51 protein-coding genes and 1 pseudogene (2 of these 52 running past the window's edge) are annotated in these 57,671 nt (G+C 45.6%); 48 read left to right on the forward strand and 4 right to left on the reverse strand.

The annotated features are described in order from the left end of the window. From ASD24_RS08050 to ASD24_RS08090, 10 genes are all read left to right on the forward strand, one after another. Positions 1 to 287, forward strand: partial view of a DUF2634 domain-containing protein gene (locus ASD24_RS08050; RefSeq protein ID WP_056694190.1) — the 3' portion only. It extends 169 nt beyond the left edge of the window; only the last 287 of its 456 coding nucleotides appear in the window; its start codon lies beyond the left edge, outside the window; its stop codon occupies positions 285 to 287. A 4-nt stretch (positions 288 to 291) separates the two neighbouring features. Continuing rightward, on the forward strand, positions 292 to 1,431 hold the full coding sequence (locus ASD24_RS08055) for a baseplate J/gp47 family protein (RefSeq protein ID WP_056694193.1): 1,140 nt from the start codon (positions 292 to 294) through the stop codon (positions 1,429 to 1,431). Between the two features lie 125 nt (positions 1,432 to 1,556). After that, on the forward strand, positions 1,557 to 2,147 hold the full coding sequence (locus tag ASD24_RS08060) for a putative phage tail protein (RefSeq protein ID WP_056694197.1): 591 nt from the start codon (positions 1,557 to 1,559) through the stop codon (positions 2,145 to 2,147). Further along, positions 2,147 to 2,668, forward strand: coding sequence for a pyocin knob domain-containing protein (locus tag ASD24_RS08065; protein ID WP_056694199.1), 522 nt, complete (start codon positions 2,147 to 2,149; stop codon positions 2,666 to 2,668). The genes ASD24_RS08060 and ASD24_RS08065 overlap by 1 nt, the downstream gene beginning before the upstream one ends. Beyond that, positions 2,669 to 2,974 carry a hypothetical protein gene (locus tag ASD24_RS08070; protein ID WP_056694201.1) on the forward strand — a complete coding sequence of 102 codons (306 nt, stop codon included), beginning with the start codon at positions 2,669 to 2,671 and terminating at the stop codon, positions 2,972 to 2,974. Continuing rightward, a complete protein-coding gene (locus ASD24_RS08075) occupies positions 2,974 to 3,408 on the forward strand; it encodes a hypothetical protein (protein ID WP_056694203.1) in 435 nt (144 codons plus the stop codon). Before ASD24_RS08070 ends, ASD24_RS08075 begins: the two co-directional genes overlap by 1 nt. Positions 3,409 to 3,421: 13 nt before the next feature. Continuing rightward, positions 3,422 to 3,709 carry a hypothetical protein gene (locus tag ASD24_RS08080; RefSeq protein WP_056694205.1) on the forward strand — a complete coding sequence of 96 codons (288 nt, stop codon included), beginning with the start codon at positions 3,422 to 3,424 and terminating at the stop codon, positions 3,707 to 3,709. 47 nt (positions 3,710 to 3,756) lie between these two features. After that, positions 3,757 to 3,888 (forward strand): CD1375 family protein, encoded by a 132-nt coding sequence (locus ASD24_RS31295; RefSeq protein ID WP_268795313.1) that lies wholly within the window; start codon positions 3,757 to 3,759, stop codon positions 3,886 to 3,888. A 79-nt stretch (positions 3,889 to 3,967) separates the two neighbouring features. After that, the gene (locus ASD24_RS08085; RefSeq protein ID WP_200956141.1) at positions 3,968 to 4,453 is read left to right on the forward strand and encodes a phage holin family protein; all 486 of its coding nucleotides are present in this window, start codon (positions 3,968 to 3,970) and stop codon (positions 4,451 to 4,453) included. Positions 4,454 to 4,915: 462 nt separating this feature from the next. Further along, positions 4,916 to 5,860, forward strand: a complete 945-nt coding sequence (locus tag ASD24_RS08090; protein WP_056694208.1) for a glycoside hydrolase family 25 protein — start codon at positions 4,916 to 4,918, stop codon at positions 5,858 to 5,860. 245 nt (positions 5,861 to 6,105) lie between these two features. Here ASD24_RS08090 and ASD24_RS30950 read toward each other — a convergent pair whose 3' ends face one another. Continuing rightward, on the reverse strand, positions 6,106 to 6,381 hold the full coding sequence (locus tag ASD24_RS30950; RefSeq protein ID WP_156395378.1) for a YcxB family protein: 276 nt from the start codon (positions 6,379 to 6,381) through the stop codon (positions 6,106 to 6,108). Positions 6,382 to 7,390: 1,009 nt separating this feature from the next. On the opposite strand from ASD24_RS30950, the gene ASD24_RS08100 reads away from it, so the two are divergent. From ASD24_RS08100 to ASD24_RS08170, 15 genes and pseudogenes are all read left to right on the forward strand, one after another. Continuing rightward, complete coding sequence (locus tag ASD24_RS08100; RefSeq protein ID WP_056694419.1) at positions 7,391 to 9,040, forward strand: ABC transporter substrate-binding protein; 1,650 nt, start codon at positions 7,391 to 7,393, stop codon at positions 9,038 to 9,040. A gap of 205 nt (positions 9,041 to 9,245) precedes the next feature. Continuing rightward, positions 9,246 to 10,250 carry an ABC transporter permease gene (locus tag ASD24_RS08105; RefSeq protein ID WP_056694214.1) on the forward strand — a complete coding sequence of 335 codons (1,005 nt, stop codon included), beginning with the start codon at positions 9,246 to 9,248 and terminating at the stop codon, positions 10,248 to 10,250. A gap of 311 nt (positions 10,251 to 10,561) precedes the next feature. Continuing rightward, positions 10,562 to 11,461 (forward strand): nickel transporter permease, encoded by a 900-nt coding sequence (gene nikC, locus ASD24_RS08110; RefSeq protein WP_056694216.1) that lies wholly within the window; start codon positions 10,562 to 10,564, stop codon positions 11,459 to 11,461. A gap of 430 nt (positions 11,462 to 11,891) precedes the next feature. After that, complete coding sequence (locus tag ASD24_RS08115; protein WP_056694219.1) at positions 11,892 to 13,079, forward strand: NAD(P)/FAD-dependent oxidoreductase; 1,188 nt, start codon at positions 11,892 to 11,894, stop codon at positions 13,077 to 13,079. A 4-nt stretch (positions 13,080 to 13,083) separates the two neighbouring features. Beyond that, complete coding sequence (gene sigJ, locus ASD24_RS08120) at positions 13,084 to 13,971, forward strand: RNA polymerase sigma factor SigJ (protein WP_327205233.1); 888 nt, start codon at positions 13,084 to 13,086, stop codon at positions 13,969 to 13,971. Positions 13,972 to 14,680: 709 nt separating this feature from the next. Further along, on the forward strand, positions 14,681 to 16,561 hold the full coding sequence (gene htpG, locus ASD24_RS08125; RefSeq protein ID WP_056694222.1) for a molecular chaperone HtpG: 1,881 nt from the start codon (positions 14,681 to 14,683) through the stop codon (positions 16,559 to 16,561). A 472-nt stretch (positions 16,562 to 17,033) separates the two neighbouring features. Further along, entirely contained in the window at positions 17,034 to 17,576 is a 543-nt protein-coding gene (locus tag ASD24_RS08130) for a MarR family winged helix-turn-helix transcriptional regulator (protein WP_056694225.1), read from the forward strand. A gap of 58 nt (positions 17,577 to 17,634) precedes the next feature. Continuing rightward, positions 17,635 to 19,101, forward strand: a complete 1,467-nt coding sequence (locus ASD24_RS08135; RefSeq protein ID WP_056694228.1) for an aryl-sulfate sulfotransferase — start codon at positions 17,635 to 17,637, stop codon at positions 19,099 to 19,101. Positions 19,102 to 19,134: 33 nt separating this feature from the next. Next, positions 19,135 to 20,160 (forward strand): ABC transporter substrate-binding protein, encoded by a 1,026-nt coding sequence (locus ASD24_RS08140; protein WP_056694230.1) that lies wholly within the window; start codon positions 19,135 to 19,137, stop codon positions 20,158 to 20,160. 27 nt (positions 20,161 to 20,187) lie between these two features. Continuing rightward, positions 20,188 to 20,964: an ABC transporter ATP-binding protein gene (locus ASD24_RS08145; RefSeq protein ID WP_056694234.1), complete on the forward strand. Its 777-nt coding sequence runs from the start codon at positions 20,188 to 20,190 to the stop codon at positions 20,962 to 20,964. A 12-nt stretch (positions 20,965 to 20,976) separates the two neighbouring features. After that, positions 20,977 to 21,752, forward strand: a pseudogene (locus tag ASD24_RS08150) (ABC transporter permease). Between the two features lie 298 nt (positions 21,753 to 22,050). Further along, positions 22,051 to 23,466, forward strand: coding sequence for a deoxyguanosinetriphosphate triphosphohydrolase family protein (locus tag ASD24_RS08155; RefSeq protein WP_056694236.1), 1,416 nt, complete (start codon positions 22,051 to 22,053; stop codon positions 23,464 to 23,466). 40 nt (positions 23,467 to 23,506) lie between these two features. Next, positions 23,507 to 24,511 carry an MsnO8 family LLM class oxidoreductase gene (locus tag ASD24_RS08160; protein WP_056694238.1) on the forward strand — a complete coding sequence of 335 codons (1,005 nt, stop codon included), beginning with the start codon at positions 23,507 to 23,509 and terminating at the stop codon, positions 24,509 to 24,511. 420 nt (positions 24,512 to 24,931) lie between these two features. Then, complete coding sequence (locus ASD24_RS08165; protein WP_056694249.1) at positions 24,932 to 26,644, forward strand: methyl-accepting chemotaxis protein; 1,713 nt, start codon at positions 24,932 to 24,934, stop codon at positions 26,642 to 26,644. Positions 26,645 to 26,710: 66 nt separating this feature from the next. Then, positions 26,711 to 27,697 carry a TRM11 family SAM-dependent methyltransferase gene (locus tag ASD24_RS08170; protein WP_056694252.1) on the forward strand — a complete coding sequence of 329 codons (987 nt, stop codon included), beginning with the start codon at positions 26,711 to 26,713 and terminating at the stop codon, positions 27,695 to 27,697. A 172-nt stretch (positions 27,698 to 27,869) separates the two neighbouring features. Here ASD24_RS08170 and ASD24_RS08175 read toward each other — a convergent pair whose 3' ends face one another. After that, positions 27,870 to 28,826 (reverse strand): D-2-hydroxyacid dehydrogenase, encoded by a 957-nt coding sequence (locus tag ASD24_RS08175; protein WP_056694254.1) that lies wholly within the window; start codon positions 28,824 to 28,826, stop codon positions 27,870 to 27,872. A 223-nt stretch (positions 28,827 to 29,049) separates the two neighbouring features. Here ASD24_RS08175 and thpR point away from each other — a divergent pair, with 223 nt between their 5' ends. Together thpR and ASD24_RS08185 are read left to right on the forward strand one after the other, a co-directional pair. After that, positions 29,050 to 29,670, forward strand: coding sequence for an RNA 2',3'-cyclic phosphodiesterase (gene thpR, locus ASD24_RS08180; protein WP_056694256.1), 621 nt, complete (start codon positions 29,050 to 29,052; stop codon positions 29,668 to 29,670). Between the two features lie 125 nt (positions 29,671 to 29,795). Continuing rightward, a complete protein-coding gene (locus tag ASD24_RS08185; protein WP_056694258.1) occupies positions 29,796 to 30,653 on the forward strand; it encodes a cell wall hydrolase in 858 nt (285 codons plus the stop codon). 362 nt (positions 30,654 to 31,015) lie between these two features. Here the strand turns inward: ASD24_RS08185 and ASD24_RS08190 are convergent, their stop codons facing one another. After that, a complete protein-coding gene (locus tag ASD24_RS08190) occupies positions 31,016 to 32,236 on the reverse strand; it encodes an MGDG synthase family glycosyltransferase (RefSeq protein WP_056694259.1) in 1,221 nt (406 codons plus the stop codon). Between the two features lie 368 nt (positions 32,237 to 32,604). On the opposite strand from ASD24_RS08190, the gene ASD24_RS08195 reads away from it, so the two are divergent. The 4 genes from ASD24_RS08195 (at position 32,605) to ASD24_RS30185 (ending at position 41,461) form a co-directional block, all read left to right on the forward strand. Continuing rightward, entirely contained in the window at positions 32,605 to 33,186 is a 582-nt protein-coding gene (locus tag ASD24_RS08195) for a TetR/AcrR family transcriptional regulator (RefSeq protein WP_056694262.1), read from the forward strand. Between the two features lie 164 nt (positions 33,187 to 33,350). Beyond that, the gene (locus ASD24_RS08200) at positions 33,351 to 35,633 is read left to right on the forward strand and encodes a YhgE/Pip family protein (protein ID WP_056694263.1); all 2,283 of its coding nucleotides are present in this window, start codon (positions 33,351 to 33,353) and stop codon (positions 35,631 to 35,633) included. Positions 35,634 to 36,286: 653 nt separating this feature from the next. Continuing rightward, on the forward strand, positions 36,287 to 40,885 hold the full coding sequence (gene gltB / locus ASD24_RS08205; RefSeq protein ID WP_056694265.1) for a glutamate synthase large subunit: 4,599 nt from the start codon (positions 36,287 to 36,289) through the stop codon (positions 40,883 to 40,885). A 420-nt stretch (positions 40,886 to 41,305) separates the two neighbouring features. Then, positions 41,306 to 41,461 carry a hypothetical protein gene (locus tag ASD24_RS30185; RefSeq protein WP_156395379.1) on the forward strand — a complete coding sequence of 52 codons (156 nt, stop codon included), beginning with the start codon at positions 41,306 to 41,308 and terminating at the stop codon, positions 41,459 to 41,461. A gap of 110 nt (positions 41,462 to 41,571) precedes the next feature. On the opposite strand, the gene ASD24_RS08210 is transcribed toward ASD24_RS30185, so the two are convergent. Beyond that, positions 41,572 to 41,940, reverse strand: a complete 369-nt coding sequence (locus ASD24_RS08210) for a helix-turn-helix domain-containing protein (protein ID WP_056694267.1) — start codon at positions 41,938 to 41,940, stop codon at positions 41,572 to 41,574. 372 nt (positions 41,941 to 42,312) lie between these two features. On the opposite strand from ASD24_RS08210, the gene ASD24_RS08215 reads away from it, so the two are divergent. The 17 genes from ASD24_RS08215 to ASD24_RS08295 form a co-directional block, all read left to right on the forward strand. Further along, the gene (locus tag ASD24_RS08215; RefSeq protein WP_156395380.1) at positions 42,313 to 42,747 is read left to right on the forward strand and encodes a hypothetical protein; all 435 of its coding nucleotides are present in this window, start codon (positions 42,313 to 42,315) and stop codon (positions 42,745 to 42,747) included. Positions 42,748 to 42,892: 145 nt separating this feature from the next. Continuing rightward, positions 42,893 to 43,651, forward strand: a complete 759-nt coding sequence (locus ASD24_RS08220; protein WP_056694273.1) for a tyrosine-protein phosphatase — start codon at positions 42,893 to 42,895, stop codon at positions 43,649 to 43,651. A 75-nt stretch (positions 43,652 to 43,726) separates the two neighbouring features. Next, positions 43,727 to 44,476 carry a YveK family protein gene (locus ASD24_RS08225; RefSeq protein WP_056694275.1) on the forward strand — a complete coding sequence of 250 codons (750 nt, stop codon included), beginning with the start codon at positions 43,727 to 43,729 and terminating at the stop codon, positions 44,474 to 44,476. Then, positions 44,457 to 45,137, forward strand: a complete 681-nt coding sequence (locus ASD24_RS08230; RefSeq protein ID WP_056694276.1) for a CpsD/CapB family tyrosine-protein kinase — start codon at positions 44,457 to 44,459, stop codon at positions 45,135 to 45,137. The genes ASD24_RS08225 and ASD24_RS08230 overlap by 20 nt, the downstream gene beginning before the upstream one ends. 176 nt (positions 45,138 to 45,313) lie before the next feature. Then, positions 45,314 to 46,219: a UTP--glucose-1-phosphate uridylyltransferase GalU gene (gene galU / locus ASD24_RS08235; protein WP_056694421.1), complete on the forward strand. Its 906-nt coding sequence runs from the start codon at positions 45,314 to 45,316 to the stop codon at positions 46,217 to 46,219. Beyond that, on the forward strand, positions 46,216 to 46,917 hold the full coding sequence (locus ASD24_RS08240) for a sugar transferase (protein WP_082560327.1): 702 nt from the start codon (positions 46,216 to 46,218) through the stop codon (positions 46,915 to 46,917). Before galU ends, ASD24_RS08240 begins: the two co-directional genes overlap by 4 nt. A 69-nt stretch (positions 46,918 to 46,986) precedes the next feature. Continuing rightward, the gene (locus ASD24_RS08245) at positions 46,987 to 48,333 is read left to right on the forward strand and encodes an O-antigen ligase family protein (protein ID WP_056694278.1); all 1,347 of its coding nucleotides are present in this window, start codon (positions 46,987 to 46,989) and stop codon (positions 48,331 to 48,333) included. Next, the gene (gene pssD / locus ASD24_RS08250; RefSeq protein ID WP_056694282.1) at positions 48,330 to 48,788 is read left to right on the forward strand and encodes a PssD/Cps14F family polysaccharide biosynthesis glycosyltransferase; all 459 of its coding nucleotides are present in this window, start codon (positions 48,330 to 48,332) and stop codon (positions 48,786 to 48,788) included. The genes ASD24_RS08245 and pssD overlap by 4 nt, the downstream gene beginning before the upstream one ends. Beyond that, on the forward strand, positions 48,785 to 49,264 hold the full coding sequence (gene pssE, locus ASD24_RS08255; protein ID WP_056694286.1) for a PssE/Cps14G family polysaccharide biosynthesis glycosyltransferase: 480 nt from the start codon (positions 48,785 to 48,787) through the stop codon (positions 49,262 to 49,264). Before pssD ends, pssE begins: the two co-directional genes overlap by 4 nt. Positions 49,265 to 49,369: 105 nt before the next feature. Next, a complete protein-coding gene (locus ASD24_RS08260) occupies positions 49,370 to 50,437 on the forward strand; it encodes a glycosyltransferase family 4 protein (RefSeq protein WP_056694289.1) in 1,068 nt (355 codons plus the stop codon). Positions 50,438 to 50,698: 261 nt separating this feature from the next. Next, complete coding sequence (locus tag ASD24_RS08265; RefSeq protein ID WP_056694292.1) at positions 50,699 to 51,631, forward strand: glycosyltransferase family 2 protein; 933 nt, start codon at positions 50,699 to 50,701, stop codon at positions 51,629 to 51,631. 15 nt (positions 51,632 to 51,646) lie between these two features. Continuing rightward, positions 51,647 to 52,669: a glycosyltransferase gene (locus ASD24_RS08270; RefSeq protein ID WP_056694294.1), complete on the forward strand. Its 1,023-nt coding sequence runs from the start codon at positions 51,647 to 51,649 to the stop codon at positions 52,667 to 52,669. Between the two features lie 26 nt (positions 52,670 to 52,695). After that, positions 52,696 to 53,595 (forward strand): glycosyltransferase, encoded by a 900-nt coding sequence (locus ASD24_RS08275; RefSeq protein WP_056694295.1) that lies wholly within the window; start codon positions 52,696 to 52,698, stop codon positions 53,593 to 53,595. Positions 53,596 to 53,605: 10 nt separating this feature from the next. After that, positions 53,606 to 54,976, forward strand: a complete 1,371-nt coding sequence (locus ASD24_RS08280; RefSeq protein WP_056694297.1) for a lipopolysaccharide biosynthesis protein — start codon at positions 53,606 to 53,608, stop codon at positions 54,974 to 54,976. Next, positions 54,966 to 55,994: a polysaccharide pyruvyl transferase family protein gene (locus ASD24_RS08285; RefSeq protein WP_056694299.1), complete on the forward strand. Its 1,029-nt coding sequence runs from the start codon at positions 54,966 to 54,968 to the stop codon at positions 55,992 to 55,994. Before ASD24_RS08280 ends, ASD24_RS08285 begins: the two co-directional genes overlap by 11 nt. Next, positions 55,991 to 57,409 (forward strand): sugar phosphate nucleotidyltransferase, encoded by a 1,419-nt coding sequence (locus tag ASD24_RS08290; RefSeq protein ID WP_056694302.1) that lies wholly within the window; start codon positions 55,991 to 55,993, stop codon positions 57,407 to 57,409. Before ASD24_RS08285 ends, ASD24_RS08290 begins: the two co-directional genes overlap by 4 nt. A gap of 30 nt (positions 57,410 to 57,439) precedes the next feature. Then, positions 57,440 to 57,671: the 5' portion of a UDP-glucose dehydrogenase family protein gene (locus tag ASD24_RS08295; protein ID WP_056694425.1), read on the forward strand. It continues 1,100 nt past the right edge of the window; the window shows 232 of its 1,332 coding nt (coding positions 1–232); the start codon lies at positions 57,440 to 57,442; its stop codon lies beyond the right edge, outside the window.

Consider the following 57,671-nt stretch of genomic DNA (forward strand, 5'->3'; position numbering starts at 1 on the left):
CCTGGGTTCAGTGGTGCATCAAAGCGGTCAAAACACCGCGGTACCGGCATGTGATCTATTCGCGGAACTATGGCTCCGAGCTTGAGGATCTGATCGGGCAGGGGGATCGCCGGGGGGTGATGGAAAGTGAGATCGCTCGTATGGTGAGTGAGACGTTGCTGGCAGATCCGCGCACCGAATCGGTAGATCAGTTCACATTCAACTGGAACCTTGAGCAATGTATGTTTTCTTGCCGGGTGGCGAGTGTGCAGGAAGAGATGTTTATTTTGGAAAGTGAGGTGATCTGACGGGATGGTTGAGATGCCGCGTTATTTGGAAGATCAGACCGAGGAACAGATTATGCAGCGCATGCTGGATCGGTTGCCCGCGGATCTGGATAATTCAGAGGGTTCTTTCTTGTGGGATGCAGAGGCTCCGGTAGCGTTCATGTTATCTGAAGCCGCGCTCTGGGCACAGGAATTATTACGGCGTGGATTCGCAAGTACCGCTGCGAGCAGTGATCCGAATTTCCGTTCGGAGGAGCTGGATTTACGTACTGGGGAGCATGGCATTGTTCGGCGGGCTGCAGTGGTGGCACAAGGTGTAGTGAGATTCGTAGGTACGCCGGGGAAGGTGGTGCCAGCAGGCACCGTAGTTGCAACACTCGCGGATGAAGTATCGGGCGAAGCCTCGCTAGAATATGAAACGGTTGGCCGTATGGAGCTAGGTGAGGATGGTTCTGGCATGGTCGGTGTACGAGCACTCGTTGCGGGAAAAGAAAGCAATGTGCCAGCAGGCACGGTAACCGTGCTGTCTACACCGATGAGCGGCGTGACTTCGGTCACGAACATGGATGTGATCAAGGGCGGTGCGGATATTGAAGCAGATACCGCTTTGCTAGAACGTTTCTATGCCAAAGTCCGCAATCAGGGAACCAGTGGTAACAAAGCTCAATATGTACAGTGGGCAAGCGAAGTTCCGGGCGTTGGAGCGACGCGTGTTATTCCGCTCTGGCAGGGGCCGGGCAGTGTGGGGTTGTATTTGCTGGATATAGATAAACGAGCTGCCGGAAGTGATCTGGTGGCGGCCGTGCAGAAGTACGTAGACCCAACACAGGATGGACAAGGTGAAGGCGTTGCACCCGCGGGGCCTGTGGTCACCGTCATGCCGGCAGAGGAAGTGCCGATGAACATTCAGGTGAAGCTGACACTGGCGAGTGATGCCACACTAGCCGATGTGCGGGAGTTAATCGAACGCGGGGTGACCGCGTATCTGAAGCAGCTTGCTTTTGCCGATCCGCTCGTACGCTACACACGTATTGCTGCCATCCTACTCGACATTCCGCCGATCATCGACTATTCGGAGCTTACCGTGAATGGTGTGAGTGACCAGAATATCGAGATGACAGCAAGTCAGGTGGCGGTGTTAGGAACGGTGGATGTGCATGAATAGTGTAGGTGTAGAGGTAAGGAGTGCTGTAGAAAGGGTCAATGAGGATAAATTCGTTGGGGCTCTGAGGTTAGAACGGCCGATTAAGAAGCTTTCCTTTGATGTAAAAAGAAAGGGGGACGCAGAACATGAGTGTTCCTTCTGCTGTAAATGCTGGACTGACGAGTGAAAAGGGGAGAGAAATGTTCTCCTTCTTACCTCAGTATTATGAGACTTCGCGGGTGATGCAAGCCGATATGCATTCCAAAGGTACCGAGATGGATTCCTTATATCAGGCATTGGATGAGACGTTGGATCAATTTTTTGTCCGTACCGCGACATGGGGATTAGGCTACTGGGAGCAGGAGCTGGGCATTGAGACAGACCGTCTCAAACCTGTGGAACAACGGCGTGCTGTCGTCGAGTCCAAGCTACGAGGAGCTGGGAAGTTCTCTGGCAGGCTTGTTGCCAACGTGGCTGAAGCATATGTCGGAGGTAAGGTGGATGTCTCTTTTCAGCCGGAAGCATGGAGCTTTACCGTGAGTTTTGTGGATACGATGGGCATTCCGCCCAATATCGACGATCTCAAATGGGCAATTGATGATTTGAAGCCAGCGCATATGGCTGTGGAGTACGAGTATCACCATCTGATCTGGAACGATCTGGACAAGAAACAGATTACCTGGGATGAACTAGACGCCGCGTCCCTGACGTGGAACGAACTGGAGGTATGGGCATAATGCCAAAAGAAACCGATCGACTAAAGTTACCACTGCCCTTGGGGAATGAGAGTGTAACCCGGGAGAGTATTAATGGGATTTTTGAGAAGATTGATGCAGGTGTGGCGACACGTGAGGATTTGGATACGCTCCATGAAGCGGTGAGTGAAGACAGATTAGCGGCTCAAAAATATGTGGATGATAAGTCATGGCAAAGACATAAATTGACGCAGGACACTGGCGTATGTATAAACGTAAGTAATGGAAATGCGAATAATCTAGTCCTTAACGGAGACTATGTTGGACAAAACGTTGCAAACGCACCTATAGCGGCTGTAGGGATATCATGGTGGTACTTTAGGGTAACGGCTTACGCTAACGTATGGGTAAAACAAGAAGCGATTAACATGTTCACAAACACTTACTTGCAGCGTACTGGCTCAGATGCTGGTGGAGGTGTGATATCTTGGGGGGCTTGGTCAAAGGATGTTTTCGCGGAAATATCAGACCTACTCTCGGAAAACTTATGGGGGGTGTTATAGATGACAGTAGTATCGAAAAGGCTAGGTAGAGGCGGACTAACTACATCTAGTGCAGCATTGTATACTGTACCAGCAAACACGACTACAATAATCAAGGCAATCACTATTTGTAACTCAGGCAATACTCCTGTGACATTCGATTTATCATTCCATAGCATCTGGTTTGCTTATGAACACACGATGAAGCCTAACGACACATTAACCATTCCTAATGTAGATCAGATACTTACCGCCGGGGAAGCTATAAGGGGAAAGGCTTCAAACGCCAATGTCACTTACCATATTAGTGGTAAAGAGGTGATATAATGCCAGGGATAGATAACTACTCATTGGATAATTACGGATTGGATGGATCTGAATTTGAGTTCTCGCCAGGTGGATTTTACCTCTATAATGGCACACAATTGTTCAGGTCTTATCAAACGGGCAAAAAAAAACTCATTTCATTTTTGATGATTTTCCCAGGTACGTATAGAGTTGAATTCGAATTAACGGCATGGCGAGGTAATGAAGTTCAAGTTACTTCATATGGACAAATTTATGTAGATGGAGTTCCTTGCGGAATCATCAGATCGTCTAATTCAAACTCGTACACCCTTTTTATCGAAGACATTAAAGTTAACGGTGGAGAAAAAATAGAAATTTGGCAATGGCAAACTGGCGCTAATGGCATTTCCTATGCGGAACTCGCAAATCCTAAAATTCGATGTCAAGAATTAATGATACAAACAGCAGTGTAAAGGAGGAATCGGAATGAATTACGTATTTCAGTTTAATTCTTCAGATGAACGCGACAACCTTATCATAGAGCATGATGATAAATTCTTAATTGAAGAACGGAACATAACAGAAGGAAATTTCTTGGTGTTTTCCGATGAACGACCACAACCACCAATCGTTTACGTTTCAGTCCCAAGTGAAGAATTTGAGAATCTGAAGCAAGAAAGTACGCTTCTGAAAGCTCAGAGTAATGCCCTGTCTGATCGAGCAGACTTTGTCGAAGATGTGATTGCAGAAATGGCTGAACAGGTTTACGGATGATTCGGCGTTTCATTACATGGTTATTTCTGAAAGGAGGTGACACAGATATGATGGCTATGTTCTTCGCACAACGTGTGATCCTGGGCAAAACTGAGTACAAGGTGGTACCCACTACACTGAAACCCGACGTTAAAGAGATTTTGACAGATAGCGGACTTGAATTTTTGATTGTTGAGTAACAAGCGTACCCAAGTGGTGCGCTATTATTATGCCCTCTGGAGTGGTCAAGCGGGCATATTGAAGAAGGGGGGAAGTGAGTTGGAGACAGTAGGTAAATGGCTTGTGGCTGTTTGGAGCACGACAGCCTCATACTTCTTTGGTGGTTGGTCGGGTGTGCTGGGTGTATTGCTGGTATTTGTAGCATTGGATTATATGACAGGATTTGCAGCCGCAGCTATGACAGGTACGCTAAAGAGTAACACGGGGATGTTCGGCATTGCACGTAAGGTATTCATTTTTGCAATGGTATCGGTGGCTCATCTGGTGGACGGTGTTCTGGGAGACGGACATTTGTTCAGGGATGCGGTCGCCTTTTTTTATATCGCGAATGAGCTGTTGTCTATTATTGAAAATGGTGGCAAGCTGGGCGCACCCATTCCGCCTGCGATTCGGCAGGCAATAGAAGTGCTCAAGGGTAAGGGAGGAGCCGGGGATAACCCCGGTAACCTCCCTTTTAAGTCTAATGAATCTCTTGCTCAAACGGATTATGATAGTGACACACACAAGAAAAAAGATAAAAAGTAGTTGCATCTTTACAGTATTCATCTATCGCACAAAAATACAAATCTAATAGCAATTCAAATAGTGTGTTGAATGCAAACCTATAGCAAAACGAATAGGACTAGCCTCGAAGAATATTTTAGATTCATTTAGCTAATAAACTAGGAATAGAGTAGATCCAACAGTTTTATCTATCACTAAAATGATCAACCTTACTCTAAATTAGGAGTCCAAACTCTATGGATAATAGCAAACGAAGAGAGCTCTGTCATTTTAGTGATTTGTACCTAACCACTAAACGTGTTTTGTTTTATAACACACCACACGAACCCTAACCAACCCAGCAACCACCAAACCTAATCCAACAACATTCCTCCTAAACTCCCCAATCTTCCAAACATCAGGACATGCACACAGGCAAGCTACCTTGTCCTGACATCTACTATATACAAACGGCAAACTTGCCGCGTAAAGGGTGTGAGAACCATGCAAAAGAGAACGCCAGGCAACACGCAGGGCATCGACGTCTCCCGTTATCAGGGCACGATTGATTGGGCCAAAGTTAAGGCAAGTGGCATGACATTTGTGTTCATCAAGGCTACGGAGGGACGAACGTATACCGATCCAAATTTTCAGCAAAACGTAGCTGGCGCACTTGCGGCTGGCATGCTGGTGGGAACGTATCATTTTTTCCGCGGAACCTCTACAGAGATCGCCAAAGCCGAAGCGGCGCATTATGCGAACACTTTGCAGAAGGTCGGGGGTGCGAAAGCATTACAATTACCTCCTGTCATGGACTATGAGAATAACCCCGGTAATTTGAGCAGAGCGCAGATGAACACTGTAGCCAAAGCCTTTTTAACCGAATTACAACGTCTTACTGGCATAAAACCAATTATATATACGGGCAATTCATTTGCTGGAAACTTTGATGCCTCGCTCGGAACGTATGATCTATGGATCGCGCGTTACAGCAACACACGGGTGCCGGATGATCAGCCTGCCTGGAAACGTTGGACGTTCTGGCAATATACAGATTCAGGTAAAGTAAGCGGTATTGCGGGCAACGTCGACATGAATGAATTTGAAGGGACGGCAGCGCAGCTACGAGCCAGATATGCACCTGCAACGACACCTCCAAATCCTCCAAAACCGACAGAACCCACGAATCCGCCGAACCCAACCGAACCACCGAAAGGGGGCGAACCGATGACAACTGAAGAGAAAGCAGCGTTTGATGCGTTGAAGGCACAGGTGGAGAGACTACAGGCACGCCAACAAATGGAGGTTCCGGTATGGGCCAAAGCGGCTGTAGAAGCTGCATTAGCCTATGATCCGAAGAACCCATTGTTTAGCATCGATAATGGAGCGAGTTACGACTTTTATCGTTTTATCACGGTCATGCACCGTAGAGGTTTGTTTAAAAAATAATACAGATTTCAAATGAATATACGCATTCTACATGTAAACGTAGGATGACCAAAGCCAAAGACGCCATTCTCTAATGAGATGGCGTCTTTCTTTATGCTTCAATAGCTAATCATTTTACACGGGAACGGAGTGGGGAGAAAAACTGAAGAAGCTGAAGCGTTAGCCCAAAAGCTTTTTGAAAAGAAATCTGGGGACACAGCGACCTTCAAGGCTGTTCTATATCGGAGTTGCAGCGCAACCAATCTTTAGTTCTGTTTCTCCAACAAAGGTACTAAATGCGAATCATAATACTGCTGAAACGCTTCTTTGGTGCGATCATCTTCTAATGCCCTTTTGGATAGAATCATCGCTTGTAAATCAGAAACGTGTAGATAGTAGTGCTTCTCATCCTCCCGTACAACGACAAACTGATCCCATGCCAAGAAATTTTGATTGTTCTTCGTCGTTCGCGTGATGCCTTGCTCATCTAACAACATCGTATTAAGGCCAAGGACGCCATTTAAATTCTGTTTTTTCATCATCCGAACTATGGAGAAGAGTGTTAATTTTTTGTATAAGCTAGGGAAAACGATGATCCATAGTAGAATGATTCCAATAGTTAAAAGTGAAACAGGGGTTTGAAAAATGAGATTTAAAAATAATAATGAAATCGGAAATCCAGAGAGTAAAATATATTTTACCTTACGATGATGCTTCGATTTTGAGATCACATTTTTCTGTAAGTCGATTAGATCCTCGAAGGATAGGTTGAACTGTAGCTTCACAATGAATCGCCTCCATTCATATCTTCTAAATTGTAACGTATTTCAGTAAAAATGGAAAAATAAAGCTTTTATCTTGGGATACATAACTCGCATCAATCTAGTAATTCGAACGAAATAAGAAGTGGTCAGTAGGGGATGCCAAGTGATTTTTTGTCGATCTATGTTTTATTTTTGTGCTTTATGTAACTTTAAATAACATATATCATAAAGTTGATGATCGTTGTATGTAAATCTCTTGTCTAAATGATTAATGTGATGTAAAGTAAGTTACACAAAATGGTTTTTTGCCACAGTTTATGAGCATAATCCTCCCATCATGACAAGACTATAACACTCAAAGTTATTGTAATGTCTCCCTGTTGTATATTCCAACACCCTTGAAAACCACTCCCATGTTAGTTTCTATCTGAAAGATCCCTATGCTAATGAATATATGTGTATACCCAAAACAAGTGACCAAGCTTTACTCTGTTCAATTGACCTTTGTTTAATTGTTCCATTTCTTTCTCTCTCAAAATATCTACTAATCTCCCATCATGACCTATTCAAATATATTAAAGGTATCATGGGCATGTTAAGCCCTTAATAGATACAGATAGTATGTGATGCACGCCTGCAACGGTTTCTTGGATCAGCATTTTGCTCGTAACAATCTTGGAAGCATGTTGACTGATCGTGTATCCACTATCCATCCATCGGGATCATTGTTTTGGCACGCCAGCATCACACACATTTTGAGACAGGGAAGGGTGTTGTACGTATGCGAATGAGAAAAAAATGGTTGTCCGGTTTGATGGTTATGGCAATGAGTACGGTCTTGGCTCTATCGGGTTGCTCTAGCCAGGAGGGGACGAACACGCCTGCTCCAGCGGAAGGTAACGATCCGCCAACGGAGGAAGTAGCAACGCAGGATACGATGATTATGGGACGGGGTGGAGATTCTGTTGCCCTAGATCCGGCCATTGTAACTGATGGTGAATCCCTCAAGATTGGACATCAGGTGTTCGATTCATTGCTTGATTACAAGGAAGGTGGAACAGAGGTCATCCCTGGACTTGCGGAGAGCTGGGAGATTTCAGCGGATGGACTTAAGTACGAGTTCAAGCTAAAGTCTGGTGTGAAATTCCATGATGGTACTGACTTAAACGCCGAGGCTGTTGCATTCAACTTCAATCGTTGGAGTGATCCTGCGAGTGAATATAAATTCGAAGGGGACTCCTTCGATTATTACGATTCCATGTTTGGCCCAGAGGATGGACGCGTGATTAAGGAAGTGAAGGCGATTGACGAGACTACGGTGGAGTTCACATTGAACCAACCACAAGCGCCTTTCCTGCAAAATATCGCGATGACGCCATTCGGCATTGCCAGCCCAACCGCCATTCAGGAGAAGAAGGGAAACTTCAAAACCGATCCTGTAGGCACCGGTCCATTTGTATTCAAAGAGTGGAAGCGCAACGACTCCATTACACTGGAGAAAAATCCAACCTACTGGAAAGAAGGATTGCCGAAGCTGAACAAAGTTATTGTTCGCTCCATTCCAGATAATACGGCTCGTTTCAATGCCTTGCAGAACGGCGAAATTGACGTGATGGAGGATCTGAATCCGGATGATCTGTCGATCCTGGAGTCGAATGCTGACCTGCAAAAGATTGAACGTCCACCATTCAACGTGGCGTATATCGGCTTTAACTTTAAGAAGAAACCTTTTGATGATGTAAAAGTGAGACAGGCGCTGAATCATGCCGTGAACAAACAAGGCATTATTGATGCGTTCTTTGCTGGACAAGCTCAGCCTGCGGTGAATCCGATGCCACCAACATTATGGGGATACAACGATAGTATTGAGGATTACCCGTATGACTTGGAGAAAGCCAAAGCATTGCTTGCCGAAGCAGGCTTCCCTGACGGATTGCCAGATCCGGTGACCTTCTATGCGATGCCAGTATCTCGTCCGTACATGCCTGATGGTAGGAAAGTAGCCGAAGCCATCCAAGCCGATTTTGAGAAAATTGGAGTAAAGACAAACATTGAGTCTCCCGAGTGGGCGACGTATCTAGATGATGTCAAAGCCGGGGAGAAGGACGATATCTACATGCTCGGTTGGACAGGAGATAATGGTGACCCCGATAACTTCTTGTACACGTTGCTCGATAAAGATGCAATTCCGGGTAACAACCGTAGCTTCTATGTCAACGAGGAGCTGCATGTGTTGCTGACGGATGCACAGAAGGAGACCGACCAGGATAAACGGGCAGAGTTGTATAAGCAGGCACAGGTCATTATTAAGGAAGATGCACCATGGATTCCGCTTGTGCATACCACGCCAATTCTGGCGGGTAGTGCGAAGTTGAAAGGCTTTGTTCCTTCACCGCTGGGTAGTGAATCCTATGCAGGTGCCTATTTCGAGGAATAGGTAGAGGTTGTTCAAAAAGTTCGCTCTGAACACGCACTTATATTGAGTAAGCTGTAAACTGTGATCCATGTCTGAATTTTTAAAGCGCTGGCGCACACGCAATGCTTAGCAGAACATCATCCGGACGTAATCATCTCGAAGCATACGTGTCCGCTGGCGTTTTTTTTCTACCTAATCGGCTGTTCAAAAGGCGGGTGAATGAGGATTGAATAGTTACATCGTCAAACGAGTATTAGTACTGCTGCCTGTTCTGTTAGGCATGACGTTAATCGTTTTTTCCATCATCCATGCCATTCCCGGTGACCCGGCGGAAACCATTCTGGGACAAAAGGCAACAGAGCAATCCAAACAGGCTCTTCGAGACCAACTTGGCTTGGATAAACCGTGGTTTCAGCAATACTTTGCCTATCTCGGTGATCTGGTCAAAGGCGACTTAGGAACTTCTATCCGATCCAAGGTTCCGATTGCCCAGGAAATAGGACCGTATCTGACGGCAACGTTTGAGTTAACGATGGCTAGTATGTTGTTTGCCATTATCGTTGGTGTCAATGCGGGGATCGTCAGTGCGTGGAAGCATAACTCCTGGTTTGATTACTGCTGCATGGTCATTGCACTGGTTGGGGTTTCGATGCCGATCTTCTGGCTTGGCTTGATGGAGCAATGGCTGTTCGCTAACAAACTGCAGTGGTTGCCATCCATCGGTAGGATGAACCCGCGTGATCCGATTGAAGCGGTAACCGGTCTGTACGTACTGGATACGATGATTGCTGGTCGCTGGGATCAGCTATGGACGGTGACGAAGCACTTGTTGTTACCGAGTATCGCGCTGGGTACGATTCCGATGGCAGTCATTGCACGCATGACCCGTTCCAGTATGCTGGAAGTGATGAGTTCGGATTACATCCGTACTGCAAAAGCCAAAGGTCTGGGTCCCTTTTTTGTCGTGTACGGACATGCGCTGAAAAATGCATTCATTCCCGTACTTACCGTAATCGGCATTCAGACCGGATCGCTCCTCGGGGGAGCGGTGCTGACCGAAACCATCTTTGCATGGCCGGGCGTGGGACGCTATATATATGAAGCAATTAGTTCAAGAGATTATCCGGTGATCCAGAGCGGAATCCTGATCGTTGCTTTTTTCTTCGTGGTCATCAACCTGATTGTGGACTTACTCTACGCCGTATTTGATCCAAGAATCAGCTACAAATAGGAATCCATCATTTGGTTTGATGGATGATTCTTAGATATAAAATATACGAGTTATCTAAATTTCTACATGCGAACGAAGAGGACAGGGAAAACCTGGAGAAGCTTAGCTGCAAGCTTTCTGCAAGAAAGCTACATCGGAAGCATAAACATCGCCTTTATAACGGGATTCCTTCCTTTAGAAAAAAGGATAAAGGGAATCAGGGGATAACAGCGATCGGAAGGTTGCTCTGTCAGCGGAGTGACGTGTAGTAAATGTTGTACATTGAACTCGTATATTTTATATGTCATTCATATCCAAGAAGGGGGTGCCGCATGGCCAAATTATCGACGAATACGGGCGCTTCCGTGGATGTTGCAACCAAATCGACTTCAGGCCCATGGCGGGAGGCTTGGAGAACGTTTCGTAAAAATAGGCTAGCGCTTGCCGGGCTGGTCATCATTGTATTTTTCATCCTAATCGCCTTCATTGCACCTTATATTTCACCTTATGACTACAAAGAGCAGGTTCTCACAGATCGCTTGCAAGCTCCATCGGCCGAGCATTGGTTTGGCACGGATGATCTCGGACGGGATGTGTTCTCCCGCGTGTTGCATGGGGCGAGAATTTCACTGTGGGTCGGCTTCTTCTCCGTCATCGGTTCAATTATTGCTGGTGCATTGTTAGGGCTAATTGCAGGATTTTATGGCAAATGGGTGGATATGCTTATCTCACGTCTGTTTGATATCTTGCTTGCCTTTCCAGGCATTCTCCTCGCGATTGCGATTGTCGCTATTCTGGGGCCGTCTCTGCAAAATGCCCTGCTCGCGATTGCCATCGTCAACATACCGACCTATGGCAGACTGGTGCGGTCGAGGGTACTTAGCTTGAGGCAGGAGGAGTTTGTCACGTCGGCACGTACGCTTGGGGCGGGTAATGCACGAATTCTGTTCCGGCATATTTTGCCCAATAGTCTTACACCTCTGATTGTGCAAGGCACGCTGGGCATCGGTACGGCGATTATTGAAGCGGCTGCGCTCGGATTCTTAGGTATGGGTGCACAGCCACCTGATCCAGAATGGGGAAAAATGTTGTCGGATTCCCGCCAGTTCATCCAAAAAGCACCTTGGACGCTCATTTTCCCGGGTCTTTCCATTATGCTCACGGTGCTCGGTTTTAACTTGCTCGGAGATGGGTTGCGAGATACGCTTGATCCAAAAATGGCGAAAAAGTAAACGTTATATATCCAGTGATCTCTGTCAATTACCTTATGCAGGAGCACATAATTGCTTACAGAAATAGTTCGAATGCTATGTTTAGATCTTTTCATCGATGGCAATAGAAATATAGGTTTGTTGTACCCGTAACCATTGAACGCGGATTAATATTTGATTAGACAGCCGACTACATAGTCGGCTGTCTGTCCGTTAAATTAACGGGCAACGTATTCTTAATATATAGTGTATTGTAGAGTGTTTTATTGTTTTAGGAAGGAAAACTAAAACTTAATAGCTTATGGAAAAAGGGTTAGATTTTGTTTTACATAGAATTATCACAGCATTTCACAGCATTCAGTTCTTCCCATTTTGTATTTTTTTGAAACCACATGTCACATAAAAAGCCACTACCTCGTTCTATATGCAAACGACAGAAGAGGTGGATATTATGAAAACATTAACGTGCGTTGTCATTGGCGCTGGGTATGCGGGAATTCATGCAGTAAAAGAAATCCGTAAACGGTTTAAGGATCAGGTTAATAAGCATCCGCTCCGACTGGTTCTGATTGACAAGAACGCTTTCCATCTGCGTAAAGTGTTAATGTTTAGACCTGCCGTTACAAATGAAGACATACGGATTCCACTAACCAAGTTGTTCCCGGACGAGGTTGAATTGGTGCAGGCCAGGGTCCTCAATATCAATGCGGTAGAGAAAAAGCTGGTATATGTGAATGATATGGAAGCAGAACATGAGTTGAATTACGATATGCTCGTTGTAACAGTGGGCAGTGTGATTCGGCAGCCCGATCCCGATCAGGGTGGTATTGCACTCACCTCACTGGAAAGTGCGCAAAAGATTCGGAGCGTATGGCTTTCTAATCTTCAACAAGCCGCTTCTGAATCTAATGCAACAGAACGTGAGCGATTAATGCACATTGCAATTGTGGGAGCTGGCATAAGTGGAGTAGAGACTGCTGCAGAGCTAGCTTATTACGCCCGTAAGGATGGGGAACGTCTAGGACTTGACCCGCAAGCCATCCGAATTGAGCTATACAATGCACATGATCGCCTTTTTCTAGACGGCCCTGCCAAAGTTGGCATGAAACTAGAACGACTTCTCCAAGACATTGGTATAAACACGCTGCATAATAAACGGATCATCAAGGAAGAGGATGGGGTAATATGGTTGTCAGACGGTGAAAAGCGGAGTATAGGGCTGTGTATCTGGACGCTTGGACTACTGCCTAATCCGATGATTCAGACGATCGGCTTGCCGGTAATATCTGATGGGCATGTTCGTGTTGATGTCAGCTACAGAGTGGCGGATATGCCTGGAGTCTATAGTATTGGCGACTGCGCCAGAATTGTAGACCCGCTTAATGGGCATGTCGATGGCAAGACGTGCAAGGAAGCGATTCCCCAGGCTGTTCGCCTTGCCAAGATTATGCTGGCAGACCTCGAAGGTCGCCAAGCACCGGTTCATGAGAGCTATATGAATTTGTATAGCATCGGACTAGGTCCGGACAAAGGGTTAACCTGGGTAAACAAATGGGGGATTGATTTTGTCATCACAGGTAAACTAAGTTGGAAAATCAAGGAGTATACATGGGATGCAGCAAGTATGTTGACGACATGATCGGATGAATGAGGTGGCTGAGATGGAGGAACTATACGGTCGGTATAAAAAGTTATTGCTTACACTGGCTTACCAGATGACGGGTACGTGGGCCGATGCGGAAGATGTCGTGCAGGACGTATTTCTTAAAGTATGCGATGTGAATCCGGCTGGTCTGACCGAGGAACCGAAGGCGTATTTGTGTAAAATGGTCGTTAATCGATGCCGAGATTTGTATAAATCGGCTCGCAGGAGACGGGAACGTTATGTAGGAGAGTGGCTCCCTGAACCCATTCCGACTTCAACGGTAGATCCACTTGATTTTATAATGCGTGATGAATTGCTGTCCTATGCCGTCCTGGTAATGCTAGAGAAATTGTCTCCGGCAGAACGCGCGGTGTATGTACTGCGTGAGGCTCTTGGTATTGAGTATGGAGGTATAGCCGAGATCATTGGTAAAAGCGAGATCAATTGCCGAAAGATTTTCAGCCGTGCAAAGGGGAAGATGGGGCTGAGCGAAGGGGAACCAGATATGATCAAGACGGATAGGGAAGCGTGGATCCGCCAATTTATAGCCGCGTTTGAGCAGGACGACGCAGAGCGAGTTATTTCCATGTTAGCGAGCGATGTCGTACTCATATCCGATGGGGGAGGGAAAGCGCTCGCTGCCGTTCGTCCGATTGCAGAACGCGATTCTGTTTTCAAATTTCTGTATGGTATTTTCCATAAATCATTTCAACATGAAGATGGACTACTGTTAGAGGTGAGAGAGATCAACGGCCAGACAGGAGTTGTTATCCGTATGGGAGAGCGTGTCGATACCGTTGCGCTGATTCATATCATAGGACATTCTATTCGCAACATTTACCTTATTCGAAATCCAGATAAACTTCGATTTTTTCATCATATCTGAGGTTCAACTCATACTTCATGCCGTTTCGAAGCATCGTTCGAGGCGGCTTTTGTATTGCCTACCCTATTACGTTAAAATAAGAAGATGCGCTCGATTTCAAGCGTTGTTCAATCATTTTGTTAAAATATCCGCCATCATGTTGACACCCAATTTTCCCATATGTTATATAAAAGGTAGGGTTTAGCACTCTAACGACCTGAGTGCTAATACAAGATGTTTTTTAATACACGACTACATATGGAATGATTTTGTTTTGAATATTAAATTGTTGAATTCGAAGAGAACACGAGTGTGGCTGAATAGAAAATATTCGGTACGTCGTAGCGAGTCTTCCTGAATGTTTTGATCTAGAGAAAGCCTCATAATTTCATTAGGTTCTTGGCTAATAGCCTCAGTAGTGGAGGGTGCGGAATCGATTCTGAAGAAGCGGTAGCGCTCGCCTTTGTCTCCGTATTTTCACCTATTTAATATAATTCACAAAAATTTGGAGACAACAGCGATCGAAAGAACGATCCGTAACCGGAACGGTCACTGGAGGAGAGCCTTCGACGATAGTGATCTTAATGGGTCTTGAATATGCATTAGATTAGTTCAGGGATTAAGCGACAGAAGAATTTTGTTCACGTGATGCTTTATGTGGAGATTCTAATTTTACATTAAATATTTAACTCAATCATTCGATATCCAATTTGAGAGGAGACACCCATTCATGGCTAAGAAAGAATTCCAAGCAGAATCCAAGCGTTTGCTAGATATGATGATCAACTCCATTTACACGCAAAGAGAAATCTTTTTGAGAGAGCTGATCTCTAACTCCAGTGATGCCATTGACAAAATATATTACAAAGCCCTCACCGATGACTCACTTGTATTCAACAAAGAGGACTACTACATTAAACTGACGATCGACAAAGAAAATCGCACGCTCACCCTGACCGATACCGGTATTGGTATGACTCAGGAAGAGCTGGAGAACAACCTCGGAGTTATCGCGAAGAGTGGTTCCCTTGCGTTCAAGAAGGAAAATGAAGCAAAAGATGGACATAACATCATCGGACAATTCGGGGTTGGTTTCTACTCCGCATTTATGGTGGCAGACAAGCTGACCGTGACGAGTAAAACGCTGGGCAGTGATGAAGCATGGAGATGGGAATCCGAAGGTGCGGATGGATATACGATCACGCCAGCAGAGAAGGATTCTGTAGGAACTGAGATCGTTCTGACGATCAAGCAAAATACCGAAGAAGATTCATATGACGAATTCTTGGAAGAGTACCGTCTGAGATCCATCATCAAGAAATACTCTGACTTCATTCGTTACCCAATCAAGATGGATGTGACAGGACAACGTCCGAAGGAAGGTACAGAGAACGAGTTCGAGGAATACCAAGAAGAACAAACCGTTAATAGCATGGTACCGATCTGGCGTAAAAATAAAAGCGAGTTGACCGAAGAAGATTACACGAACTTCTATATGGAGAAGCGCTACGGTTATGACAAACCGCTGAAGCACCTGCACATTAGCGCAGATGGCGCAGTGGTATACAATGCAATCTTGTTTATCCCAGAGAATACACCGTTTGATTACTACACCAAAGAGTATGAAAAAGGTCTTGAGCTCTACTCCAACGGCGTATTGATCATGGACAAGTGCGGCGACTTGCTGCCGGATTATTTCGGTTTTGTTAAAGGTATGGTGGATTCCGAGGATCTATCTCTGAACATCTCCCGTGAGATGCTGCAGCATGACCGTCAACTCAGCCTGATTGCGAAGAACATTAAGAACAAGATCAAGAGCCAACTGCAGAGCTTGCTCAAGGACGAGCGTGAAAATTACGAGAAGTTCTACCAAGCATTTGGACGTCAGTTGAAATATGGCGTATATAGCGACTATGGTGTGAACAAAGATACCTTGCAGGATCTGTTGCTGTTCTCTTCTTCCAAAGAGAAGAAGCTGGTAAGCTTGGATGAGTACGTCTCCAGAATGCCGGAAGATCAGAAGTATATCTACTATGCATCTGGTGAATCAATCGAACGGATTGAGAAGCTGCCACAGATCGAGGGTGTACTCGACAAAGGCTACGAAGTGCTCTACTTCACAGACGATATTGATGAATTTGCGATCAAGATGATCACGAACTATAAGGATAAAGAATTCAAATCCATCTCCAGCGGTGACCTTGGAATCGAAGAAAGTGCGGACGCAGAGGAAACAGAAGCACAGGACAACGATAACAAAGAGTTGTTTGAAGCGATGCAAGCACAGCTCGCAGGCAAAGTAAAAGCGGTTAAAGCTTCGAAACGTCTGAGAAGCCACCCGGTATGTCTGTCCACTGAGGGCGAGCTTACCATTGAGATGGAGAAAATTTTGAAAGCTATGCCTAACAGTGAAAATGTACAAGCGGATAAAGTGCTGGAGATCAACGTTAACCACGATGTCTTCCAATCGTTGAAAGATGCATTTGCACAAGATAAAGAAAAACTGAGCTTGTATACAAGCTTGTTGTATCACCAAGCCTTGCTGATTGAAGGTTTGCCGATTCAAGATCCAGTTGAATTCACAAACGATATCTGCAAAGTGATGGTGTAACTCGACATTTTAACTTTTTTAAAGCGAAAGGCAGGACATTAATGTCCTGTCTTTTTAGTGTGCCAACAGGTACACGTCATAGGGAAAGCTTGCCAATCAAACGATGTCCAAAGTTACTCCGCGGATTAGTTAATCTAAATGATTGGTGTGTGGAAAGAAAGTGAGTTATCAGCCATATAAACATGAGTAGTTGGCGACTCAATTAATCAAGCAGTCTCATACCTAATTTCGATGCAAGTGGAAAGTTGCCTACTCTCTTTTGGAAAACATACTTGACAGGTAGGGATAAGGGGGTTATATTGGTTTCAATAATACTTCACTACTAATTAAATGAACAGTGAAATAATTTTTGAGCTCATTGGATCACCAAAGGCTCCAGTACATCATCCCCGTGGGGAAGGTGTGCCGGAGCCTTTTTTTATTGCCTCCACACGAGGAATGAGGCCGAGTTCATAGAAGGGAAGGCTGCCTAATGGATAAAGAAACATGGGAGCGATTAACGATCGTAGATGACCTATACCGCAAAATGGTACGCAGATTTGTGAAAGAACGGGATCGCGTAAGCGTGGAGGGTGTGACGTTACCTGCCATGCTCATTCTACAAAAGATCATTCGCGATGGTGAGCAGCGACTTGGCGATCTAGCAGAACAGATGGATTTTACCTCGGGTGCAATCACAGCGCTGAGTGACAAGCTGGAAAGCGCCGGGTATACGGTACGCCGCCGTAAGGAGGATGATCGCCGCACGGTATTGTTGGATATTACCGCCAAAGGGCGGGAGATGGTAGCGCGCAACAACAACATCGGTGATCGATGTATTACGCTTCTGTTTCAAGGGTTCACGGTAGAGGAGCTGGAACAGCAGAGCCGTTTCTATGAACGGATATTTGCCAATCTGGAGGGATTCTCCGAAACATTGCTGGGGCTGGCAGAACAGAATGCGGAGGCTCCATCACTTGTGGATCAGGAACAGAAGCCCGCACGAAACAGTGAGAAAAATTATTTGAGTTATTAATTAGCGAGTTTTCAGACACGACCTAGTTCTATAAACCACTACTAAGGAGCGGATTACGATGGGACACTCAACAATTTACCCGACAGGTGCAACGGTATTTCAACCAGAAAAAGCATGGAGTGGGTATACGATCTTTCAGGCAGGGGATGAAGGTGTTGTTCTGATCGACATGAACGGCAGAGAAGTGCGTCTGTGGAAAGGATTGATCGGTTTTCCGGCCAAATTATTCCCGGGTGGCTACGTACTTGGAAGCACTGGACGCAGAGATCCCAAGTTTGGTATTCAGGATAATCTCGATTTGGTTCAGGTGGATTGGGACGGTAACATCGTCTGGAGATACGACGGATATGAACACATTGAGGATCCTGGTTATGAGCCGCTCTGGTATGCAAGACAGCATCATGACTATCAGCGGGAAGGTAATCCAGTGGGGTATTATGCACCAGGTTTGGTACCGAAGATCGGTAGTGGTACCACACTCATTCTGTCTCACAAAAACGTAAATAATCCGAACATATCAGATAAGCCATTGCTAGATGATACGATCCTCGAAGTGGATTGGCAGGGCAATATCATATGGGAATGGGCGGCAAACGAGCATTTCGAGGAACTAGGCTTCGACGAAGCGGCACGCAATGTGTTATTCCGTGATCCCAACTCTCGATCCTTTGGTCATCTGGGAGGGGGCGTGGGAGACTGGCTGCATATCAACTCTGCTTCGTATGTCGGCCCAAACCGCTTTTATGATGCTGGGGACGAACGTTTCCATCCGGATAATATTATCTGGGATGCACGCGAAGCTAATATTATTGCAATTACTGACAAACGCACAGGTAACATCGTCTGGCAGCTCGGGCCAGATTACTCCCGACCAGAAGTGAAGCATATTGGATGGATTATCGGTCAGCACCATGCCCACATTATCCCGAAGGGGCTGCCGGGTGAAGGTAACCTGCTGGTGTTCGACAACGGCGGATGGGCTGGATATGGTCTGCCGAACCCGGCTTCTCCGATTGGGCTGAAATCAGCGGTACGTGATCATTCCCGGGTACTAGAGATTGATCCGGTCACGTTAGAGATCATCTGGCAGTATACACCAGCAGAAGCAGGCTTTTCGGTACCAACGGATTCATACAAATTCTATAGTCCATATATCAGCTCTGCTCAACGGCTTGCGAACGGTAATACACTTATCACGGAAGGTTCGAACGGACGTCTGTTCGAGGTAACGCGTGAGCATGAACTAGTTTGGGAATACATCTCGCCGTATTGGAATGGTCGTAATACCAACATGGTGTACCGTTCTTACCGTGTTCCTTATAGCTGGGTGCCTCAGTTAGACAGACCGGAAGAAACGGCGATTGAGCCGATCAGTGTCGAGAACTATCGTGTCCCAGGAGCTGCTTCAAAAGGGGCTGAATCGGTCGTGAGTGTTATAGCAACACTGCCATTCGTCGAAGAAGCCGCCTGCGTGACGACCTCACATGATTTGAAATCCGATAAAGGCGAGCATACGAATGAATAGCATAAACATTAATTATACGCAGGGGTGATTACCGTGAAAAGATCATTGATCCATTCATCCATAATACTTTTGGTTACGACTATGCTTATACTTTCCGGTTGTGCATCGGGAGAAGAGGGCGGGGCGCAGACCGGAAATGTTAGTGCCGAAGGGAAAAAAGTGAAAATCAGGATTGCGGATACGGCAAGCAATCCGACGTTTCGTGTCGGTATCGAGAAAGGATTCTTTGCGGAACAGGGTATTGACGCTGAGAGTATGATTTTCGGTACGCCTGCCGAAGGTGTGAACGCCTTGTTCATTAATCAGATCGATATTGCCTATGGTGCGGACTTCCCTGTATTAAACGCTCTCTCCAAAGGTGACTATTCCGTCATCGCTTCGGCCGGGCAAGCAACGGATTATGCGGCTGCGTCTTGGAAATTGTACGTGAGTAACGACATTCAAGCCGCTGCCGATCTAAAAGGAAAAAAAGTGAGCTTTTTGAGAGGGACCTTCATTCCCTATTTATGGGATGAGTATCTGAAGGAGAACGGAGTGGCACTGCAGGATGTAACGCAGGTGGGTCAGGGTTCTTTTGACGAGACATATATCGCACTGAAGCAAGGTGATCTAGATGCTGCCTGGGTTGTTGGCTCAGCATTGACCGACAAATTCGATGCGCTGGACAACGTGCATCAGCTATCGGATATGTCGAAAACCTCAGTGCGACTTGGCATGGGACTTGTTGCGAGTGATGCGTTCATTTCAGAGAATCCTGAAATAATTGGCGGGTTCCTGAAGGCACTCAATCAAGCTTCAGAGTATGCGCAGACTCACCCAGAAGAAGTGGCTGACTTGCAGTACAAGTTAACGAAGCAGCCAAAAGAAGCGACTCTGAAGGATATCCCGATCAACCCTTGGGTTGTTGGTTTCACTCAAGCGGCCTTTGATAGCCTTGCCAAGCAAAAGCAATATATGGTCGATAATGGAATTATTCAGCAGGATTTTGATCTTGCAAGTAAATTGAAGTTGGAGCCGTTAAGCAAGGTGCTACCGGATCAGGTCACTTTTGATAAGTAGATACATGAGTACAGAGGAGGGTCTTGCATGTCAACACCTGCAACGATATCGGCTATTGAGATCGAACAGCTTCGTAAAAGCTATAACGATGTGACGGCTGGAGATGTTCATTACATTATCAAAGACGTGAATTTGGTCATTAGGGGAGGAGAATTCTTTGTCCTGCTGGGGCCAAGCGGATGCGGCAAATCAACGTTGCTTAACATGGTAGCAGGTTTTATTTCCAAATCAAGCGGACAATTGAAAGTCAATGCGAGTGAAATCGTGAAACCGGGTAAAGACCGAGCTATGGTGTTTCAACAGGCAGATTCTTCACTGTTTCCATGGTTAACAGTGAGGCAGAATGTGGAGTTCGGACTGCGTATGGCACATGTACCTAAGGCTGATCGGAAGGCGATCTCAGATCGGTTTATCGCGATGGTTGGTTTGAATGGTCACGAATCCAAATTCCCGAAGGAACTTTCGGGCGGCATGAAGCAACGTGTTCAGCTTGCACGGGTCCTTGCCAACGATCCGGCCATCCTGTTAATGGATGAACCATTTGGAGCGCTCGACGCGATGACACGCAGGACGATGCAGAAGGAACTGGTCAATATCTGGCGTGAGACGAACAAAACGGTTATTTTTGTGACCCATGACATTCAGGAAGCGTTGCTGCTTGGTGAGCGAATTGGCATCATGTCAGTGGGGCCGTCCTCCAACATTACGGACATTTATGACGTACATTTGCCTTACCCGCGCAATATCGCCTCCGAGGAACTAGGAGCCCTGTACGAGAAGATTGGCAGCCATTTTGAGAAATAGGGAGTGGACGTTATGAAATGGTTGGAACGTAAATGGATTACTGTTCCAATATTATGGTTAGTTGTTATCGGTATCTGGCAGATAGGTGCGTTGATCTACGGATCGGATGTTGTTCCAGGGCCATGGGCGACCTTGCTGGGAGCCAAGGAGTTGATTGCTGATGGCACATTGGTGCAGTATATTGGCATCAGCTTTCAGCGTGTGCTCATTGGATGGGTACTCGGCAGCCTGATTGCTATTCCGATTGGTCTGTTGATCGGTCAGGTACATATCATCCGTGTGTTTGCAGAGCCGTTCCTGAATTTTATCCGCTTTATTCCACCGATCGCGTTCATTACGTTGTTTCTGGTCTGGTTCGGAATCGGAGAACAGTCGAAGATAGCCCTGATTATGTACGCGACCTTTTTTATTGTAATTCTTAATACGTTAACTGGTGTGCTTGCAGTGGAAGAAGATAAAATACGTTCAGCCCGCAGTATGGGAGCAAGCGAGTGGCAGATATTGCTGTACGTGGTTGTGCCAGCAACGACGCCGTACATTTTTACCGGAGTAAGGCTGGCTATGGGACATCTTACATGGCAATCATCGGAGCAGAAATGATAGCTTCTAATGAAGGTGTCGGTTACTTAATCTGGAATTCGCGCTTATTCTTTCGCACAGACTGGATATTTGTCGGCTTAATCTGCCTAGGGTTCATGGGATTTACTACCGACAGAGTATTCAACTGGTTTGGGCGCAAGGTGTTAGGCAGATACGGTATATCTAATGCACCAGCGTGGAAAAGGTAAACTGGGAAGATCGGTATGAATGAACACATGAGCGATTCGCAAACGTAACATTTTGCGAGGTCGCTTTTTTCATTTCTATGGACTCTTCTATGGACTCTATTTGGAGGAGAATGTTCCAGTGTATATGTTGAGAGGTTGCACGAACGATCATTGGTCAGGGTATAATGAGATAAAGAGGACTGACCATAACAAGTTGATGTGAGAAGATATAACAATGACAGATAGGTTTTGCTTTTCGAAACCGCTGATTATGTGTATAATCACTCAAAATAGAGACAGTCGGCTAGGAGTGATCAAGATGCAATGGAACGATCTGAGAGAACATAGACAATATCCTGAACTGACGAAGATGGATGGGGCTCGCGCAGCCTATGAACGGGATTATTCGAGACTAATCCACTCACCAACTTTCCGTCGGTTGCAAGGCAAATCCCAGGTGTTTGGGGCAGGAACAGGCGACTATTATCGTACTCGTTTAACTCATTCACTAGAGGTAGCGCAGATTGCACGAGAGGCAGCGAGAAGTCTGCTTCGTCGTTTTCCCGAGGTGGATTGGAATCAGGCAGATAATGCTGGGCTTATTATCGATTCAGAAGTGGTGGAATGTGCAGCGATTGCGCATGATTTTGGCCATCCACCGTTTGGACATAAAGGGGAAGAAGTATTAGATGGTATTCTGGATGATCTCATCAACACCGAGTTGAAGAAGATTATGAAGAAGAGTCGCAGTGCGCAGACACCTAGACCAGAAGCGGAAGTACGTGCTGAACTGAAGCGTAAATATGAACATTTTGAAGGCAATGCGCATAACTTCCGTCTCATCATGTATCTGGAGAAACGGGAGGATATCGACGGACTTAATCTGTCTGATGCAGTACTGCTGGGGATTAATAAATACCCTTATCCGGGGACGGAGAGCAAGAAGGGCATGTACCACCACGAGTGGCAGTATATTCGCGAGATTCGTGATCGTTGGAACATCCCGGCGGGCAAGAAGACGCTTGAAGCGCAGCTAATGGATCTGTGTGACGATATTGCCTACTCCGCGCATGATCTAGAGGATGGTATCAAAGCAGGCAAAATTGAAGTGCATGAGCATTTCCTGCAAGACCCTCATATCAATCGACTTATCGTAGATAAAATTACGACGCTTGAGGACCTGTTCTGGAACGGTTGGACGCGCGAAGCTATTGGGCAAAAGGTAGAAGAGGTACTTGCTTCATTTCTGCGTGTATGGAATGAGAAAATGCCATTCTGCGAGCATGATTACTCACGGACTCGCCGTGAGGTCAAGGCGTACTGGGTAAGTTTGTTTGTAGGCAGTCTAGGCGTAATTGACGACGGGAACTGGAAGAAGGTTACGTTTGTTCGAGAAGGAGAGGAAGATCTCGATATGCTGCGCACGGTGAGTGTGCTGAAAAGCTTCGCTTGGGTGACCATGATTCGTGACCTGCGTGTGCAACGGTTGCAAAAGCGTAGTGAATGGATGATTAAACGCCTATGGGATGCATTTCTAGATCCAGAGACATCCAAATCGATTATCCCGTCGGACTGGCTGCAACGGTATGAGAAGGATCAGGCGAAGTCGAATCCGATCTGGACTTGGGAGCATATGGTGATTGATTATATTGCTGGCATGACGGATGCTTTTGCCGAGAAAATCTATAACGAACTGTATGGCTTAAAGGTTGGCTCCATTTACGATCTCGACTAGAGATACAGGTTGTTCCATAAAAGTATACACGGACAGGGAGATGAGACGCTTGGATATTCGGACAAATCCTCCAACCCATCTGGGCGTGCTTGACTTAGTTCCAAGGCTTGGCGGCGTGTCAGCAGAGCAGGCATTACAGCAAGCGGTAACGCTCGCTCAACATGCCGAAGAATGGGGATATTTACGATACTGGACTTCAGAACATCATGATATGGAAGAACTCGCTTCGGCATCTCCAGAGGTGCTTCTTGCTCATATCGGAGCGAGAACCTCCTCGATTCGGCTAGGATCGGGTGCAGTGCTTCTGCCGCATTACAGCGCACTTAAGGTAGCTGAGTCGTTCCGCTTACTTGCATCACTCTATCCTGGGCGGATTGAATTGGGTCTGGGAAGGGCGCCTGGTGGTGGGCCTCATGCTACGATGGCGCTGAGTGGTAACTATCTACAGCATGTATCCAAACTGCCTGATAAGCTGGAAGCACTCACTGCACTCCTTGAGGATCGGTACACCTATGAGGAGCATGAGGTACAAGCACGACCTATTCCAGAACATCCATTATCGGTATGGATGCTCGGCACGAATGTGAAGAGTGCTGAGTTTGCTGCCCGTTTTGGTATGGGATATGTATTTGGCCAATTCATGAGTGAGGCGGATGGAACGGAGGCTGTGCGGCGATACCGGGAAGGTTTTGTTCCTAGTGCGCATCGAACCGAGCCGGAAGTGATGGTGGCTTTGAGTGTGCTATGTGCGGGGGATGAGGAGCAAGCGCGAAGCTGGAGTCGTCAGATGGAAGAGCGGCGCAGAGCGAGAACGACTGGTGATCCTTCACAGAGTAACGGTGATGAGAGTACTTCTAATGCAGATGGGGAGTCATCAGATCGGCATATTGCCGGAACACCCGAGCAGGTGTGGAAGCAGATGCACCAAGTCAGCGCACGGTTGGGTACGAATCAATTGCTAATCGTGACGGCAGGCCCTGATTTTGAACGAAGACTTGAATCTTACGAACTTCTCGCCGAATATCAGAGAAGGCTCAACCTATAGGAGAGCCAGGGAAAGCTGGCACAGTGAGCCTAAAACAGCCTTGGGATATAGCGTGATTTATAATTTTTTTTAAACTATTTCGTCTTACAATAGATAGGAAGAGCTGCAGTTCACGAATGTTGGTGTGCTGCAGTTTTTTTATGATTTTATAGGTAGAAAGGTTTGGAAATTAGGCTTATACTTCATGAAGATGAAAATATGTCACAGATCCTATGCGGCATTCACAAGATTTTACAAAACAAAGTATCTTAATAACAAAAGAATGTTATAATACTTTACGTCTGTTTTGTCACAGATATAATATAGAAAAGGATATTTTGCAAGATGCCAAAAGAAGGTTGATTAGCAGACAAAAGTCCTAAAAATTCATTATTTTGAACAAGCACTAATAAGCCAAATCCGGCATGAGGGGGAAATCGTATGTTCAGCAGATTCAAGATCAAGAGTATTGGTCTGCGTATCAGCATCGCGTTCTATCTGTTAATCCTCTGTTTAATTCTTCTCAGCGTGACCATCATCACCCGAATGAATTCGATGGAAGCCAACACAAACGAAATAACGGGTAACTGGATGCCCTCCATTCAGCAGATTAATCGAATTAATTATACGACAGAGCATATTTTGTCGCTGAGCTACCGTCATTTCGATGCACAGGCAGTAGACAAGACGGGACTAGCGGAAGAGCGTACTCAGTATATTCGTGAAACGGCTCAGGCTATAAAGATATATGATCAGCAGCAAAAAGCTCCAGAGGAGAAAGAACATTGGGATACCTTCAAATCCAAGTGGGAAGCCTATCTCAAAATCAATACCCAATCTATCAAGCTCAGCGATGAAGGGCAAGAGCAGCTCGCGAAGGAAGTATCGGAGAAGGGTGCCGATTCGTTTGATGCTATGCAGGTTGATCTAGATTACCTGGTGGAATACAACCAAAATCAATCCGACTTATCTGCGGCTCAAACTATTCGTTCCGTGCAGGATGGTCGTATGATTATCATTATTGGTGTTCTGATCATGATCGTGATTACAGTGATCACCATTCCGATTATCCGTTCCCAGGTCGTTAAACCGCTGCTTCGCGTGATTAGTGCCGTGAAGTTGATTGCCGAAGGGCAATTGAATGTTCAGGACATACATACGAAACATCAGGATGAAGTCGGCGTTCTGGCTAAGGCAGTCAATGACATGAAAGGTAACCTGACTTCAATGGTGCTGAATGTAAGACGTGTTGCAGAGGCGGTGAACCGTCAGAGCAGTGAACTAGCGATTTCCTCGGAAGAGGTTAAGATCGGTAGTAGTCAAATTGCACTCACCATGGAAGAGTCAGCGAAGGCGGCTGAGAGTCAAGCGGAAACGGCAGTACAGTCTGCACGTACGGTTGAGGAATTGAATGAGCACATTCAGCAGCACACAGAACAAGGGAAACAGCTGCGTATCATGTCGGATCTTGTGTTAGAACAAGGACTGAATGGACGCAAGGCGATGGAACAGTCAGTTCAACAAATGAAGCAAATTGCAAGTTCTGTCTCGATCTCAATGGATAAAATGGAACAGTTGGATCGCAAGAATGAGGATATTACGAAGCTCGTACAAGTGATCCATGATATCGCACGTCAGACGAACCTGCTCGCATTGAATGCCTCGATAGAGGCAGCCCGTGCCGGAGAGAGTGGCAGAGGATTTGCGGTCGTAGCCGCTGAGGTTCGCAAATTATCAGAGGCTGTACAGACGTCGGTAGAAGAGATTACAACGATTACCCAAGATATTCAGCAGGACTCCCAAGGAGTTGTCTCAGAATTGAGGACTGGCGTTCAAGAGACGGAACGTGGACAGGAGCAAGTCCTGCAAACGGGAAGTGTGTTTAAGAATATCAATGAGTCGGTTGAGGGAATGGTTCAGGTAATTGGTACGATGACGGATGGGCTTGAAGGCATGCAGGAAGCAAGTGGACGCATGAATGATTTCAGTCAACAGATCTCGGCTGTATCGGAACAATCTGCGGCGAGTGTCGAGGAAGTATCGGCATCAGCAGAAGAGCAAGTTAGCTCGATGGAAACGATTAGTGGCAGTATTCAGAATCTGAAGGAGTTGTCCGATGACCTGCTTGCTTCCATTGAGAAATTAAAAATATAGACCTTCTTCTAGGTATGAATAAGTGGGATTGTTGAACTCGCATTTATAATAGAAGAAACATGAAGGATGGCTACTGTTTTGAACGAATCCAATCGTAAATTTTCCGCAAAAGGAAGTTATCTGTACACCTTTGCTTGCCACGAGAATGAACGTGAGTTATGTATGCTTGAACTGGAAGTTCTGCTGCGTCACGCTTCAGAAATTCATTCGATCTCTGGGGCATATGTCAGATCGGCAATCAACATTCCACCTGGAAGAAGTCCGTTTATTCGTGGCAGGTTAGAAGTGAGTGCTGAGGTAGACTCGATTAGTGAGCTACTGCCATTCGCTTCGGAGATGGAGCTGCTGCCGGAGGAGACATTCAAGGTCGTTTGTCTGAAAGAAGGAGACGACACACTGGACTACGAATCTGCTCGCAAGCTGGAGAGACAAGTCGGGATGTGCATTCAGGGTAAAGCACAGATGAAGGAACCGAAAGTGACTTTCGGCCTAATCCATGCTGGTGGAAAATGGATCTTGGGGCGGTGGACAGAAGCGGATCGTTCCTGGCAGAATCGCCGTAACAAACCGCAAAATTATTCAACTGGATTTGGTGTAACTCTGGCTAGATCACTTGTAAATATTGCGGTTCCAGAGATTCAGGGTCATCGATTGCTTGATCCATGCTGCGGAATGGGAACGGTTGTTATTGAGGCAATGTCCATGGGGATCGAGGCCAGAGGCAATGATCTGAATCCTCTCGCAGTGCAAGGTGCACGTGTTAATCTTCCGGCTTACGGATATGACGCGGCATGTATAACTTTAGGTGACATGAATGATTTGCAAGGTAAGTATGATGCAGCCGTTTTGGACATGCCCTATAATCTATGCTCTGTTCTTCCGGATGATGAGCAACGAGCGATGCTCACAAGTTTACGGCGATTGACTGGACGAGCAGTAGTCGTCTCTACCGAATGGGTGGAGAACCACTTATTATCTGCAGGCTGGAAGGTGACAAACTACTGCAAGGTGAGTAAAGGTACGTTTATACGACATATCTGGTTATGCACATAAGCTCGGGTGCAACTGGAAACTATTTCAGTTGCTGATATTAAATTTTTTTAAAGATAATGTAAAATAAAGTAAAATAATAGAAAATGAAAACCTCCAATCCTGGAAAAGTATGTATTCCGGAGTGGAGGTTTTCTGTTATTTGTACAATTATGCATAGAAATGATTGGATGATTTAATACTGATGATCATAATCTACTGGATTACGAGGGAGTGATTTGCCAGCAAGGTAGGCCTCTAAATTTTCTAAGAAAATATCGAGTGCGCGATCCTTATATGCTTCTGTGCTCCCCGCAATATGCGGTGTAATTAATACATTGTCCATTCCCCACAGAGGGTGTTCTGAAGGGAGAGGTTCCTCCTCAAATACATCCAGACCGGCAAAGGCGAGATGTCCGCTATTTAGAGCATCTAGAAGCGCATCGGTTTTCACACTAGGACCTCGTCCCACATTGATGAAGCAGGCACCTGGTTTAAATTGTGCGAAGGCAGTCTCGTCATAGAGATGCTTCGTCTCATCCGTCAGTGGCAGGATGTTAATGACATAGTCACCTTGCCCGAGGGCTTCGTGTAAACCGGACATGTCATACATACGATCAACATTAGGGACATCCTTACCGGAGCGACGTACACCAATGACGTTCATGCCTAGCGCTTTGAGGATTCGAGCGGTTTCACTGCCGATCTCTCCTACGCCAGCGATGACAGCTGTTTTTCCGTGTAATTCAGGCAGAGGCTGATCAGGTGCTTTCCACTCACGTTGCTGTTGGTGTAGCATTGCTTGTCTTAACCAGCGGCTGTGAGATAGCATCATGCCCAAAATAATTTCCGTAATTGGAATGGAGTGAACTCCATTTGCACTGGTTACTTGAATTTGCTGTTGTTCCAGATCAGAGAATGGCAGGTTATCCACACCGGCAGACCAGACCTGAACCCACTTCAAGGATCCTTGTTTCTTGAGTACATGTTCTGTAATGAGAGGAGACCAGCCAAGAATGATTTCAGCTTCTTGTAGCTCTGCCCTGTTCATGTCTTTGGCTTTGCCAACGTTCAAGGTATAACCAGGTGCAGCGTCCAAAATTCGTTGTTGCTGTTCCTCTGACAGTGCTGGAAAACATACAATTTTACCCATGATATGTAGCCTCCTAAGTTTTATTCACTTGTAATATCAAGTGTAGCAGATTTGAAGTTGATGTGCAGAAAGGGCAAGTGGGTAGGTGGCTACCTCTAAGGCATTCTGGCATCGAAATCGTCAGTGCAACATTTTTTAGTTGGATATATATATTTATTTACCCAACTTGAAACAATAGGTATGACTGTGAAATAATAAAACGAACTTTAGAGGGGTGTATCCGATGAACTATCGTAACCATAATGATTCGCAGGTTAATCATCATTCGCAACAAGAAAGGCTGTTTACAGCCATTCGCCTTCCTGATCCCATTCAGGAAACGTTGCAAATGGATGCAAGGCTTGCGCAGAGTAAACTCGATTTTCGCAAGTGGACTCACCACAAAGATTATCATATCACTTTGCAATTTCTGGGAGATACACTTGTAAGTGACATGGGCCATCTTCGGAAGGCACTTCGTGAAGTCAGTGCAGAAGTTCAATCCTTTTCGTTGCAGATTACCGATTGGGGTACATTCGGACTGGAGCAGACACCAAAAGTGCTGTGGAAAGGTGTTAGCGGAGAGATGGATCGTTTGAATCTGTTGCAGAAGAGAATAGTAGAAGCGACATCAGAGCTGGGATATAAAGCGGAGTTGAGACCCTATCGACCTCATATTACAATCGCTAGAAAGTTCCTGGGAGCTGTCCCTGGAAATGAAAATAAAGGAATAATTGAGGTGCTTCCAGAACATTCTACTGGAACACTTTCATGGAATGTGGAGGATTTTGTACTTTATGTGACGAGGCTTGGACGTAGCCCGATGTATGAGATTGTGGAGACGTTTTCTTTTTCCGGAAAATGATCTATATCCCATATAATCACATTGACATTACGTTGTTCCCTATGTAATATTAGCCAACGTTATTCAAATTCTTTTTTTTGGGTTACTTAGATTAGGGAATTGTTGCGACTAGGAGGAATCTTCGAATGGATATTATAAGCAAGAATCGTTGGGTAGCACCGATGTTATCTGTGCTGCTTGTGTGTATAGTGGGGGTTAATGTAGTCCAGGCGACTGGGAAGTGGAATGAGGATGGTGATAGTAAGCAGATGACTGAGCTCGCAGCGTCTGTGAACAATGGGGCAGTTTCTTCAAACGAGGATAGGCGAATGCTGCAAGATGGGACAAGTCTGTCTAACGATACGTCTGCTTCGAGTGCAGACTGGATTAATACGCTTCCGGCCAAAAATTGGCTTGTTTCTGCTCAGGAAGAGCAAGAACTAGCAGAGGCTAGAGCCAAAAATAAGGCAAGAGCAGCGGCGGCAGATCAAGCTAAGAAAGAAGCAGCAGTGAAATTGGCGAAGATCGAGAAAGCCAAAGCAGCAGCTGCACTTACAACTCCCCCCAAAAAACTTTACTTTACGCGGACCAAACTTCTGAACCAGGCGGACTCGAAGCTCGCTACCTGGTCATACAGTGTGTCTGATAAAGATGTGCTTCTGCTGCAAAAAATTGTCATGGCAGAGGCGGAAGGTGAACCGTACGAAGGCAAAGTGGCAGTTGCTAATGTTGTCTTAAACCGGCTGCGGTCAGCCAATTTTCCCGACTCCATTTACAAAGTGATTTATCAGAAATCTCAGTTTAGTCCTGTAGCTAACGGACGTTTGAAACGCGTTGTTCCAAATGAGGACAGCATTAAGGCCGTGAATGCAGCATTGAACGGGAAGAAGGAAGTAGCCGATGATACGTATTATTTCTTATCATTGACGCTTGCGGATGATCTGACAGTGGCTCGTTCACAGAAAAAGGTAAAAACAATCGGTCATCATACATTTTACAAGTAAAACAAGCTGGATATGTTAAGAAATCAAAGGTCGGTTCAAAAGAGTACTAATTGTGCCAATAATTCTGCAAACAGGCAGGCTAGTTAACTATGTGAGCTTCACTGGTGACCAAAATTAGCCGGATTGTGCAGGTTTATTTCGTGGTTTTCGAAAGATCATTACTTTTAAATTACCCTTTTATATGGAAAATCATACGATAAAATTATCGAAATAAAAAAAGGTTCCTTCCAACTTGTGGAGGGAACCTTTTTTGCATGATGTGATTCGAGAGAAATAGGCTTCATGAGGTCAAATGACATCATATAACTCGTCTTATCCTCAGTACGACCCTCGTAGAACGAATCTAAAGGGGTCTAGAGGGCTTAGAACGGGATTCTGGTACCTGACAGCGGCGTGGCAGTAATCCCGGCTGTAAAACGCTCTTTAGGAGCGTTTGTAAGTTCCGTAGTCGTCGGAAATAATAAGTCGTGGACAGCCTGTGCGCAGCATGTAGGATCGTAAGTCGATTTGGACTTGGTAAGTTTAGCCGTATTTGGCTGTTCCTCGGCCGATGTCTGAGCAGAATGCTGATCACATAATTCCCCAAATCGTTTCGAAATGACCTCTGCTGAATGAATGACCTGCCCATATCCGGCTTGTACGAAGTATTCACAATTTTCTTCCTCTTGCCCCGGAAGCGGAGGAACAAACAGCATAGGCAATCCTTTCGCCAGTGCCTCCGTACATGTCATGCCACCAGGCTTCGTGATTAGCACATCGGATACATCCATCAGCTTGCTGACTTCACGGGTGTACCCATAGATCCGAATGTTAGGATGCTGGAAGCAAGGCATTTCTTTCATTTTGGCTATCATCTTTTCATTGCTTCCAAGACAGAAGAGGAGCTGCACACGGTCTGCCCAGGAGGTTAATGCCTTCATATGTTCTTCGTCAAAAGAAAGTCCCCAGCCTCCACCCATCAGCAAAGCTGTTGGCATATCTTTAAGCCCAGACTCCTGTCTTAACGTGGCTTTGTCTCCTGCCTCCCAGAAGTCGGGATGAACGGGAATGCCTGTAATTTGAATACGGGACGGTTCGACCCCTCTAATCTCTAGCAATGCTTTTACTTGTGGAGTAGAGACCAGATATTTGTTTACCTCTGGATTGATCCACGTCCCATGGACATCGTAATCGGTAACCACGGTATATAAAGGAACATCAAGTCCTTGGCGCTTAAGCCTAGAAATAACCGCATTCGGAAATGGGTGGGTACAGATTACGGCATCTGGCTTCAATTGAGCCACGACCTGTGCCGTTTGCGTATAGAAAATACGGTGTAGCGCTAATTTCGTAAAACCGTTCAGTGATTTGTTATATTGCGTGCGGTATAACAAACTGACTAGTTTGGGCTGCACGGACAATGTTTTGCGGTATGCAGAGAAAATTAACGGGGCTACCGTTGGATTCAAAAATTTACCGAGCTCAATCACTCGACTGTGGATATGCGGGCTTACTTTCTTGATTCCGCTTGCCAGTGCATGGGCGGCTTGGGTGTGACCGGTGCCGAAACCTTCTGATAATAAGAGCACTCTTGGTTTTCGCATGAGTTCACCTTTATTCATAAATTTAAATTCAAATCAGTTGTAAGTGGATTTTGCCGGAACGTTGCGATACTACAAGAATATACAACGAGGCGGAAAATCATGTTTTTTTATTCGTTAGATAATTACACAAGATTAAGAGTTCTGAGACATATAACTTCCGATTCATTCACGTTGATGGATCATCATACACTATAGACGACGCTCCACGTAGTTTCCACTGCATTTCGGTTAAAAAATATTAACACAATTTTTTATATTTAAGGTTGCAATCGTTTTTCAAAGGTGGTATTGTAATTTTTGACCGAATGACCGAAATGTATTTTTGGTCACTTCCTAAAGGACGATCATGGAATAAAGGAGGAGATATGATGGCTCCGATTGACCGGAGACAGCAAGTGATACAAGCGGCAGCGCAATCGTTCGCCATGTTCGGATATAAGGCGACCACGATGGATCAGGTAGCCAAAATTGCGAATGTTGGCAAAGGAACGATTTACACGTTTTTTACGAATAAGGAGCAGTTGTTTGATCAGATTTTGGTGGACGTCATCCAGGAAATGAAGAACATTGCTCATCGTGAAGTTCATCAGGAAAGTGCGTTTTTTGAGAATCTGTTCCGCGTCCTGGACTCATTGTTGGAATTCAGACGGGATCACGATCTGTTGGTGAAACTTGCTCAAGAGCTAAAGGATTTCGGTACACTTCAGGCCAAAGAAGGTCTGGATAAAGTGGAAAAGGTCATTTCGGACTTTCTGACACGTGAGTTAGAGAAGGCCAAGGCATCGGACGAAATTCGCGATTGCGATCCACAGGTTGTGTCATTTATGATGATTCGATTATACATTGCCCTGACGTCGGATTGGAATAAGCAACATGAGCCACTTAGCAAGGAACAGATCAAAAGCTACTTTCGCCTTTTCTTAATGGAAGGAATTGCTGTTGTTACTTAAATGGTACGACGGTGAGGCTTGTCGGAAGACAGGTTGTTTTTTTGCCCTAAATTGACCGTTTGAGGAAAATGGTCATACGTTATTTCAGAAATTTACTTTTTCACATCAAATGTTTACATTACAAGGAATTCCTGCTGATTAGCAGAGACAAGGGGAGAAATGACATGAAATCTTTATCCGTGTTTTTCAAGGATGTGGGATCGGCCGTGAGAAACCCGAAGGTATTGATCCCCGTTATCGCCATTATGTTTATTCCGATTCTGTATAGTGGTATCTACCTAGCGGCCTATTGGGACCCATATGGTCATGTGGATCAGATGCCTGTCGCAGTAGTCAACCTCGATAAAGGGGCTGAGCTGGAAGGGAAGTCCTTGCATGTTGGGGAAGATCTCGTCGATGAGTTGAAGAAAAATGCAGATTTTAAATGGGAATTTGTGAATAGTGCTCAAGCACAGCAAGGTATGAAGGACGATAAGTATTACATGCAAATTACGATTCCTGAAAATTTCTCATCACAGGCTACCACATTGCTGGATGATAAACCTAAACCCGCGGACCTCATCTATGAACCTAATGGTAACTATAGCTTCGTAGGTGCTCAGATTGGTAAGACGGCGATCAAGGATCTGAAGGCGAAAGTATCAGCTAAAGTGACAGAGGCTTATGCGGAGACATTGCTTGATAAGTTCTCCGAGGTGTCAGATGGACTTGCTGAAGCTGGAGACGGTGCTGGCGAGCTGAATACCGGTGCAGGCAAGCTGGATGATGGTGCTGTGAAGCTCAAAGATAATTTGGCTAAGCTTGCATCAGGAACAATTGCACTACAAGAAGGGCTCTCACCTTTGACGGATGGTGTCAATGCGCTTCATACCGGAGCTACGAAGCTGGAGACAGGTACTTCAAGTTTGGTTTCTGGCCTACAGCAGCTTCAAACAGCAGCCGGAACACAGCTTCAGAGCGGAGCTGATCAGTTGAAAGAGGGTAGCGACAAGCTGGCAGCTGGTCTGCAATCATCTCTGGATGGTACAAGTAAGCTGCAAACTGGGCTGCAAGCCTCCGAACAAGGTAGCGCTAAATTATCAGAGGGTCTGCAAAGTGCGGTTCAAGGTAGTGGTACTTTAGCTACAGGATTGCAGTCGGCTGTCGACGGAAGTGGCCAGGTTGCCGATGGGGCTAAAGGCGTTGCCGATGGATTGAAGCAGCTTGCTGCCGCAAATCCAGAGCTAGCCGAGAGCGCTGATGTGCAGAAGCTGCTTGCAGCAAGTCAGGCGGTTGCCGATGGTAGTGCGCAGCTGCATGAAAGTGAGCAGAAGCTGGCACAGGGTGCAGATCAATTGCATGAAGGTAACCAACAACTGGTTACGGGAGCAGAGCAACTGCATGAAGGTCAGCAGCAACTGCTTGCGGGTGCAGGTCAGCTTGTGGGCGGACAAGAGCAATTGCTGGCAGGTGCGAGCCAACTTTCTGATGGAGGTTCTAAGCTCTCAGATGGCCTTAAACAATTTACAGGTAAGCTCAGCGAGGCTGCAAACGGCGGTGCGCAATTAGCAAGTGGTGTTAAACAACTTGGAACAGGCACAAGCGCTTTGCAAACGGGCGTTGGTAAATTAAGCGGAGGCGTATCCTCCCTAACGGACGGTTCCAAACAATTGGGTGATGGTGCAGGCAAGCTTGCCGATGGATTGTCCGAGTTGAAGGACGGTTCGAATGAACTGGCAACGAAATTGAACGATGCTGCTCAGAAAACGTCTGAAGTGAAGAAAACCGATGATGTTGTGAATATGTTCGCTGAACCGGTGAACTCATCGGAGAATGAAGCAGAGGTTGTGCCAAACTACGGTACAGGATTGACGCCTTTCTTCTTATCAATCGGATTGTTTGTCGGATCCCTGATCTCAACGATTGTATTGAAAATGCGTGATACATCCGTGCCAGGTGCATCTGGATGGAGTCGATTCGTCAGCCGTACACTGGTCTTTGGTTCGATGAGCGTCTTCCAGTCCGTGATTGTAGCAAGCTTCATGTTGTACGGACTTGGATTAGAGACACACAGTGTGCCGCTGTTCTACCTGTTCACGATCATTACGGGGCTAACCTTCATGATGATTGTGCAGGCACTTGTAACATGGCTTGATCTGCCAGGACGTTACGTAGTCATCTTGCTGTTGGTCTTCCAACTCGCGGCAAGTGCAGGAACGTTCCCAGTAGAGCTGATTCCATCATGGTTGCAAGCGTTCAGTCCTTGGCTGCCAATGACTCACAGCATTATGGGCTTCAAGGCGGTTGTATCTAGCGGTAACTTTGATGTGATGTGGCATCAAGCTGGAATCCTGGCGATCTACGCTGGAGTCTCCATCCTGCTCACGCTTGCCTTCTTCCTCTGGAACGGCAGAAAGCCGAAAAAAGAAGCTGAATTGGTCGAATCGGGTCAAGTTGTGACTGCATAAAGCATAGAGAAGTGCGAATTTTCAAAAAATAAAGTTTGTAGTTCAGTATCAAAATTATGCAACATAGTAGTCAAATAGTGCAAAGAGCCTGCCGCCCTAAAATGGGCAGTAGGCTCTTTCTGTATACAAATGCATGCTAGAAGGCTGAAGGAGGCTTACTAGGATTTTACATTTGACTAAATATGGCTTAAACACACGCCCCATATGGAATGATTTTCTTTTGTCAGCAGATAAATTCAGTTGTACTCTATTTTAAAATGTGTATAATTATTCGAAAAAGAGATGAATTTAAACGTCATCACACTAAAGCTGTACTGCAAAACATTTCTTATCAGAGGTATTAAAAAGTTTAAATTGCGCTGATGTTAGGTCGGTGTTAAAATAATAGAACTATATCAAAAAAACGTCGCTTCATAATGAGTGGTCGTGCCAGCGGCTACGTGTTGTTATATTAGACTGTTACCGAATCGTTCGCTCAGTCCACTTTCAAATAGCGACTGCCTCAGTCGCAAGGCTTGAAACTATGACAGATGATGGCTGTCACCTCTAATCAGCAGGCTTCGTTAGTTAGCCAGCTCCTCCCGTTTCATTGTTGCTTGTTGCCTATGTTCTTGATCTTTCCGAAATACTTCATTATAGAAAGGTTGCGTTCCATGAGACAGATCGGATTACCTCCTAAACAAGGTCTTTATGACCCACAGTTCGAAAAAGATGCATGCGGAATGGGTTTTGTTGCCAACATTAAAGGAAAAGCTTCACACGATATCGTTAGCCAGGCACTGACCATGCTCAGTAATATGGAGCACCGCGGAGGACAGGGCAGCGAGCCGAATTCCGGCGACGGAGCCGGGATTTTGATTCAGATCCCACATCGCTATTTTGCACAGGAAGCTGAACGCCTCGGATTTGCATTGCCTGAACGAGGATTCTACGGCGTAGGCATGCTGTTCCTTTCGCAAGATGCTGAGATTCGTCACGCACATGAGGAGAGCCTCAAGAAGATTATTGAAGAAGAAGGACAGACATTCCTAGGTTTCCGGGATGTGCCTACTTATGATGAGATGCTTGGTCGTTCTGCACTGGCTGCGAAGCCATATGTACGTCAGGTGTTCATTGGCAGATCTGCCGATGTGAAGGATGAGCTTGGATTCGAGCGCAAACTTTATGTCATTCGTAGACGCGCTGAGCTTGCTATTCGTTATTCTGCGGATGAGAAAGAGGGCGGATCATTCTATCTGCCAAGCTTGTCTTGTCGCAAAATTGTATATAAAGGCATGCTGACAACGGAACAAGTTGGACAGTTCTATCTGGATCTACAAGAAGAGTCTGTGGAATCAGCGATTGCTCTTGTTCACTCTCGTTTTAGTACGAACACCTTCCCAAGCTGGGAACGTGCCCACCCGTATCGCTTCATGATCCACAACGGTGAGATCAATACGATGCGTGGTAACGTGAACTGGATGCATGCTCGTCAGTCTTTGTTCGAGAGCGAAATTTTTGGTAATGATATCTCCAAAGTGAAGCCGGTCATTAATCCGGACGGTTCCGATACAGCGATGTTTGATAACACACTTGAATTCCTCTATTTAAGTGGACGTTCTTTGCCACACGTAGCCATGATGATGGTTCCTGAGCCATGGAGCACAGATGAGGGAATGGATCCTGCCAAAAAGGCATTCTACGAGTATCACAGCACGATGATGGAGCCTTGGGATGGACCGGCAGCAATGGCGTTCACGGACGGATTGCAGATCGGTGCAACGCTCGACCGTAATGGTCTTCGTCCTGCACGTTATTATGTAACGAAGGATGACCGAATCATCCTATCTTCCGAAGTTGGTGTATTAGACATTGAGCCGGAAGAAATTCTATACAAAGACCGTTTGCGTCCAGGACGTATGCTGTTAGTAGATACAGAGCAAGGACGCATTATTTCCGACGAGGAAGTTAAAGCGCAAATTGCAGCCGAGAATCCGTACCAGGATTGGCTGGATGAGCACTTGATGGATCTGAATGAATTGCCAGAAGCACCGGAGCTACCTGATCCAAAACATGATAATGTGACTCAGCTTCAGCTTGCTTACGGATATACGTTCGAAGAATTACGCAAAGTGCTTGAGCCGATGGCATCAACAGGTATGGAAGCAACAGGTTCCATGGGTTATGATGCGCCGCTCGCAGTATTCTCGGATCGTCCACAGCGTTTATACAATTACTTTAAACAGATGTTCGCTCAAGTAACCAATCCGCCAATCGATGCGATTCGTGAAGAGATCGTAACGTCAACAGCAACTACAATCGGACCAGAGCGTAACTTGTTGAATCCTGAACCGGAGAGCTGTCGTCAGATTCGTCTGGACACACCGGTATTGTCTAATGAAGACTTTGCCAAAATCCGTCATGTACGTCGCCCAGGCTTCCGTTCTATGACAATTCCAATCTTCTTCGCAGCCAAAGAAGGAGCAGAGGGACTTCGCAAAGCTATGGATCTGCTCTTTGAAGCAGCAGACCGTGTCATCGACAAAGGTCATAACATTCTAATTCTCTCTGACCGCGGCGTGGATGCGGAGAATGCAGCAATTCCTGCATTGCTAGCTGTAGCAGGACTGCATCACCACTTGATCCGTCAAGGTACAAGAACGAAAGTTAGTATTTTGCTTGAATCGGCAGAGCCGCGTGAAGTTCATCACTATGCATTGCTGCTTGGTTATGGCGTGAGCGCTGTGAATCCGTATCTGGCATTCGAAACATTGGATGACATGATCCAGCAAGGTTTGCTGCGTGGCATCTCGCATGAAAAAGCTGTGAAGAACTACATTAAAGCTGCGACTAAAGGCGTTATTAAAATTCTGTCCAAAATGGGAATCTCAACAATTCAATCGTATCGTGGAGCGCAGATTTTCGAAGCAGTGGGTCTGCAATCCGATTTCGTTGACCGTTACTTCACTTGGACGCCTTCCCGTATCGGGGGAATCGGGCTTGAAGAGGTTGCGGCAGAAGCATTGACGCATCATCATCGTGCTTTCACGGAAAAAGACGGTAACGATAAGGTGCTGGATTCCGGCGGTGATTACCAATGGCGTAATGATGGAGAAGAACACTTGTTCAATCCACAGACAATCCATACCCTGCAGCATGCAGTGCGTACCGGCGATTATAAATTGTACAAAAAGTATTCCAAATTGGTTCAAGGTGAGAATGATCAATTGCTGACCATTCGTTCGATGCTGAAACTGAAACCAGTTGGTAACGCAATTCCTTTGGAAGAAGTAGAGTCCGTAGAATCCATTATGCGTCGTTTCAAAACGGGCGCGATGTCCTTTGGATCAATCAGTAAAGAAGCACACGAAGATCTTGCAATCGCTATGAACCGTGTCGGTGGTAAATCGAACACAGGTGAAGGCGGAGAAGATCCAGCTCGCTTCATTAAAGATAGCAACGGTGATTCTCGTCGTAGTGCAATCAAACAGGTGGCATCTGGACGTTTCGGTGTTACTTCGAACTATTTGGTTAATGCTGACGAGATTCAGATCAAGATGGCGCAAGGAGCAAAACCGGGTGAAGGTGGACAATTGCCAGGACGTAAAGTATACCCTTGGGTTGCTGAGGTTCGTGGATCAACACCAGGCGTAGGTTTGATCTCGCCACCACCGCATCACGATATTTATTCCATCGAGGATCTGGCTGAGCTTATCTATGACTTGAAGAATGCCAATCCACGTGCCGAGATTAACGTGAAGCTGGTATCGGAAGTTGGCGTAGGTACTATCGCGGCAGGTGTTGCTAAAGGCCGTGCCGACATTATCCTTGTTAGTGGTTATGACGGTGGTACTGGTGCATCACCACAAGGTTCGATCCGTCATGCGGGTATGCCGTGGGAGCTAGGTCTTGCAGAGACACATCAAACGCTGATTCTGAACAATCTGCGTGACCGTGTCGTATTGGAGACAGACGGCAAAATGCTGAATGGTCGTGACTTGGTTGTTGCAGCATTGCTGGGCGCGGAAGAGTACGGCTTCTCCACAGCACCACTCGTTGCGCTGGGTTGTATCATGATGCGTGTCTGCCAAATGGATACTTGTCCTGTTGGTGTCGCGACACAGAATCCAGAACTGCGTAAAAATTATATGGGTGACCCAGAACACGTCGTTAACTTTATGCGTTTTGTTGCAGAAGACGTCCGTGAGATCATGGCTGACCTTGGTTTCCGTACCATTCAGGAAATGGTGGGTCGCACAGACTGCCTGGAGACTGTAGAAGCAGTAGATCATTGGAAGAAAAAAGGTGTAGACCTGTCCGTGTTGCTGCATGTGCCTGAGATGCCAGAAGGCTCTGCACGTTATCGTACACAGTATCAGAATCACGGTTTGGAAGAGACGCTGGATATGCAGCAATTGCTTCCGCTCGCAGGACCAGCTATTGAATCCGGTCAACCGGTAGAGGCTGTGCTTCCGATTACGAACGTGAACCGTGCCGTAGGTACGATCCTGGGCAGTGAAGTAACACGTAAATATGGTCTCGCTGGATTGCCAGAAGATACAATCCAATTCAAATTTGTTGGATCTGCTGGACAGAGCTTTGGAGCCTTTGTTCCTAAAGGGATTACCCTGACGGTAGAAGGAGACTCCAATGACTATGTAGGTAAAGGTCTATCCGGTGGTAAAATCGTTGTAATGCCTTCGCCAAAAGCGACATTCGACGCTGAGGATAACATCATCATCGGAAACACGGCTCTCTACGGAGCAACAAGTGGCGAAGCTTATATCCGCGGAATCGCGGGTGAGCGGTTTGCTGTTCGTAACTCTGGAGCAAAAGTTGTCGTTGAAGGTGTAGGCGACCATGGTTGCGAGTATATGACAGGTGGACGTGTCGTCGTTCTGGGCGATACAGGTCGTAACTTTGCAGCAGGGATGTCCGGAGGTATTGCTTATATCTATGATCCAGAAGGAACGTTCTTGCAACGTTGTAACCTGGAGATGGTACTGTTGGAGCGTATTGAGGATTCAGCAGAGAGCACAGAGCTGCAGGGAATGATTGAACGCCATGTTGCGAATACAGGTAGTGCTGCAGGCCAGCGCATCTTGGAGAACTGGCAGCAATCGGTAGATCAGTTCGTGCGTGTCATCCCGAAAGACTTCAAACGTATGACAGAGCAGATCGAGCGTATTCAAGCGACTGGACTAACGGGTGAGGCAGCATTGCTAGCGGCATTTGAAGCTAACATGCGTGAGCTTGCACGTACAGGCGGTTAATGGTTCATGCCGTTAGGCATGTCTTGTAATCAAAACTGCCCTTTTTAAACAACATCATATAATACATGTTTAAAAAGGGCGGTTTTCAGTACCGAGAAGATGGGATGAAGCTAGAAATGGAGTAGCGGAGCGTAGGCAACCTACGTGAGCAACGAACATTTCGGCTGAATTGCATATTCGACGCTGTTCATGCCATTAGGCATGTCTCGTAATCAAAATTGCCTTTTTAAACAACATTTAATAGGAGCTTTATGTTTGCCTGTGTGGCATTCATAAGGCTCCTATTTTGTTTTCGACAAAATTAGAACCCCGACCAAAAACGCTATCGCCATGAGACGACAACATTGAGGAGGGTTCTCAAGTATAATTAGGCTAGTTTTGGAGCACAGGGAAAGTATTAAGATAGGAGAGGTTCGCGGAATGAATATGAAAAATCCAAACAAGGGCGATCGCAAGCCGAAAGGTGAACACGTTGAAACAACCGAGATGGACATCAAAAAAGTTTTACTGCAATGCGGAATCGACCCAGAGCGTTGGAACGATTACATATCCTCCGTCAACAACATACGTCCTTGACTAGAACTAGAAGACATGAATGAAATGGAGGGAACTAGAGACAAGAAAAAAACCCAGAAACCGATAAATTGCTTTTTCGGTGCTGGGTCTTCTTTTGCAAATCGAATCTTCTAATCCATACTACGTTCCATACGGACAAAGGCAATAAAACGACGTGCCTCTTCTTCGGTCAAGGGTTTACCGTCGATCATCAGGCCGAAGCGTTCCAACACTTCCTTATCCGATAATTCAAGAGAATCAACAAATTCCCGAACGTCCTCATCCATTACCATATCACTCTGCTTCGTACGACCAATGAGATAATCAATGGATACGCCAAAAATGTCTGCAAGCCTTGTTAATACTTCAAAATCCGGTTTGCGTCGATTCTTCTCATAATGGGAGAGTGCAGCCCGGGTAATATGGATGGAGCTCGCAAGTTCTTCTTGAGTAAGTCCCCGCTGTTCCCTTAATTCAGCAATGCGATTCCCGTAGTTCATAAGCCATTTCCCCCTGAACGCCATGTCAAATATATATCGAAACAATCCTGAGCTATTTTTTGATCAGGGCAGCTTTCCTGCAAAAATGATACGACCGCACCAGATTAATACAACCATTGTCATGTAAAAAGACAGTGAAAATATTGCAATGTAGGTCTGTCTAAGGACATCTCATATTGTCGTAAATCAAAAGAACCATGTCCAAATACTGCTTGACATGATACAATTTGTATCGTAAATTGGACGTATGGAGTTACAAAATGTATCATTTGGAATATTTTAAGTATCTCCTCGTTGCCAGATCTGTATACCTGTGAGAAGGGAGGTCAGGCAACGAATGTGTTGCTAATCCATTCTAAAAGGAATGAAGCCATGAACTCATTGATTCAGGAATGGGCTGATCTAGAGTTAAATGTCCATATGTATATCCAGGAGTTTAAGGGTAAAGCCTTCAACCGCAAACGTCGTCCCGTTCTACTCCTTGGAATGGATACAAGGGCGATCAGCTTCCTGAGTGATTTGGTCTTACCAGTATCATCCGAGATGTTGATAGGTTTAGATGTGGAAGATTACCATGTGTGTTTGCGAATCCAAGCTGTACCCGAATGGAAACATCCTTTTGGAGGACTCACATTGTATCATTCCAAGTTGCATATTCAGCAAGAACAGAAACTATATATAACTGGACAGTTAAACACTATGCTTCGTGATGTTCAATTTCCGGCGGTATCTCGTGTTCTGTATGAGAAGTTATCGACCCAACCTACGGTGCAGAAAACCTATCATTACATTAATTTTACCATATAAAAAGGAAATATATTCGAAAAGATGCATGTACTTAACGCCATTTTACTATATTTCATAGCGTTATGCATTAGTTCTTTAACACCAAAAGCAATTGCGCAATGAATAAAGGGGCAAGGGGGATCATACTATTTCAGGAAGTTTGGATATGGTTGAAATGCACTGCCACATATTATCTGGTCTTGATGATGGCCCTGTCCATATGGAACAGTCTATCGCAATGGCCGAGAAAGCGGCTGCTGCTGGCATAACCTCCATCATTGCAACTCCGCATCACCTGAACGGGCGCTACAACAACGAACCGATCGTAGTCAATCAGGCAGTAGATCTGCTCCAAGCAGAGCTTCGCAAACGCAACATTCGATTGGATATCCATCCCGGACAGGAGATCAGAGTGCATGACACACTGATTGGAGATCTCTATGCAGGTAGATGCTGCACACTTGCCGGGAGTCGCTACATGTTGCTGGAATTGCCTTTTGGCTCCATTCCCTCGCAGTTTCCCGGTATCCTTCATGAACTTCGGGTAGCCGGTATCACACCTATTATTGCTCATCCGGAACGTAATCTAATCTTGCTGAAAAAGCCGAAGCTACTTGCAGATTATTTGAAGCAAGGCGTGCTGTGCCAACTCACGGCTCAATCCTTCACAGGACTTTTCGGTCGAAAAGTTCAGAAATGGTGTTTTCATTTTTGCAAAGAAAACGGGTTTCATTTCATTTCATCAGATGCTCATGATACACGTCAAAGAACATTTGCTGTTAATGAAGGAAACAAAATGATTGAGCAATACTTTGGAATGGATGCCGTCAGGCGTATAGCGGAAAATGCTTCCCTCATTCTATATAACTCTGAACCGATTATTACTCGGTTTAATCCCCGCAAGCTCCGCATGCTCCTCTGGTAGCTCGGAGTGGGGTTGAGCCCAGAATTATACAACAGGCTTACATATATGACACTAACGTATAGGAGGAATGTGAAGGTGGAACTGAAGGGGTATTTCCGCATTTTGCAAAAAAAATGGTGGTTGATTGTTGCCATTGCACTGATTGCTGGGGTAGGTGCTGGAGTTAAGAGTATTTTCTTCACACAACCAATCTATGAGGCAAGTTCCAAGCTGATCGTGAACCAAACATCCAATGTTGAAGGTCGAGCTATGATGGATTTCAGTATGATTCAGAGCAACATTAAGCTCATTAACTCCTATAAGGAGATCATTAAATCTTCGGCCATTATGGAGAAAGTAGCAACAACGTATCCTGACTTAAAGGTAACTACCGCTGAGCTAATCAGCAGAACCTCCGTTACAACCGCAAGCGAGTCCCAAGTCATGAACATTACAGTACAAGGGACTACCTACGAAAACGCCGCAAAAACAGTGAATGCAATTTCCAAAGTATTTCAATCGCAAATTCCCCTAATTATGAAAATCGATAACGTAGCTATTCTCAGTGAAGCCAATATAAATGGCAACGCAGCGCCAATTAATATGAAAACCACACTCACCATCATCGTTAGCTTGTTTGCAGGCTTGGTTCTTGCGATTGCACTTGTCTTCCTCATGGATTATCTGGACGATACGTTCAAATTAGAGTCCGAAATTGAAAAGGAACTGGGCATTCCGGTATTAACGGTCATTTCCAAAATGAAAAAAGACGATGTGAAGGGCAGCAAAAACATTGTATCTCAGCAGAAAGTGGGGGATGGAAAATATGTCACGGTTAACCAATGAAAATAATAATCTAGTGACCTATTTCAATTCCAAGTCTCATATCTCAGAAGGCTACCGCAAATTACGTACCAATATTCAGTTCTCTTCTATTGATAGTCATATCAAAACGATCATGGTTGCCTCGGCTCAAGCTGGTGAAGGGAAAACCACCACCATTAGCAATTTAGCCGTGACTTATGCGCAAGAAGGCAAAAAAGTTCTGCTCATTGATGCCGATCTGCGGAATCCATCTCTTCATCAAGTATTTTCGGTACCTAACCATATCGGACTCAGCAGTGTCTTGTCGAACCAATATGACGTGGATGAGGTTCTGCGAGAGAGCTACATCGAGAATCTCCAACTATTCACATCCGGTCCGATCCCGCCTAACCCGTCGGAGATGATCGGCTCTAATCGGATGAAGAACCTAATGAATGATTTACAGTCGAAATACGATGTCATCATGTTCGATACCCCTCCGGTGCTCGCTGTAACAGACGCACTGATTGTAAGCTCCTTCTGCGACGGTGTGTTGCTGGTCGTGAACTCAGGCAAGGTCAAGAAAGAGCTGGTGAAGAAAACGAAGGCTCATCTTGAGCATGTGAATGCACGAATTCTAGGTGCCATTCTGAACAATATCAAAACGACATCGAACTCGGTCAGCTATTACGGAGAGAAGTAATACGCTTTGATTGAACAGGTAATGTCTACTGCACCTTTATCACTGTAGGCACTCGGTCATGCTGTGGGTTCGGTGAACCTTAGACGTTAATCGTCAGAGGTATGACGTGAGGTTGGGTTCGATGCCCCTTTTTAACGATTCAATAAACTTTAAAAAAAGAGGATAGGGTGGTATTTATGAAAAAAGTGAGAAAAGCGATCATTCCCGCAGCTGGTCTGGGAACACGTTTCCTGCCTGCCACGAAAGCTATGCCTAAAGAAATGCTCCCTATTGTGGACAAACCAACTATACAGTATATCGTTGAGGAAGCCATTGCCTCTGGTATTGAAGACATCATTATCGTTACAGGTAAGGGAAAACGGGCGATTGAGGATCATTTTGACAATGCATTCGAATTGGAACACAACCTGCTCGAAAAGGGGAAATTAGGCCTGCTTGAGGAGGTACGCAAATCATCCAATGTGGATATTCATTACATAAGGCAAAAAGAGGCCAAGGGGCTTGGTCATGCGGTGTGGTGTGCAAGGAATTTTATCGGTGACGAACCTTTTGCGGTGTTACTGGGAGATGATATTGTGGTCTCGGATGTTCCATGCACCAAACAGCTCATTGATCAATATAACCAGGTTCAGCAATCCGTGGTGGGTGTTCAAACGGTTCAACCTGAACAAACCGAACGTTACGGTATTGTTGATCCATTGCGATCGGACGGACGTCTGACTGAGGTACTTCAATTCGTTGAGAAGCCAGCACAAGGGACGGCACCATCCAATCTAGCGATCATGGGAAGATATGTCCTGAATCCAGAGATTTTTGACTTTTTGGAAGAACAAGAGATTGGGCAAGGGGGAGAAATTCAATTAACTGATGCGATCCAACGACTAAATGAGAAACAAGGAGTGTATGCTTACGATTTCGAGGGAGTTAGGTACGACGTGGGCGAGAAGTTGGGATTCATATTGACAACTATTGACTTCGCGCTCCAAAATCCGGAACTGAAATTACCGATGTTACATGCTTTACAGCTGATTCTGGAGAAACAGTCTGTTGAGCAAGTAATCGCTGGGAGGGAGTTTGAATGAGTCCATCTCCCCAAACAAAAGAAGCGGAGATTGTTATAGACAAAGGTCTAGGATACAGTGCAACGACGGCCGCACATGGACTTGAAGCGGATAAAGTGTATTTGCTTATGAAAAGAATGCTCGACTTTCTCGGCTCTTTCATAGGTTTGATCCTATTATGTCCGTTGTTTGCTGTAATAGCTCTACTTATCAAAATCGAGGCCCCTAAGGGGTCTGTTTTTTTTCGCCAAGTTCGGGTAGGTCTGAATGGTAAGGAATTTCATATGTACAAATTCAGATCGATGGTCGTGAATGCTGAAGATTTGCTGGAGAATCTTATCGATCAAAATGAAGTGGGCGGCAACATGTTCAAAATGAAAAATGATCCTAGAATTACTCGCATCGGCAAGTTCATTCGCAAAACCAGTCTGGATGAGCTTCCACAACTATGGAATGTGCTCAAAGGGGAGATGAGTCTGGTTGGTCCCAGACCTTCACTTCCAAGAGAAGTGGAGAATTACACTTCCTATGACCGACAACGTCTCAAAATGATTCCAGGCTGCACAGGACTATGGCAAGTGAGTGGCCGGAACAGTGTTGGTTTTAATGAAATGGTTGAGCTGGATCTGACCTACGCCCGTGAGCGCAATATTTTCATGGACATCAAGATCATTCTGAGAACATTCAGAGTGTTGATCGGTTCCAAGGATGCATTTTAAGCGAAGTGTGTTTGGCGTAGTTGATGCAAGGTTGAAATACGATTCTGGCTCTGAGGTGGCATAGCTAACATGCAAAAAGCAGCATTTTTTGCTTCTTCTAAACTAGGTGCGTTATATCTTATTTTTGCCTCGTTGTTCATTATTAGCCTAGCTATTTACGTACCTATTGTTGCGGTAATGGCATTGATGGCGTTGATCTTGCTAGGGGTGTATCTGAAGCATCCCAGCTGGGTCTATTTTGTGGTCATTGGAACGTTTTCGTTATCTGTGGACAAAATTTTGAGAATGCAAGTGATGGGCTTTGATTCTTCCTCGTTCTATAAGTTGCTTATTTTGTTTTTTATCCTTCCTATCTTTTTAAGATATGGCTTCAGGAAGGAAATGATCTATCCTGCTCTAGCAGTTGGTTATCTCTTTGTGCAAAGTTATTTTTTATCCAATATGCCTGACAAGATGAGCCCGATTGATCCCTTTAAATCCTTTTTGGGATTAGTTGTGCCATTTCTGTTACTGATGGTTAACTTCTCCAAGGAAATTAATATGAGGATCATACGGGTTCTTGCCTGGCTCCCGGTGTTTAGCTTGGTCGCTGGTTTCATCCTGCAGCAAATGGGGATGCTGTCGATCGTAAGCTTCGAAATTTCGGGTGTGAATCGTTTGCAAGGAGCCAACATAGCAGCACATCTGGGGATGTTATGTTTTATCTCCATCTGTGTATGTCTTATCGAAATTCGAAATAAACACCATATTATTTTGAATTATGCGCTGACGCTAACTCATTTTATTATATTAATCCAGACGGGAACCCGTGGTCCTCTAATCGCACTGATTCCCATTGTGTGCATGTATTTATTCGACCATGTGCGGAAGTTTGCGAAGGGAAGAACAGGGGCGTTAATTCCGGTTGTTCTATTTATGGCGGCCGTGATTGTGATGGTCTTTGCCCAGTGGGACAATTATCAGTTAAGGCAGGAGAGCAAGGGTCTATCTGGCAGGGATTCCGCTTGGGCTTTCTTTACGAATAGGGCGAATGAACACCCTGTCTTTGGGCAAGGCCTTGGCTCGGCTCTAGTTGCGAACGATGGAAGTATCTTCTCGGGCTTTGTTGTGCCGCATAATGAGTACATTCGATTCTACTATGATGGTGGATTTGTCGGAGCACTGTTGTTCTTTGGTGCTTTGTTCTTCGTGTATCTGAAAGTGCACCGTCGCTTGAATTCCCTGGTGAAACCTTACTTTTTGGGAATGATTCTGGGTTTCTTGGTGTATTCCTTCTTTGACAATACGTTATCCACGATGCATTTAATTGCTCCCTTCTGTGTATACCTGAATTCGTTATACCTGACGAGCAGCAAGCAACACCCTGAACCTGAAGAACTACCGAAGTTAGCCCCTCGAAAGGAGATCTTGCAATGAAAGTCTGTTTGGTAAGTTCAACAGGAGGTCATCTGAATCAATTGTTGAATCTAGTTCCTGCTGTCGAGGATCATGATTACTTTTTGGTGACGGAGAAAAGCGAAGCGAGCAGCAAGCTGAATCTTTCCCAGCGAACCTATTTCTTATCGCAACAGGAACGCAAAAATATGCTGTTTATATTTATCGTTCTGCGGAACATCATAACCTCGCTGTTCATTCTGTTGAAAGAACGACCTAAGGTTCTGATCACGACTGGAGCTGGGGCGGTATATCCGCTGTGCTTGCTCGGGAAATTGATGGGAGCGAAGCTAGTCTATGTAGAGAGTTATGCCAAAATATATTCGCCAACGCTAACGGGCAGATTGATTTATAAATTTGCTGATGAATTCTATATTCAATGGGAAACGTTGCAAGAGGCTTATCCGAAGGCAAAGTATAGGGGGGCATTATTTTGATCTTTGTCGTGCTTGGTACACAGCGATTCCAATTCAACCGGCTTTTGCAAGCTGTCGACAATCTGATTCAAGAAGGGAAGCTACCTTCAGACGTGCTTGTACAATCAGGTTACAGCGAATATAAGCCTCGCCATTATCAGCATAAGCCATTTTTTAATCAGGAAGAGATGAATGATCATATTGCCAAAAGTGAATTTGTTCTGTCCCATGCAGGTGTGGGGGTGATCACTAGTGCACTACAGATGAACAAAAAGGTCATCGTCATGCCTAGGCGCAAGGATCAAGGGGAGCATGTGGATAATCATCAACTTGAGATCGCCAAGGTATTTCAAGACAAAGGATACATTTCGGTTGCTCAAAACGAGGATGAACTGTCCGCATTAATATCCAATCTGGATCAGCTCGACTTCAAGCCTTATGTGAAGAGTAACTCCCAGTTGCTATCTTCCATCAAAGGCTACATCAATTCCCTATAAGATTTAGAGGATGTTCAAAAAATCTGCTTTTGATTACGACAGATGCCTGAGTGGCATCTCAGCGTCGAATATGGAACTTTTTGATGATTCAAAAGGAGTGGAAGAATGAAACCTAAGGTGCTGGTCATCGGTTCTTCGACGAAGGACATGGGCGGGATTGTGAGTGTCATTGTGAATATTGAGAATTCGCATATCGCCGAGCAATACAATTTACAACGGATTGAAACCTATATTACAGGCAGTGTTCTGGCACGGTTGCTCATCTTCATGAAGGGGTTCCTTCAATTCCTTGGGAAGCTCGTTACGTTCAAACCAGATATGATCCATATTCATATGTCGTATAACGGAAGCTTCTACCGTAAAGCGTTGTTCATTCTTGTAGGCCGCAAGCTGTTCAGGGTACCGGTGATTGTTCACATTCATGCGTCCAGTTTCGATGTGTTCTACAATCGACATCCACTGCAACAGAAGTTATGCAAGTATGTTCTGAATCAGGTGGATAAGCTAATCGTGCTGTCCTATACATGGCAGGAATTTTTCTCCAAGATTGTGCCTGAATCCAAAATCGAGGTGCTCTACAATGGCGTGTTCATTAAAGAGCCCCCGATTAGGGAGGAGCGTCCAGTTCCGCGTTGCTTGTTCATGGGCCGGCTTGGTAAGAGAAAAGGTGTATATGATCTTTTATTAGCGATACAGCAATTGAAGCAACGAGGTGTGGAAGCGGTCTTTACGCTTGCGGGCGATGGAGAAGTGAATGAGGTTAGGGCGCTTGTGGAGCGTTATGACATCTCCGATTGTGTAGAAGTGCCTGGATGGATCAGGGGCGAAGAGAAGGAACGTTTATTACAACAAGCGGATCTATTGGTTCTGCCTTCCTATCATGAGGGGCTTCCTATGGCGGTGCTGGAAGGAATGAATAGTGGACTGCCGATTGTCTCTACCCGAGTCGGTGGAATACCGGAAGTAATTACGGATGAGTTGAACGGTTTCTTAGTGGAACCGGGAGATGTTGAGTCTCTGGCTCAAGCTCTGGAAAGGATCATTCTGGATAAAGAGCTGAGGTTGCAAATGGGTGAGAACAACAAGCAGTTGGTTACCTCCAAGTTCAACATGACTGATCTTATGCATAATTTATCGTCCATCTATGACAAGCTGCACGTGAACGTGTCCTAGGGGGATGTATACAAAAATCCAGCTCCTTTTGGGATATAAGATACGCCCTGTATAGATTGAACTAGACAATTACACAAGAACGGAGAGGACAGAAATAACATGAAGAAGCGAAGCGCTCGCCTTTATCCCCGGATTTTCCCCACTGGAAAAGGAAATCAAAAAATCTGGGGATAACAGCGATCGGAGGGTTGTTCTGTCATCGGAGTGGTCAGTGTAAATATTTATAGTTAATCTGTATAGTTTCGAGGGAAAGGTGGTTCTATGAAAGCATTAGTGAGCTGTATTATAACAACGCATAATCGCGCTGAGTTATTGAAGAAAGCCATGGCAAGTGTGATGGCGCAGACCTATCCCCATCTGGAAATTATTATTGTTGATGATGGTTCTAAGGATCATACCGAAGAGGTATGTAGAGCTTGGGCTAAGCAGGATCAGCGAATTCATTACATTCAAGTTCCGTATGCCCAAGGTGCCAATCATGCCCGGAATTTAGGAATACAACGTGCCAATGGCAAGTATATTGCATTCTTAGATGATGATGACCAGTGGCTGCCTGATAAGATTCAGGCTCAAACCCAGACGCTGGAGCACAGCAAAGGGCTTTTTTGCTTTTGCAGCAAAGTGCTTGTCTATGTAGATCGGGATAACAACGTCACGCGGAGAAAGGTATCCATCGAATCCCGTGAGCTGGTGTTCTACGAGGACTTACTGACGTACAACTGGATTGGCGAAACGTCCAAAATCATGGTGCAAACGCAGTTGGCACGCACAGTTATGTTTGACGAACAATTAACCTCTGCACAGGATTATGATTTCTATCTACGTATTCTGCAACGAGGGCATCATGCGATCAATGTGAAGGAGCCGCTGGTGCACATATATATTCATCCGGGGCCACGCATCTCTACCTCTGCCAAGAAAAAGTTCCAAGGGCAACGGAGGGTGCTAATTAAGTATTACAAGGATATGAACCAAGAACAGAAGAAGCGCCAGCTTCATCATTATCGCATGATGGAATGGTCGAAAAATCCTAACCGCAATACCCTTTTTCTCAAAAAAACATTGACGCTATATCCGTGGTGGCGAAACTTCACGCTGCTTAAGCGTAATGTGAGAACCATCTGGCTTGGTTTTCGCTTGCGCAAACAGCTTCGTAGCGAGACGTTGAACAAAGAGTATAAAGGAACAGCCTAAAACAGAGGTGTTATCATGCGAGAACCAATCGTCTACATGTTGCCCAAAATGATCAAGACGAACAAATTCAATGAACTATTGTCACAGTCCATCGAGGATGAGGGATGGGATGTGAAGCACTTTTCCAAAAAAGATCTAAGAAATGTACGCAAAAATGACGTATTACATTTTCACTGGCCGAGCTTTTATTACAAAGGAAACAATGCGTTCTCGACATTCATCAAGTCCATATTGTTCATTCTCATGATTGTTTACGTGCGACTAAAGGGTGCGAAGTTGTTCTGGACGGTGCATAATATATGGCCGCATAACAGCGGTAGAACTTGGCATGACTACTGGATGAGGACGTTTCTGGTGCGGAATTGTACCAAACTCATTGTCATGGGCAAACCGCTCATTCGTAGTGTGTGCGAGACGTTTCATGTGAAAGAGAGCCTCATCGAAGTGATTCCCCACGGACATTACCAAGGAGTGTATGGACGGACAGGGCAGAACATTAGAGAGTTGTTCAACATCCCGGCGAATGATTATGTCTTTGCCTTTTTTGGTCAGGTATCACCCTATAAAGGGGTGGATGATCTAATTAAGGCGTTCAATCATCTAGACTGGCCGGATGCTCATCTGTTGATTGCCGGTAAGAAAGCAGCTGATTATGACCTAGAGGCATCGATAGGCCAATCGGATCGGATTCATACGTACTTCAACTTTATTCAGGATGGGGAGTATTCGGATTATTTTGAAGCCATTGATTCAATGATTCTGCCGTACAAAAATATTGCGACATCAGGCAGTGCCATACTGGCACTGTCTTATGGCAAGCCTGTCGTGGCTCCACGAATTGGGCTTATGGAAGAGTATCTTCCCGAGAACTGCGCTGTCTTGTATGATCCTGCGGATCAGAGCGGGCTGGAAGAGGCGATGAAGCAGATCCGGGCAAAGGACGACGAGTTCAGGGAAGGCAAAGGGTTTCAATCGATGCTTGAAAAGCTAGAATGGTCGGGAATTGCGAAGCGCACGATTTCGCTTTACGCCATCTAAATCAATGAGGATGCGGGGACGATCGAATGAAAGCCACTGTAGCCATTTGCACCTACAATAGAGCCTATGATCTAAGTGAATCCGTTCATAGTGCCATTCAGCAGCATGCTGAATTTGAGTATGAAATTATCGTTATTGATAACAATTCAACCGATGATACCGCTAAGCTTGTACAGGAGATTCGGGCTAGCGAAGGTGGAGAGTGCGTCAAGTATGTACTGGAGAAGACACCTGGCTTGTCAGCAGCAAGGAATCGAGCGATTCGTGAAGCTCGCGGACAGTATATTCTTTTCTTAGATGATGATGCGATTGCATCTCCATTATGGATTCAGCACATTGTCGGTGTATTTGACAGTGATCAAGCTATCGGAGTGGTGGGCGGCAAGATCGAGCCTCTCTGGGAGAGCCGGAAGCCAGATTGGATACCCAGTGAGAATCTATCCCTATACACGATTCTGGATTATGCGGATCATGTGGTGGAGATGCCGAGTCCATCGATTCCGTTTGGCGCCAATGTCGCCTTTCGTACACAGGTGTTTCGAGACATTGCCCCTTTTCGCGAAGACCTAGGCAGAGTAGGGAAGAACCTGTTATCTAATGAAGAGAGTGAGTTAATCGCTAGAATCAGAGTACACCACAAAGTGTTTTATACACCCTTCGGATCAGTGCAACACAAGGTATCCAAAGAACGCACGACCAAGAACTGGTTTTTGCGTCGTGTGTTCTGGCAAGGGGTTAGTGATGCAGTTCGTAAAAAAGACAAGGGAGCTGTTCGGACACTGAAACACGCGATTCGCTTGGGTCAAGGTGTGGTTCGAGCGCTGCTGTGCATCTATAGCCCAAAGCGTTTTACCCGGCAACTCGCCCAGATCTGTTACCGGAATGGCCTGATTATCGGCATACTCAGATATAACAGTAAGGAATGAGGAATAGTTCATGTCACAACTCGCTCTCCCTAAACTCTTAAAAGGCAATGGTTTGTTACAGACCATTGTGCATACCAGTGGAACTAACGTCATTATTATGGTCTTCACCACCATTACATCCATCATCACTTCACGTATGTTTGGCGTTGAAGGTAAAGGCGCCTTCTCAGCGATCCTATTCTGGCCGACATTTCTCATTGGTCTGGTCAGCTGGGGACTACCAACCTCGATTATCTATAATCTGAAACGTGAAGCTGCGGAGAAGAGTGCTGAGTATTTGCGGCTGAGCTTCATGGTTCAGATTCCGATTAGCTTCATTCTCGGAACGATTGCCTGGATCTTCATGCCTACATGGATGGCAGATTATCCCGCAGACGTCATTACGATTGCCCGCTGGTTTACCGTGACCAGTATTCCCGTGCTTATTCTCATTAATCTGCTATCTGCACTATCGCAGAGCCGTGACAGATTCCAGGTGTATAACGGTATTCGTTTATATAACCCTGTGCTGAAAGTGGTTGTCATGGTTTCGTTGTGGTTACTTGGTGCGATGAGCATTGGCATCGCGTCTTTTGTATCCTTGGCAAGCTCCGTGGTTGTCGTTGCATGGGCAGTGTATACGCTCAGAGGCAGTTTGAAGTTTAAGTGGTTTCGCCAAGCGATCGATCGGAAGGCAGCTAAGAACCTATTTGGTTACGGGGGTCGAGTGTTTGGGGTAGAACTACTTGGCACGCTGTACACACAGTTTGACAAGATTATTATACTGGCTCTACTTACGCCGAGAGATTTTGGACTCTATTCGGTCGTTTTTGCGTTGTCTCGCATCTATAATGCAGTGCAAAATGCGATAAGCAGCGTTGTGTTCCCCAAGGTCACTGGATTACCGCAGGATCAGGTGATTCGTACGGTTGGGCGAGCGTTCCGACTTTCCTTAATCATCATGACCATTGTCGTTCTGCCAACGATGTTTATTGGCAATTGGCTGATGGGTGTTTTGTTTGGGAAGGAGTTTTTGGAGGCGAGTCAGGCATTTTATATTTTGGCGTTTGAATGCATTATTGGCGGTGGCTCGTGGATTCTCGCTTCTGCATTCAATGCTTTGGGAAGACCGGGACTGGTGATGATTAGACAGCTAATTGCGTTGTCCGTCACGATCGGTCTATTTTTTGTATTCACACCTTTATGGGGACTCAATGGCATTGCGTTTGCTCTCCTAATTGGTTCTATCGTGCGGATGCTCGTTACCGTTGCAGCGATGAAGTTTGCATTTAAAGTGAAGTTCAGCAGCATGTTTTTTGACAAAAAGGATTTGGCTTTCCTGTATGAACGGTTAAACAAAAAAAGAAGAGTCACCCAAGGAGGAGATGGAGATGCTGGCTAATCCCAACATTCACCCGATGGAAGAGTTGAAGAGACATTTAAGGCAGATTCTAGATGTCATCCCACCGCAATCGGAGATATTTTATATCGACTATCCTGTGTACAACAATGGTGGGGATCTGCTCATTATGAAAGGCACGGAGGCCTTCTTCAAAGATAACGATATTCGTGTTCTCCAGAGATACAGTGTATGGGATGTTCCTTTTCCGCTCAATATTCCCAAAGATGCCATCATTGTAATGCAAGGTGGAGGGAATTTTGGTGACTTATATCCCGTTCATCAGAAGATGCGAGAGAAGATTATTGCAGGCCATCCAAAGAATCGCATTGTGATATTGCCGCAGACGATTTTTTTCAAAAGCGACATTGAGCTGAAAAAGACAGCAAAAGTGCTTAATTTTCATAAAGATCTACATTTCTATGTTAGAGATCAGACCACCTATGAGCTGGCTCTGAAGGAATTTAATCAGACGAGTGTATATCTCTGCCCGGATATGGCACATCAACTCTGGCCGATTCAGCCCAAAGGTAAGGCGGTTCTGGATCGACTATTTTTTTTCAGGGAAGATATTGAGAAGAACAAAGAACAGCTCAAATATGAATCAGCCGCTAAAGGGGATGGAGCATTTCTAGATTGGAACACGCTATACAACCGGGTGGATCGCAAAATCATTCGCATGGTGACATCCAGTCTGAAAGCTCGTAATACCTTCTTGCCTGTTCAATGGTTCTGGTCGAAGTACTCCGACTATATGGTACATAAGGCTATCAAGAACTTCTCGAAATACAAAAATGTGACGACCTCTAGGTTGCATGGGCACATTCTGGCATGTTTGCTCGATCAACCGAACGTGCTATTAGATAACTCGTATGGCAAAAACTCCAACTACTATTGGGCATGGACGCGCAACAATCCCAAAGGCATATTGGAGTCGGGTCAGACGGACACGTATAGCAAATCGGTGGATAAAACCAAAGCCAATGGCTCCGTTGCATTGTCCGATGGTACGGCGTTATGAGAAGCATTCTATTATCTGGTGGATCAGGCAAACGACTCTGGCCATTGTCCAATGATTCCAGATCCAAGCAATTTCTGAAAGTTCTACGTAATCCCGAGGGTAGACCGGAATCCATGGTACAGCGGGTTTGGCGGCAGCTCGGTCAATCTGGACTTGCGTCTGAGGCGCTTGTAGCCACAAGTTTACCTCAAGTTGAGATTCTGACTGCACAGCTTGGCGATGACGTGAAGCTGATTGTTGAGCCTGAGCGTAGAGATACGTTTCCATCGATCGCACTTGCGGCTTCGTATCTGTATTCCGTGGAAAGTGTGAGTTTACATGAGACGATTGCCGTACTACCCGTTGATCCTTTTGTGGAAAAAGAGTTCTTCGATGTGCTGGCAACCTTGCCAGATCTGCTCGATAAGTCGGGTGCGGATCTTGCGCTGATGGGTGTGGTGCCCACCTACCCTTCAGAGAAATATGGGTATATTATTCCGGAGAATACATCCTCTGAGAATAAGGAGTCCAACCGCAATAGTAAGTTCTACGATGATAAGCAAGATCGTTACGTTAACGTAGCGAAGTTTCAAGAGAAACCCTGCGAATCCGATGCAGCCGCCATGATTGAACAGGCTGCCTTATGGAATTGCGGGGTTTTTGCGTTCAAGTTAGGTTATCTGATCAATCTACTCATTGATATGGAGCTGCCTATTCAATACGACGAGATACTGAAGCAGTATGGACGACTACACAAGATTAGCTTCGATTATCAGGTTGTCGAGCAGGCAAGCCACATTATTGCTGTGCCCTACGATGGCTACTGGAAAGACCTTGGAACATGGAACACACTCACGGAGGAGATGAATGCTCCAATTGTGGGCAAGGGATGGATCACAGCGGATTCAACCAATACCCATCTCATCAACGAATTGAATATTCCGGTGGCTATCCTCGGTCTCTCCGACATTGTGGTAGCGGTTAGCCCTGACGGCATTCTAGTCAGTGATAAGGATGCAAGTCCGCGAATTAAGGAAATTGTGAAGCATGAAGATCAGCGCCCCATGTATGAGGAACGTAGATGGGGCTGTTATCGCGTGCTTGATTATACAAGGAATGAGGGCGGTGACGAGGTATTAACCAAACGCATCTGCATCAGCCCCGAACGAAATCTGAGTTATCAATATCATCGACTGCGCAATGAAGTGTGGACAGTGGTATCCGGAACGGGCGAACTCATTCTGGACGGTGTAAGTCGAATGATCCGTCAGGGGGATACGGTCATTATTGATCGAGGAATGCTGCATTCCGTCAAAGCCTTCTCGGAGCTTGAGATTATTGAGGTTCAGATCGGTAGTCAATTGATCGAGGAAGACATTGTTCGGGTTGCTACACAGTGGCAGGACATCGTGAAAACGTATGTTAAGCATGCCTAACAACTACTTAGGAAGATGGGGGATATGGCGATGAATATTACAGTGATTGGAACGGGGTATGTAGGTTTAGTTTCGGGTGTGTGCTTCTCTGAGATTGGAAACAACGTTATCTGTGTAGATAATAATCCGGACAAAGTTGCGCTGCTTAGAGAAGGTAATGTGCCTATTTATGAGCCAGGACTGAAAGAACTAATGAATGCCAATGTGAAAGCAGGCAGATTATCATTCACCGAAGATATCGGTGAGGCGATTAACCGCTCAG

Source organism: Paenibacillus sp. Root52, assembly GCF_001426865.1.
In the GTDB taxonomy this organism is placed as follows: Bacteria; Bacillota; Bacilli; order Paenibacillales; family Paenibacillaceae; genus Paenibacillus.

Bases quoted from the DNA above. Each gene is read 5' to 3' on its own strand.
- htpG (WP_056694222.1), top strand. From the start codon at position 14,681: ATGGCTAAGAAAGAATTCCAAGCAGAATCCAAGCGTTTGCTAGATATG.
- ASD24_RS08210 (WP_056694267.1), bottom strand. From the start codon at position 41,940: ATGAACTACGGGAATCGCATTGCTGAATTAAGGGAACAGCGGGGACTT.
- ASD24_RS08220 (WP_056694273.1), top strand. From the start codon at position 42,893: ATGGTTGAAATGCACTGCCACATATTATCTGGTCTTGATGATGGCCCT.
- ASD24_RS08070 (WP_056694201.1), top strand. From the start codon at position 2,669: ATGACAGTAGTATCGAAAAGGCTAGGTAGAGGCGGACTAACTACATCT.
- nikC (WP_056694216.1), top strand. From the start codon at position 10,562: ATGGCCAAATTATCGACGAATACGGGCGCTTCCGTGGATGTTGCAACC.
- ASD24_RS08285 (WP_056694299.1), top strand. From the start codon at position 54,966: ATGCTGGCTAATCCCAACATTCACCCGATGGAAGAGTTGAAGAGACAT.
- ASD24_RS08230 (WP_056694276.1), top strand. From the start codon at position 44,457: ATGTCACGGTTAACCAATGAAAATAATAATCTAGTGACCTATTTCAAT.
- ASD24_RS08290 (WP_056694302.1), top strand. From the start codon at position 55,991: ATGAGAAGCATTCTATTATCTGGTGGATCAGGCAAACGACTCTGGCCA.
- ASD24_RS08115 (WP_056694219.1), top strand. From the start codon at position 11,892: ATGAAAACATTAACGTGCGTTGTCATTGGCGCTGGGTATGCGGGAATT.
- ASD24_RS31295 (WP_268795313.1), top strand. From the start codon at position 3,757: ATGATGGCTATGTTCTTCGCACAACGTGTGATCCTGGGCAAAACTGAG.
- ASD24_RS08200 (WP_056694263.1), top strand. From the start codon at position 33,351: ATGAAATCTTTATCCGTGTTTTTCAAGGATGTGGGATCGGCCGTGAGA.
- ASD24_RS08195 (WP_056694262.1), top strand. From the start codon at position 32,605: ATGGCTCCGATTGACCGGAGACAGCAAGTGATACAAGCGGCAGCGCAA.
- ASD24_RS08145 (WP_056694234.1), top strand. From the start codon at position 20,188: ATGTCAACACCTGCAACGATATCGGCTATTGAGATCGAACAGCTTCGT.
- ASD24_RS08080 (WP_056694205.1), top strand. From the start codon at position 3,422: ATGAATTACGTATTTCAGTTTAATTCTTCAGATGAACGCGACAACCTT.
- ASD24_RS08065 (WP_056694199.1), top strand. From the start codon at position 2,147: ATGCCAAAAGAAACCGATCGACTAAAGTTACCACTGCCCTTGGGGAAT.
- ASD24_RS08170 (WP_056694252.1), top strand. From the start codon at position 26,711: ATGGCTACTGTTTTGAACGAATCCAATCGTAAATTTTCCGCAAAAGGA.
- galU (WP_056694421.1), top strand. From the start codon at position 45,314: ATGAAAAAAGTGAGAAAAGCGATCATTCCCGCAGCTGGTCTGGGAACA.
- thpR (WP_056694256.1), top strand. From the start codon at position 29,050: ATGAACTATCGTAACCATAATGATTCGCAGGTTAATCATCATTCGCAA.
- ASD24_RS08265 (WP_056694292.1), top strand. From the start codon at position 50,699: ATGAAAGCATTAGTGAGCTGTATTATAACAACGCATAATCGCGCTGAG.
- ASD24_RS08245 (WP_056694278.1), top strand. From the start codon at position 46,987: ATGCAAAAAGCAGCATTTTTTGCTTCTTCTAAACTAGGTGCGTTATAT.
- pssD (WP_056694282.1), top strand. From the start codon at position 48,330: ATGAAAGTCTGTTTGGTAAGTTCAACAGGAGGTCATCTGAATCAATTG.
- ASD24_RS08185 (WP_056694258.1), top strand. From the start codon at position 29,796: ATGGATATTATAAGCAAGAATCGTTGGGTAGCACCGATGTTATCTGTG.
- ASD24_RS08260 (WP_056694289.1), top strand. From the start codon at position 49,370: ATGAAACCTAAGGTGCTGGTCATCGGTTCTTCGACGAAGGACATGGGC.
- ASD24_RS08165 (WP_056694249.1), top strand. From the start codon at position 24,932: ATGTTCAGCAGATTCAAGATCAAGAGTATTGGTCTGCGTATCAGCATC.
- ASD24_RS08275 (WP_056694295.1), top strand. From the start codon at position 52,696: ATGAAAGCCACTGTAGCCATTTGCACCTACAATAGAGCCTATGATCTA.
- ASD24_RS08055 (WP_056694193.1), top strand. From the start codon at position 292: ATGGTTGAGATGCCGCGTTATTTGGAAGATCAGACCGAGGAACAGATT.
- ASD24_RS08175 (WP_056694254.1), bottom strand. From the start codon at position 28,826: ATGGGTAAAATTGTATGTTTTCCAGCACTGTCAGAGGAACAGCAACAA.
- ASD24_RS08090 (WP_056694208.1), top strand. From the start codon at position 4,916: ATGCAAAAGAGAACGCCAGGCAACACGCAGGGCATCGACGTCTCCCGT.
- ASD24_RS08155 (WP_056694236.1), top strand. From the start codon at position 22,051: ATGCAATGGAACGATCTGAGAGAACATAGACAATATCCTGAACTGACG.
- ASD24_RS30185 (WP_156395379.1), top strand. From the start codon at position 41,306: ATGAATATGAAAAATCCAAACAAGGGCGATCGCAAGCCGAAAGGTGAA.
- ASD24_RS08060 (WP_056694197.1), top strand. From the start codon at position 1,557: ATGAGTGTTCCTTCTGCTGTAAATGCTGGACTGACGAGTGAAAAGGGG.
- ASD24_RS08280 (WP_056694297.1), top strand. From the start codon at position 53,606: ATGTCACAACTCGCTCTCCCTAAACTCTTAAAAGGCAATGGTTTGTTA.
- ASD24_RS08130 (WP_056694225.1), top strand. From the start codon at position 17,034: ATGGATAAAGAAACATGGGAGCGATTAACGATCGTAGATGACCTATAC.
- ASD24_RS08190 (WP_056694259.1), bottom strand. From the start codon at position 32,236: ATGCGAAAACCAAGAGTGCTCTTATTATCAGAAGGTTTCGGCACCGGT.
- ASD24_RS08160 (WP_056694238.1), top strand. From the start codon at position 23,507: ATGAGACGCTTGGATATTCGGACAAATCCTCCAACCCATCTGGGCGTG.
- sigJ (WP_327205233.1), top strand. From the start codon at position 13,084: ATGAATGAGGTGGCTGAGATGGAGGAACTATACGGTCGGTATAAAAAG.
- ASD24_RS08215 (WP_156395380.1), top strand. From the start codon at position 42,313: ATGAACTCATTGATTCAGGAATGGGCTGATCTAGAGTTAAATGTCCAT.
- ASD24_RS08075 (WP_056694203.1), top strand. From the start codon at position 2,974: ATGCCAGGGATAGATAACTACTCATTGGATAATTACGGATTGGATGGA.
- ASD24_RS08100 (WP_056694419.1), top strand. From the start codon at position 7,391: ATGAGAAAAAAATGGTTGTCCGGTTTGATGGTTATGGCAATGAGTACG.
- ASD24_RS08135 (WP_056694228.1), top strand. From the start codon at position 17,635: ATGGGACACTCAACAATTTACCCGACAGGTGCAACGGTATTTCAACCA.
- ASD24_RS08240 (WP_082560327.1), top strand. From the start codon at position 46,216: ATGAGTCCATCTCCCCAAACAAAAGAAGCGGAGATTGTTATAGACAAA.
- gltB (WP_056694265.1), top strand. From the start codon at position 36,287: ATGAGACAGATCGGATTACCTCCTAAACAAGGTCTTTATGACCCACAG.
- ASD24_RS30950 (WP_156395378.1), bottom strand. From the start codon at position 6,381: ATGATGAAAAAACAGAATTTAAATGGCGTCCTTGGCCTTAATACGATG.
- ASD24_RS08270 (WP_056694294.1), top strand. From the start codon at position 51,647: ATGCGAGAACCAATCGTCTACATGTTGCCCAAAATGATCAAGACGAAC.